Origin of the sequence: Micromonospora sp. WMMD975 (assembly GCF_029581215.1) — a bacterium.
In the GTDB taxonomy this organism is placed as follows: Bacteria; Actinomycetota; Actinomycetes; order Mycobacteriales; family Micromonosporaceae; genus Micromonospora.
Genome location: NZ_CP120739.1, coordinates 6,516,692 through 6,572,404 on the forward strand (window position 1 = coordinate 6,516,692; position 55,713 = coordinate 6,572,404).

The window sequence follows — 55,713 nt, forward strand, 5'->3', positions numbered from 1 at the left end:
CAGGGGCTGGAAGCCGTCAGCCTGCGGCACGTCGCCGCCGCGGCCGGGGTCAGCGCCGGGATGGTGCAGCACTACTTCCGTACCCGGGACGAGATGATGGTCTTCGCGCTCGCCGTGGTCAGCGAGCGCAACGAGGCCCGGGTGCGCCGGGCGGTCGAGGCGCTCGGCCCGACGCCCGCGCCCCGGGCGCTGCTGCGGGCCATGCTTGCCGAGCTGCTGCCCCTGGACGAGGCGCGACAGGCGGACGGCCGGGTGGCGCTGGCCTTCCTCGCGTACACCGCGGTCCGGCCGAACGTGGCCGCCGCGCTGCACGACGACACGGCCGCGCTGCGGGCCTTCGTGGCCGGTCAGCTCGCCGCCGGATCGCCGCTCGCCACCGACGGGCGGGTGGATCCGGAACGGGCCGCGGTCGGGCTGCTCGCCGTGATGGAAGGGCTCGGCATTCACCTGCTCGGCGGGCACTATCCGCCGGAGACCGCGCTGGCCGCCCTCGACGCCCAGCTCGACCTGCTCTTCGGCCCCGAGCCGCAGCCGAGCGCGGTCAGTCGCGCCGGGTCAGGCCGGCGGCGGCCCGCTCGACGATGAGACACCGATCCTCGACGTAGTCGACGCCGGCCTCCTCGGCGATCCGGCGCGCCTCGGCGGAGACGATCCCGAGCTGCAACCAGACCGCCGGCGCGCCGATCGCCACCGCCTGCCGGACCACCTCGACCGCGTCCCGCGCCGGGCGGAACACGTCCACCAGATCGACCGGGTGCGGGATGTCGGCAAGCGTCGAATATGCCTTCTCGCCGAACAGCTCGTCCACGGTCGGGTTCACCGGAATGATCCGCCAGCCGTGCCGCTGCATCTCCAGCGGCACGCGGTGCGCGGCCTTGCCCGAGTCACGGGACGCCCCGACGACGGCGATCACGGCGGACTCGGCGAGAAGCTGCTGGGCGGAACGCATCACCCGAGCCTAACGCGCGCCGCGCTAGAGCAGGGAGAGCTGCTCGGCGGCCGGGGCAGCGGGCGAGGCGTCGGGCAGCCGGCGGTTGTCGCCGACCTCGCCCCGGTGCAGCCCGTGCCGGCGTGCCGCCATCCGCACCCGGGCGGTCACCTCCCGCTGGTAGGCGTCCGGTGCGTACGCGCCGGCCTGGTAGAGCTGTCGGTAGCGGGGCACCAGGTGCGGAAACTCGCGGGCCAGCCAACGCGCATACCACTCCCGCGCGCCGGGGCGCAGGTGCAGCGGCAACGCGGTGACGTCGGCGGCCCCGGAGGCGGCGATCGCCGCCACGGTGGCATCGATCGACTCCTCGTCGTCGCTGAGTCCGGGCAGGACCGGGGCCATCAGCACCCCGACCGGGAAGCCGGCGTCGGTGAGCCGGCGAACCGCGTCGAGCCGGCGGCGCGGGCTCGGTGTGCCCGGCTCGGCCAGCCGCCAGAGCGTCTCGTCCACGAAGCCGACCGAGTAGGACAGCCCGACCCGGGTCACCTCGGCGGCCTGCCGCAGCAGCGGCAGGTCACGGAGCAGCAGGGTGCCCTTGGTGAGGATCGAGAACGGGTTGGCGAAGTCGCGCAGCGCGGCGAGGATCGGCGGCATCAACCGGTAGCGCCCCTCGGCCCGCTGGTAGCAGTCCACGTTGGTGCCCATGGCGACGTGCGCGCCGCGCCAACGCGGGGCGGCCAGCTCCCGGCGGACCAGCTCGCCCGCGTTGACCTTGACGATCACCTTGCGGTCGAAGTCCGCCCCGGCGTCGAGGTCGAGGTAGGTGTGGGTGTTGCGGGCGAAGCAGTTGTGGCTGACCACCCCGTTGGCGATGAAGTCGCCGGTGCCGGTGGTGATGTCCCACAGCGGCAGCTCCAAGCCGAGATCCTCGACGGCGGTCACCTGGAGCCGCGCCGCGCACTTGAGCGCCGTGCCCTCGATCGAGCGCTTCCGGGTCACCGCCGGGTCGGTCAGGTGGAAGAAGCGGAGCCGCTCCGGCAGGCCGCCGGTCAGCCGGACCTGGCGCGCGGCGTTGCGGTTGCCCGGTTCGTCGAGCGCCCACCGGAAGGAGAACCGGTCGAGGGCGGCGGCCGTGCGGCGCCGGCTCCCGTCGTCGGCGACGCCGATCCGGAACACGCCTCGCCGGCAACTGCCGGCGGTGTCGAACATGCCGGCCAGGAATCCGAGCCACCAGTCGTCGGTCGGCTCGTCCGGCGGGCGGGCCAGCACGGCGACGCTCTCGACGGCGGCCGGCTCGGCCGTGCGAGCCGTCGTGGACCGGCGGGCGACCCCGCCGTTGATCCACTCGACGGTGACCCCGGCGTCGGCGAGGAAGCGCCCGGCGCGCTCCAAGACCTCCGGCTCGGTGGTGGCCAGTCGGAAGCGGCGGCGCAGGTCAGCGGCATCAGCGTCGTCGAGAGGGAATTGGCGGCCGGCGTCGCGGACCAGCGCGTGGAGGTAGCCCCGGCGGTAGTCGGTGGACCGCTTCGGCGCGACGGCGAACCGACCGGTGCCGAGCAGGCGGTTGCGTGTGGTCAGGTGGGGGCGTCGCCCGCCACCCCGCATGCCGCCGGTGACGTGCTTCCAGCCGCGTTCGGTCAGGAAGCGGTGGTCGCCGCTGGCCACAAGCGTGGTGCCGTCGGCGAGCGTGATCCGGTGGGCCCGCTTCACCGTCGACCACGTGTCGCGCACGGTGGTGACGACGTAATGGCGGTAGGCGCCGCGCCGTTCGGTGCCGTAGATGCGATCGCCGACGGTCAGCTCGCTGATCGGTCGCGTCCGGCCGTCCGCCATGAGGATCGGCGTGTCACCGGCAACGCAGTAGGTGCACGCGTGGGAACACCCCCGGTAGGGGTTGACGGTCCACTCGAACGGCACGCGCGACTGGCCCGGCACCCGGTTGATGATCGACTTGGCCCGCACCTCGTAGAACGTCATGCCGGCGAACTCGGGGGTGTCGAACGTGCGGGCCACCGCGCCGGGCAGCGCCAGCGGCAGGGGTGGAGCCGCCGGCGCTGCCTCGTCGGGAGTCCCCTCGTCCGGGGGAGCGGAGAGGTTGTCCCAGCGCATGGGTCCCATTCGAACATGCGTACGAACGAAGCGCAAGTGACGCGCCGGACACCGGCCGCCGCCGCTCCCGCCGCGGGTGCAGGATGGAGGCATGGAGACGTCGACCTTCGTCTACGACGGCGACTGCGCTTTCTGCACCCGCTGCGCGCAGTTCATCGAGCGCCGGATCCCCACCGGCGCCCGGGTGGTCCCGTGGCAGTTCGCCGACCTGGCGGCGCTGGGCCTGACCGAGGCCGAGTGCGAGGAGGCGGTCCAGTGGGTGGGCGCCGACGGATCCCGTGCCGCCGGGCCGGACGCCATCGCCCGGCTGCTCGGCGACAGTGGGCCGCTCTGGCGCGTCGCCGGGGGCGGGCTGCGCTTCCCGCCGGTACGCGCCGCGGCCTGGCCCGCGTACCGCTGGGTGGCCCGCAACCGCCACCGCCTGCCCGGCGGCACCGCCGCATGCGCGTTGCCGCAGGAGGCCCGGGAGCGGCTGTACGGCCCGGCGGGCCGCCCCGGCCCGACCGGCTGACCCTGACGCACCTCGGAGCTGGCCCGTCAGGACGGAGCTGGCCGGTCAGGACGGAGCTGGCCGGTCAGGACGACTCGCCCGCCAGCGGCGACATGGCCGGCGCGGCGGACGGTGACACGGTTGTCGCGGGCGGCGTGCCGTCGGACCGGCCGGCGCGGCGGTTCAGCAGCCGGCGGGCGAGCAGCACCGGGCGGACCTTCTCCAGCGGGAGGAAGGCCGTCATCGCCACCAGGTGCGGGGCGAACGAGATCGTGATGGTCGCGATGGTCGCCAGATGGAACGAGTAGAAGAAACCCACGACCGCCGGCCGCCACCGGGCGGGCGCCACGAACACCAACGGGCTGAGCAGCTCGAACGCCAGGATGCCGAACTGGGCCACGATCAGCAGGTGGGGCACCTGCGCGATCAGGTCGGCGAGGTCGGTGCCGCGCCGGATGATCGCCCGGGCCAGCACCGAGCCGGTCGCCCAGTCCAGCCCGCCGAAGCGGAACTTGGCCCAGGCGGCGAGGAAGTAGGTGCAGACGACCGCGATCTGGGTGACCCGCAGCGCCCAGCCACCCGCCTCGGTGCGGGTGGGGTCACCGTGCCGGGCCCGACCGGCGGTGGGCAGCGCGGCCAGCGCCACGAGCAGCCCGAACCGGTCGTGGTCGACCTTGCCGTAGCTCATCGCCACGATCATCCACTCGAGGTAGAGCGCGAAGACCGTCCAGCCGAGCAGCCGGGGCGCCCGGCCGGTCGCGGCGAGCAGCGAGGCCACCAGCAGCACCCAGAAGACCACGCCGACCAGGGCGGGGTCGGGCGTGGGCAGCGGGAGCAGCCGGCCGATGAGCAGCGGCCGGTAGAGGTCGCCGGGCACATCCACCCGGGCGCGTACCCAGGGGGTGAAGACGACCAGGTCGGCGGCGACGAAGAGGTAGATCAGGGTGCGGAAGGCGGCGACCCGGCCGCGCGGCACCGCCTCGGTGAACCAGGCGGTCATCCGGTGGTCTCCCACCGCACCGCCGTCCGGTCGGTCCACTCGCCGGTCGGCCGCCCGCCCTGGATGTCGTGCCACCGGACCACGATCCGCACCTCCACCAGCGCCGGGGCGGCGGGGTGGCGTTCCGCGTACGCCTCGGCGACGGTGCGCAACAGGCTCGGGTCGGCGGCGTACCGGGCCTGCTGGCCCTCGATCTCGGCGCGACGGATGCCGGTGGCGTCCTGGCCGAGGGGCACCACCGCGCCGGTCCGGTCGACGCCCTCGACCCGCGTGTCGGGCGCGGGCGCGTCCGGCGGTTCGGAGGTGGAGTACATCCGGAACGGCCCGAACGGGAAGTCGTCGTCGGTGCCCCGCACGGTGCCGAGGAGCAGCAGTGCCAGCCCGACCAGGGTGGCGGCCAGCCGGACGGTGCGTCCGCGCGGGGTCAAGGTCTCCATCAGCTGGTGACGATACGGGAGTGAAGAGTCCGGAACTGTCCCTCAGTCGGCCATTTCTGACTGTCCGTCCGCCGGTCGGCGGGAACGAGAACGCCGCCGGCCGGCCCCGTGGTGGGACCGGTCGGCGGCGGAAGTCGCGCTCAGTGCTTGTGCTCGGCCAGCTTCTTGCGGACGTCCTCCATGTCCAGCTGCTCGACCTGCTCGATGAGGTTCTCCAGCGCCGACTCGGGCAGGGCGCCCGGCTGGGCGTACACGATCACGCCGTCGCGGATCGCCATCACGGTCGGGATGGAGCTGATGTTGAACTTGGCCCCCAGCTCCTGCTGAGCCTCGGTGTCGACCTTGCCGAAGACGATCTCCGGGTGCTTCTCCGAGGAGCGCTCGTACACGGGGGCGAAGCGCTTGCACGGACCGCACCAGTCCGCCCAGAAGTCGAGCAGGACGATGCCGTCGCGCCCGGTCACCTCGTCGAAGTTGGCCGTGGTCAGCTCAACCGTTGCCATTGCGTCTCTCCGATCACCGCGGATTGCCGTACGTCCGGTGGAACCAAGGTCGATCCACTGGAATTCCCGTGACCTGCGCGACGAAACGCCAGGTGGGCCCGGGGGATCCCCAACGCATCGAAGTTTATCTGTTCACACCGGCCGTGCGGTACGCAAGTGCAGGACGCATTTGCGTGACGGGACGTGATGGGAGCGTTTCCAGGGAGATCACGCTCAGTTCCGGCCATGAAGCGGTAACTTGGGGCCTGACGAGGGGGTATCCGGCCTGCGGAGATCGCTTACCCGGGGGTCGTCGGTAACAGTGAGTATTGTTACGAAAAGATAAATGTGACGCCGGTCTCTGTTGGCATCGCCCCCCGTACGGCAGAATCTTTCACATCAGAGCGTGGGCGGCGGGTGCCGGGGAGGGCCCCGCCGCTCATTGCGTCTCCCCCCAGGTGGCGCCCGGTGTGACAAATCCGCCGCGCGAGCGCCCCGGCCTCCGCCTTAACCAGCGGTAAGGCATGCTGTGCCGAACTCATCGCCGCCCGTCGAAGGGACCAGGATGCAGTTCGGCCGCTACTACGAGGAGTTCGAGGTCGGCGCGGTCTACCGGCACTGGCCGGGCAAGACCGTCACCGAGTACGACGACCACCTCTTCTGCCTGCTCACCATGAACCACCACCCGCTCCACCTGGACGCCCACTACGCGGAGTCCGCCTCCCAGTTCAAGCGCAACGTGGTGGTCGGCAACTACATCTACTCGCTGCTGCTGGGCATGTCGGTCCCCGACGTCAGCGGTAAGGCGATCGCCAACCTGGAGATCGAGTCGCTGCGGCACGTCGCCCCGACCTTCCACGGCGACACGATCTACGGCGAGACCACGGTGCTCGACAAGCGGGAGTCGTCCTCCAAGCCCGACCGCGGCGTGGTCGCGGTCGAGACCCGGGGCTACAACCAGGACGGCACGCTGGTCTGCGTCTTCCGCCGCAAGGTCATGGTCCCCAAACGGGAGTACGCGGTGGCGGCCGTCCCCGACGGCGTCGACCCCGAGCGCCCGAGCTTCCCCGAGCCGCGCTGACCCGGGCCGCGACGCCCCGTTCCCGTTCTGCGGGGACGGGGCTGCCGGACCCCTCCCGGGGCTTATGCTCGGGCTGGAGGTTCCCATGAGCCACTCCGTCGCCGGCGAGCCGTCCGCTGCCGGTCGCCGCGCCGCGCCGCTCACCTCCGCCGCCTACTCCGCGGCGGAGTGGGACCTGCTGACCGACCTGCCGGGCCGGGTCCTCGTCGCAGCCGCCTCGCCCGGCCCGGGGCGTCCGCCGCGGGGGGTCGCCGCCGGGCTGACCGGGCTGGACGCGGTGGCCGCCGGCCGGGCCTTCGACAGCGACCTGATCCGTGCCGTGGTCACCGCCATCTACGCCCGCCACGACGGCGCCGCCGACCGGGTCGAGCGCCTCACCGACATGGTGGACCTGCTCGCCGCCGCCCGGGCCGCGGTGCGGGTGCTGCGCCGTCGGGCCGATCCGGCCGACTCCGCCGCGTACCGGCAGTGGGTGGAATCGGTGGCCGCCCGGGTCTGCCGGGCCGGCGAGACCCCGGTGAGCCCCGCCGACCGACGCTTCCTGGACCGGCTGGGTGGCGCGCTCGACCTGCGCTGAGGAATGTCCGCCGCCGGCCCGTACCCTCTGCAGACCGTGACCGACGACCAGTTCGACGTGGGTGTGGGGCCGTGGCCCGGTGACCCGCCGGACGACCCGCGCCTCGACCCGGAGCTGCTCGCCGCCGGCGACCGGCGCAACGTGGTGGACCGCTACCGCTACTGGCGGCGCGAGGCCGTGGTGGCCGACCTCGACCGGCGCCGGCACGACTTCCACGTGGCGATCGAGAACTGGCAGCACGACTTCAACATCGGCACCGTGGTACGCAACGCGAACGCGTTCCTCGCCGCCGAGGTGCACATCGTCGGCCGGCGGCGGTGGAACCGCCGGGGCGCCATGGTGACCGACCGCTACCAGCACGTGCGGCACCATCCGACGATCGAGGAGTTCGTCGCCTGGGCGACGGGGGAGCGGCTGCCGGTGGTCGGGATCGACAACCTGCCCGGCTCCCGGCCGTTGGAGACGGGCGTGCTGCCCCGCCGCTGCGTGCTCCTCTTCGGCCAGGAGGGGCCGGGGCTCTCCCCGGTGGCCCGGGCGGCCTGCGACGCGCTCTTCTCGATCGCCCAGTACGGCTCGACCCGGTCCATCAACGCGGGCGTGGCCAGCGGCATCGCCATGCACGCGTGGGTCCGGTCGTACGCCGGCCCGCCCCCGGACTGAGGCTCCGCAGTTGTGCCCCGGGACGGAAATCCCACGATCGTCGGCCCGCCCCGCTTGACGCCCCGCCGTCCCGGGGCGACGGTGAGGGTGTGACTGTCGCGGTGAGTTGTCCGAGATGCGCGGGTCCGGTGCGCGAGCCGGACCTGATGCACGGCGAGCACCGGTGCCTGCGGTGCGGCCCGGTTCCGCCCCTGCACGTGCCGGAGCACATCGGCGCCGAGATCGTGGCCAGTGTGGTCGAACGGGTGGCCGCCGACGGCGCGCCGCCCGACCGGCTCGGCGTGCCGCTGTGGTGCCCGTGGCCGCTCCCGCCGGGTTGGACACTGACCGGCGTGGCCTGGGCCGGCGACGACCGGGCCGGGGTCCGCGCCACGGTGGTCGCCTGTGCCGGCCCGGCCCCGCTCGACGGTGGACCGGCCGACCTGATCTTCGTCGCCGAGGAGCCCGGTGTCGGCCTCGGTTCCCGCTTCGCGGGACTGCCCGGACCCGATCCCGGCCCCCAGGTCGAGGAGGCGCTGACCGATCCCGGCCCTGGTCATCCCGAGCGTCTGCCGCACGCGAAGATCCGTGTGGGCGGTCATCCCACTCCACTGTGGCTCGTGCGGTCCGAAACGGATCGAAGCGCGTACGCCGGTGAGGCTCGGGGAATGTGGCTCCATGCGATAGCCTGGCCGGCGAGCGCGGGTCACCTCCTCGCGGAAGAAGTCGTGCTGCACGACCTCACCGAGTGGACACCGCCCGAGCTCGTGTACGGCGCACCGTCCCCGTACCTGCACGGGCAGGCCTGACCGGCCGGCACCGGCGAGTCGGGGAGCGGACGCAGATATTCACGGTAAGACACCATGCTGATACTCTGGGTGCCGCTGCGGTAAACGGACCCGGCTCCGCGAGAGGATGGCCCGCTATGGTCAAGAAGGTCCTCACCTGGGCCGGCATCGCATTCTTGATCTTCTTCGTCGCCTACCGGCCAAACTCGGCAGCCGACGTGTTCAAGTCTCTCGGTGGCGGCATCATGGACATCGCGCAGGGCTTCGGCGACTTCTTCACCAACCTCGTCGCCTAGCCACCCATGGGAAGCCCTTCCGGTCCCCCCTTCGACCCGGACGATCCCGACCGGGCACGCCGGGAGCGCGACACCGAGCCGATCCCACGGATCGACCCGGACGACGGTCCCGGCTTCGGCTCCGGCTCCGGCTACGGGGCGGGTCCCTCCCTGTCGGGCGATGCCGCCTTCGGCGACGGTCCCGGCTATGCCGGCGAGGGCCGCTCCGGTCGCGCCTGGGCGCGCGACCCGGAGGGCTACCCGGAGCAGCCGATCTCCGAGGAGGAGCTGGCCGGTCTCCGGGTCGACGCCTCCGGCATGGCCCCGCGCCGCGTGCTGCCCCTGGAGGACGAGCCCAGCTCGCTCGTCGCGCGCTACCTCTTCCCCACCGAGCGCTACCGGGGCGAGTGGAAGCGGCACTGGATCCACCTCACCACCCCGATCATCGTCGGCATCGCGGCCACGTTCGTGCTCGGCTACCTCGCCGGCTTCCTCGCCGGGCGCGACGTCGGCGCGCTGACCACGGTCGCGGTGCTGCTCTGGTTCGCCGTCATGGGTTGGGTCGCGTGGCGCGTCGCCGACTGGTATTACGACAGGTTCATCCTGACCAACAAACGGGTGATGGTGGTCAACGGGATCATCACCCGCCGGGTCGCGATGATGCCGCTGGTCCGGGTCACCGACATGAAATACGAGCAGACCCCGACCGGTCGCGCCCTCAACTACGGCACGTTCGTGCTGGAGTCGGCCGGCCAGGAGCAGGCGCTGCGCGAGGTCAAGAACCTGCCCAACCCGAACGAGCTCTACCTGCGTGTGGTGGAGGAGATGTACGAGCCGCAGGCCGTCGAGGCGCGGTTGGGCAAGGAGGCCGACGAGGCCAAGGCCGACGACGGCGCCTGAAACTTTTCGGCCGAAAATCGGAGGGACTGCGCACCTTTCGCCGTCGACCTGGCCCACCCGGTCGTGGGAGCCTGCCAGGCAGGACGGGGGCGCGGAGGTGAGCGTGGCGAGCAGGGATCCGCTGGAGGAGGAGTTCCGCGAGTTCGTCGCGGCCCGCTCCGGCGCCCTGCTGCGCACCGCGTACCTGCTGGCCGGCGACTGGGCCACCGCCGAGGACCTGCTCCAGACCGCGCTGACCAAGACCTACCTGGCCTGGAAACGGCTCGGCGGGATCGACGCCATCGAGCCGTACGCCCGCCGGGTCCTGGTCAACACCTCGACCAGCTGGTGGCGCCGCCGGTGGCACGGCGAACGGCCGACCGAGGTGCTGCCGGAGCGGGCCGGCGTCGACGAGATCGAGCAACAGCTCGACCGGGACGCGCTCTGGCGGCACCTCCAGGCGCTGCCCGCCCGCCAGCGGGCGGTGCTGGTGCTCCGCTTCTACGAGGACATGTCGGAGGCGCAGACCGCCGCCCTGCTGGAGATCTCTCCGGGCACGGTCAAGAGTCAGACCTCCCGGGCGCTCAACACCCTGCGCCGCCGCCTCGGCTCCGAGGCCGCCCTGGGCCTGCCGGCCGACGCGTCCGCCGAGGCGGGAGCGGCTTCCCCGGCGAAGTTCGACACCTCGGCGGTCCCCCGGGGCTCGGCCGGTCCGCAAGCCCGACCCGCGGCGACGCGGCGACCCGCCGAGTCGACCGCACCCGGCCTCCCGGCCGGGACCGCACGGCAACCCGACGCCCCGCCGACCCGCCCGGCCCCGTCACGGGCGACCCGCCCGGCCTCATCACCGCCGACCCGCCCGGCCTCGTCACCGGCGACCTCGGCCACGCCGACGGCGCCGGTCCGTTCCGCCGTCCCGATCCCGGTAGAGACCCGATGAGCGGCACCCGACCCGCCGGCGACAACCGAACGGGCAACCCGGAGCGTCCACTCGCCGTGGGCGAGGACGAACTGGAGCGGGCGCTGCGCGAGACGCTGTCCCGCCGCGTCGTCACAACCCGGCCGCTGCGCGCCGATCCGGCGGGGGACGTGCTGCGGCGGGCCCGCCGCGCCGGGCGCCGCCGGGCGCTCACCGGGCTGGCCCTGGCCGGCGTGGCCACGGTGCTCGTCACCACCGGGATGGCGCAGCTCGGCGGTTCGGGCGGGCGGGGCGACACGTCGACAGTGGTGCTCGGCGACCCGCACGGATCCTCCGCCTCCCCGCTCCCCACCGCGGCCACCCCGATGTCCGGCCCGGGGCCGGTCCGTGCCGAGCTCGACCTGCTCGTCGGCGACGTGCTCGACACCAGCGGCGGCGAACGGCGCGAGCTGACCGGCGTGGGCAACGTCGAACGGGCGCAGCGGGTCCACGACCGGGAGGGCTGGCTGCTCACCTCGGCGGCCACCGCTGCCGGCCGTACCCTCTGGTGGGTGCCGGCGGGTGGCGGCGCGCCGCAGGTCATGCTCGCCGCCGCGGATGCCGTCGCGGTCTCCCCCGACGGCCGGCAGGTGGCCTGGCGGGACGGCTCGGACCTGGTCGCCGCCGGGGTGGTCGCCGGCCAGCTCATCGCGCCCAGCCGGGTGGCCGCGCCGCCCGGCGTCGTGCCGATCGGTTTCACCGGCGACGACGTGCTGGTCGCCCGGCCCGGCCGGGGTGGCACGAGCGTGTGGCAGCGCGCGATGGGCGGGGTGCCGGGCGCCGCGAACCCGGACGTACGCGCCGTCTACGGCATGCGACCGGACGGGCGGGTGGTCGGCTTGGTCACCGACGGTTCGGCGGGGAAAACCTGCCTGGCCCTGCTCGACCCGGCGCGCGACCTCGCCCCGACCCGCACCGACTGCGGTCCGAAGCTGGCCGCCGATGGGCTCGGCGCGGTCTCGCCGGACGGTCGGTGGCTGCTGGCCAACGGCGCCGCCCGCACCGCCCTGCTTGTCGACCTGGCAGCCACCTCGACGGCCCACCCGGCCGGCCCGGCGCTGGCCGGCGCGGTCGCCTGGACCCGCGCCGGCACGGCGCTGCACGTGGACGCCGCCGGCGGACTGGTCCGGGTCGAGCCCGGGCGGGTGCTGGCCGGGCAGCGGCCGACCGCGTCGGCGCTCGACGGGGTGCCGCCCGGGCAGCGTCCGGTGGTGGTGGCCGACACCCCTGCCACGCCGGACGGGGCGTAGCGTCGCTCAGGTGAGCGTTCCCGCCCGCATCGACCTGCACACCCACTCCACCGCGAGCGACGGCACGCTCGACCCGGCCGAGCTGGTCCGGGCCGCCGCCGACGCCGGGCTCGACGTGGTGGCGGTCACCGACCACGACACGACGGCGGGCTGGGCCGCCGCCGTCGCCGCCCGCCCACCCGGTCTCACCCTGATCCGCGGCGCCGAGCTGTCCTGCCGCTGGTTCGGCGTCGAGCCGGCGATCCCGCTGCACCTGCTGGCGTACCTCTTCGACCCGGACGAGCCGGAACTGGTCGCGGAGCTGGCCCGGGTCCGGCGGGCCCGCGAGGAACGCGGCGAGCGGATCGTCCGGCTGCTCCAGGCCGACGGCATCCCGGTGAGCTGGTCGGAGATCCTGGCCGGGGCGGCCGGCGGGACGGTCGGTCGCCCGCACATCGCGCAGGCGCTGATCCGGGCCGGCCTGGTCGCCACCACCACCGAGGCGTTCGGGCCGGACTGGCTGGGGGAACGGTACCGGCTGCCCAAGGACGACATCGACGTGTTCCGCGCGGTCGCGCTGGTGCGGGCCGCCGGTGGCGTGCCGGTCTTCGCCCACCCGAGGGCCAGCCGACGCGGCCGGATCGTGCCCGACGAGTTGATCGTGGACTTGGCGGCGGCCGGGCTGGCCGGTCTGGAGGCCGACCACGAGGACCACAGCCCGGCCGAACGGGAGCACGTCCGCCGGCTCGCCGCCGACCTGGGTCTGCTGGTCACCGGCTCGTCGGACTTCCACGGCACGCACAAGGCCGTCTGTCTCGGCGCGCACACCACGGCCCCGGAGGCGTACGAGCGGATCGTCGCGCTGGGCCGCGGGGTGACCCCTGTCGCTTCAGGCTGAAGCGTGCCGGCGGCGCGGCTACCGTGTCCGCGTGGATCTCAAGCTCTTCGGCGAGGTCTTCGTGACCCTGCTGGTGATCGTCGACCCGCCCGGAATGATGCCCATCTTCCTCGCGCTCACCGGGCCGCTGCCCGCCCGCGACCGGAACCGGGCCGCCTGGCAGGCCGTGGCGCTGGCGCTCGGGGTCATCGTGATCTTCGCGGTGGCGGGGCAGACGATCCTGGCCTACCTGCACGTCGACCTGCCCGCGTTGCAGGCCGCCGGCGGCCTGCTGCTGGTGCTCGTCGCGCTGGAACTGCTGACCGGCAAGGCGGACGACCCGAGCCAGCAGGTCACCTCCAACATCGCGCTGGTGCCGCTGGGCACCCCGCTGCTGGCCGGACCGGGCGCCATCGTGGCCACCATGCTGTTCGTGCAGCAGGCCGGCGGCGTCACCGACTACGTGGCCATCGCGCTCGCCATCGTCGCCGTGATGGTCGCCGTCTGGGTGGTGCTGCGCTTCTCCGGCGGAATCGTCAAGGTGCTCCGCCCGGGCGGCATCGAGGTGCTGACCCGGATCGCCGGCCTGCTGCTGGCCGCCATCGCGGTGCAGCTCATCGCGGACGCGATCGCCGCGTTCGTGACCGAATACCTCAACGCCTGAGTCCGTCGCGCCGGATGTCGTAGCCGGGTGGCAGGATCTCAGGCGTGCGACGACCCTCACCGACCGGACGACCCACCGGCGGCCGTGCGCCCCGGCCCCGCGCCGAGCAGGCCGAGCAGCTCGGTTTCGAGGGCATGCCGGAACGGCTCTTCGTCTGCACACCCAGCAAGCTCGGCGCCTACGCCGACTGCCCCCGGCGCTACCGCTACGCCTACGTGGACCGCCCCGCCCCGCCGAAAGGGCCGCCGTGGGCGCACAACTCGCTCGGCGCCAGCGTCCACACCGCGCTGAAGAACTGGTATGCGCTGGCGCCCGACCGTCGCCGCCCCGAGGCGCTCGTCGGCCTGCTCAAGGGCACCTGGGTTCGCGAGGGCTACCGCGACGACGAGCAGGAGCGCGACGCCTTCCGGCGGGCGCTGGCCTGGCTGGAGTCCTACGTGGCGGGGCTCGACCCGGCCGACGAGCCGATCGGCGTGGAGCGGGTCGTCGCCGTGAAGACCGGCGTGCTGGCCTTCAACGGCCGCACCGACCGGATCGACTCCCGCCCCGGCCCGGACGGCCGACCCGAGCTGGTCATCGTCGACTACAAGACCGGCCGCACCGGGCTCGACGCCGACGACGCCCGCGGTTCGCAGGCGCTCGCGCTCTACGCGTACGCGGCGGAGCGGGTGTTCCGGCGGCCGTGCCGCCGGGTCGAGCTGCACCACCTGCCGAGCGGCACGGTCGCCGCGCACGAGCACACCCCGGAGTCGCTGCACCGGCAGCTCACCCGCGCGGAGGACACCGCCGGCGACATCATGGCCGCCGAGCGGGCGGTGGCCGGCGGCGCCGACCCCGACGAGGCGTTCCCCACCGAGCCGGGGCCGCGCTGCGGCTGGTGCGACTACCGGCGCACCTGCCCGACCGGCGCGCAGACCCCCGGAAAGGACCCCTGGTCGGCGGTCGAACGCTTCGCCGACGCCGACTGAGGATTCCTCAGGCAGCCGCGAGCCGGGCCGCCCGCTCCTTGGCCACCTGTTGCAACGGTCCCTCCCGGTAGCGGCGCGGCACCGCCGCCAGGGCCAGCCGCAACGCCCGCACACCCACCTCGGCCGACAACGCCGTGGTGGGCAGCCCGAGCCCGCCGTAGAGCCGCAACGCCCACGGCGGCAGCAACCCCAACGCGGCGCCGGCGACCCCCAGGTACGCCCAGCGTGGCGGGCCCAGACTCAGGCCGAGTTTCACCGGCAGGCTGAGCTTCCACGGGATCGGCGGCGCGGTCAGGAACACCGCGGTCTCGGCCGCCTCGCGGGTCATCCGCAGCTCCGGACGCACGTCCCGGTAGTACGCCCCGACCTCGGCGGCGGTGCCCGGCACGTCGCCCGGGTCCAACCCGACCAGGGTGGCCGCCCGGCGCTGCTCGGTGTAATAGCCGTCCACCTCGTCGTCGGTAAGCGCCAGCCCGGCCCGCCGCGCGGTGGTCACGAACGACTCGACCTCGGTGACGTGCACCCAGCGCAGCAGGTCCGGCTCGTCGACCCGGAACACCTCGCCGGTGAGCGGGTCGGTGGCACGCAACCGGGCGTGCAGCGCACGCAGCCGCCGCCCGGCCGCCTCCGCCTCGGCGGTGGTGCCGTAGATCGTCGTCGCCACGTAGCCCGCCGTCCGGACCAGCCGGCCCCAGGCGTCGGCCCGGTAGTTGCTGTTCTGCGCCACCCCCGCCATCGCGCGCGGGTGCAACGCCTGCAGGTAGAGCGAACGCAGGCCGGCGACGATCAGGATCGGTTCCTCGTGCACCTTCCACGTGACCGATCCCGGTCCGAACAGGCCGAGGTCGTCGGTGTCCACCGGTCAAGAGTGCCACGCCGGGCGTGCCTGCCCGGACCGGCTCGGGGCCGCTGGCGTGAACCGGTGAGGTACTTGGTGCGTAGGTGTCGATGTGCGAACGTGCCTCGGCGTACGCTGACCGCGCGAATCCGTCCACTCGCCGGAGGTGTCGGTGTTCAGGGAAGTCAACGGTCTCCCGGGCCACGTCCTGGTCATTCACGCGGTGGTGGTGCTGGTGCCGCTGTTGGCGCTGGTCACCGTGGCGTACGGGGCGTTTCCCCGCTGGCGCCCCCGGCTGGACTGGGCGGTGGTGGCGCTCGCCGTGGTCACGCCGATCCTGGCCTGGGTGGCGACCGAGTCCGGCGAGGAGCTGGAGGAGGCGCTGGAGTCGCGGGGCTACCCGCCGGAGGGGCTGGCGAAGATCCACGAGCATTCCGAGTACGGGGAGACCCTGCTCTGGTTCACGCTCGGGCTCGCGGTCGTGGCGCTGCTGCTGGTGCTGAGCACCAAGGGTTTCGCCCGCCTCCAGAGCCTGCCCCGCTGGGTGCCCCTGGCGCTCACCGCCGTGGCGGCCGTCCTCGCCGTGTTCGCGATCATCTACGTCTACCTGACCGGCGACAGCGGGGCCAAGATGGTGTGGGACGGCATCGTCTGAGTCACCGGCCTTTCGGCCGCCGGCCGGGCCGGCTTAGAACAGCAGCCGGGAGCACAGCAGGCACGTCAGCAGCACCAGTACCACGCCGACGACCGCGCCGATGCCGTAGGTGAGCTGCTGGGCACGTTGCTCCGAGCGGTCCATGGCGACCATGTCCTGCGCCGGGAGCTGCCGGGGCGGTGGCACCCGCACGTGCACCGGCGGTCGCCAGCCGGGTGGCGGCGGCGTGCTCGGCGGCGGCCCGGTGTACGCGCTGGCGTGTCCCGGCGGGGCGTGGTGTGCGGTCGGACCGGCGTGTCCCGGCGGCCCGGTGTACGCGCTGGCGTGTCCGGGCGGGGCGTGGTGTGCGGGCGGGCCGGGGTGTCCGGGAGGGCCTCCGGGTCCTGGGGTCCAGGGTGGGCCGGGGTTGCCCGGTGGACCGGGCCATTGGCCGGCGGTGGCGGTCCAGCCGCCGGCCGGGGTCGCCGCGTCCGGCCTGGCCCAGGGGCTCTCCATGGCTCCCTCGCGCGACCACGGACTGGCGGCCTCGCTCGTCGCGCCGGCCCCGTCGGGCGTGCCCGGATCGGGCACCTGCTGACCGGCCGCGCCGTCCGGATCGTGGTGCTCGCGGTGGTTGCCGTCGGCCGGGGGCGCGTCCGCGCCGATCGTCGTCTCCGGCGTGGGCGCGTCCTCCTGGGGCTGGCTCGTCGCGGCGGGCCGGCTGTCATCGGGCCGGTCCACGGCCGGTGCCCCGTCCGGCTGCTCGGGGCGTCGCCAGGTCTCGTCGTCGGGGTTGCCACCGCTCGGCGTCGTCACGCCGACCGACGCTACCAACGGCTCGCCCGGTCGGCTGCCCGACGCGGCGAGCGGCAATTCACCCACGGCATCACGTGCGCAGGCCCTGGCCGCCTGGCACGGCCATCTCAGGGCACGGCCCTCTCATGGTGGGGCCCGCTACCGCTGTCGGACCGGGTGAGACGCCAGCCGGCGTCTCGAGTCGTGGACCGCGGCGGGTCGAGGCGGTCGGTCGGCGGCGGTATCGTTGCTCCCCGTGACCGACCCCGGCATCCGGGTCCCGCGCGACGACGACCGCGTGGTCGACCTCAGCGAAGACTTCGTCGTGCTGCCCGAGCAGACCACCGACGACACCGACCGCGGCTGGGGTGAGCGCCCCGGCGGCAACGACGACTGGCTGCTCGGCGAGCGCCCGCCGCACTGGGACTGAGGACGAGCGACCGCCGCGCCCTGGGGAGCGAGGACGAGCGACCGCCGCACCGGGAGCAAGATCGAGCGCCCGCCGCACTGGGAGCGAGAACGAGCGACCGCCGGCCGCTGGCCGTCATCGACTCGGGGGAGAGAGCCGGCGTCAGCCGCGTACCACCACGGCGAAGCGACTGCCCTCAGGCAGGCCGACCGCGCGTCGGGCCTGCTCCGGTGGGAGCGCCAGATAGAGCGCCGAGGAGCCGTCGACCACCCCGTTGGCCCCCACCACATCGAGCACCAACGCGCGCGGTGCGAGCAGGGTGGGATCGCGCGATCCGCCGGCCGGCACGACCAGCAGGTCGACCCGGGCACCCGGGCGTAGCACCGCGAGGGCAGCCGGCTCGGCCAACCGGATCGGCACGCCGACCGCCCCGGCGGGCAGCGTCAGGGCTCCGTCCGGCCGTGGCTCGGCGGGCGTCGGGAGGGCGGCCGGAAGCGGCCTGGGCGGGCAGCCGGCCGGCGTCTGCAGCACTGCGGCGGCCAGCCCCAGCAGCACCGCGACAAGCGTCACCCGCAGCAGCGTGCGGCCCCGGGGGACGCGCCAGCGCACCGGCCGCAACGTCACCTCTGCATCCGCCACCGCTGCCTCCCCTCCGCCGGCTCCACCGTCGGCGACTCGCCATCCCGTCAGCAGGCTAGGCGCGCCCCGCCCCGCCGCGTCGCCCGTCGCCTCCCCCCTGTGGATAACCCCGTCGTCCTGTGGACAACGGCGCAGTCCAGGCACCCCCTCCCGCCCCAACTCACCCGGCTCACCCCGACTCACCCAGGTCCACCCCGGTCCACCCCGAGCAGGGTGGACCGGTCGACAACGCCGTCGTCGAGGTAACCGTGCCGGAGCTGCCGTCACGCACTACGACGTTCCACTCATGGGCCGGCTGAGGCACGACTGGAGCGTTGTGGGTGTCTCCGGCCCTTTGACGCACCCGTGGCGTTCCACTCGTGGGCTGGGTGGGGCACGACTGGAACGTCATGGGTGTCTCCGGCGATCATGAAGTTAATTGCGACGAAAACGGACGAGTCGTGCCGCCAACTTCATGATCAAAGGAGGGGATGGGGCGGGGTGAGAGTGCGACAGTGGCCGGCCCCGAAGGGGTCGGCCACTGTCGGAAAGCGTGCGGTCAGGAGGAGCTGGACGCCGCCGGCGACTTGCTCGCCGAACCCGAACCCGAACCCGAACCCGAGGACCCCGAACCCGACGACCCGGTCCCCGAGGACCCCGAACCCGAGGACCCCGAACCCGAGGACCCGGAGCCCGACGAGGAGTCGGACGAGGATGAGGATGAGGAGGAAGTCGAGGACTCCGACTTCCCCGCCTTGCCGCCGGCGCCGGCGCCGTTCTCGGATCCGGACGAACGGGAGTCCGTGCGATAGAAGCCGGAGCCCTTGAACACGATGCCTACCGAGTTGAAGAGCTTGCGCAGCCGCCCCTCACACGCCGGGCACTCGGTCAGTGGCGCGTCCGAGAAGGACTGCACCGCCTCGAGCTGGTGGCCGCACGCGGTGCAGGCGTACTGGTACGTGGGCACGTTCTCCTCCGGATCTGGCACGGCCGGTCTGGCACTCGTGGTCTTCGAGTGCCAATGGTGCGTCATGGCACCCGGATTCGTCCAGCGGAAGCGCCCGGTCCCACACCCGGTACCGCCGCCAGCCCGCCCCGGGGCGTGATCACGCAGTGCACCGGCCGGTCGTGCGGGCCGGCCGGAACCGTCGGGACCAGCTCGCCGTCGTGCAGGAGCGCCACCGTCGGCACGGTGGCGGGCACCCGGGCCAGCGCCCGGTCGTAGGAGCCGCCGCCCCGGCCCAGCCGGACGCCCCGGTGGTCCACCGCCAGCGCCGGCACCACCACCAGGTCCGCCCCGGCCACGGCGGCCCGGCCGCACGTCGGGCCGGTCGGCTCGCGCAGCCCTCGGCCGGCGGCGCGCAGCGACTCCGGGCCGGTGTAGGCGGCCCAGTCCAGGTCGAGGTCGTCCCGGAGCACCGGCAGCAGCAACTCGGCGTCGGCCGGCAGCGCGGCCCGGAGCACCTCGGGCAGGTCGGGCCCGCCGGGTTCCGAGGCGACCGGTACGTACGCCGTCATCCGGGTCGGGCGCATCCGGCGTACCAGGGAAATCAGCTCGGCCTGCACGGACGCCGCGGCTTCGGCCCGGCGCGTCGCGGACAGCGATCGGCGGGCGGCGAGCAGCGCGACGCGCAGCTCCCGTTTCGCCTCGTGCACCTCATCCGAAAAATCCGGCACGCAACACTCCTGACGCAACGCTTGCCTAGCGGTCGCTCTGTGTCAGCATCGCACCAAGGGGCGCGGTACTTCCGGGGGCAAGCTTGACGCTACGCGGGCGGTTGACGATGGCCTTCCTCGTGGTGGTCCTCGGCCCCGTCCTGCTCGGCGCGTTCTTCGTCGGCACCACACTGAGCGCGGTCGACCGTGGTCGCGCCACCGAGCGGCTGGGGCTGGCCGCGGCCGGCGTGCGTACCTCGGTCGACGCGCTCTGCCAGCAACTGCGCGCGGCGGCCGACGCGGTCGCTCTCGTCGCGGACCCGGCCGCCCGGTCGCGTGCCGCCGACCAGGTGGTCGGCCGCGGCCTGGCCGCCGCCGTCGTGATCGCCGACGCCACCGGCCGGAGAAGCTACGCCACCGCCGGCGGCCCGGCCGGCCCCTGGCAGGACTGCGCCGGCGTCCCGGCCGGCCCGGTGGGCGCGCTCGCCGTCCAGGTCCGGCTCCGCGACCCGGCCGGCGCCGACCTCGGCGCGGTCGCCGCCGCGCAGCCCGTCGACCGGGCCTTCGTGGCGCGGCTCGCGGCCGTGACCGGCGTCGAGGTCACCCTCCTCGACGACCCCGGGCGAGCCACGACCGAAAATCAGGGGGTACGCGCGGCGGTGCTGGCCGCCGCCCGCGAGGTCACCGGGGATCGGGTGGCCGGGACCGGCGACGGGCGGTACGTGCGCCGGGTCGGGCCGTCCTCGGGGCAGCCGCTGCCGCTCGTGCTCTCGGTGCGCGGCGACCGCCCGCCCGGCCTGTACGGCGCGCTGGTGGCCGCCGTCGCGCTGGCCGCGCTGCTGGCCGTGCTGGCGGCCGGGCGGCTGGCCCGGGTGACCACCCGACCGTTGATCGAGCTGGCCGGCGCGGTGGACCGGGTGGCGCACGGCGACCTGACCGCGCGGGTGCCGGTGCGCAGCCGGGACGAGATCGGCCGGCTGGCCGGCGCGTTCAACCGGATGACCCGGGAGACCAGCAGTTACGTGGCGGCGTTGACAAGCAGCCGGGACCAGCTCCGCAACCATCTGGTGGTGCTCGGCGACACGCTCGCGAGCACGCACGACCTGCAACGGATCCTGCGGGTGATCCTGGACAGCGCGCTCGCCGGCACCGGCGCCCGGGCCGGCGCGGTGTTGCTGCTCGACGGCCACGGGGTGCTCGTCGGCCAGTGCGTGGAGGGGCTGACCGGGCGCTGGCCGACCGACGACCCGGCCGACCCGGCGACGCTGCGGGTGCCGGTCGGCGCCGGCGTGGTCGGGGCGGTGGCCGCCACCGGGGAGCCGCTGCGTGGCCGGTGGGCGCCGCCGGACGCGCCGACCGGGGAGCCGTCCTGCGAGACGTACGTGGCGGTGCCGTTCGCCGCGCCCGGCGTGGCCGACCCGCGTGGGGCGGACCGTCCCGGCCATCCGCCGGCCGACAGCGACCCCACCGCCGGCCCGCCCAGCGCGGCGCTCGGCGTACTGGCCCTCTACGACCGGCTCGGCGGGCACGAGTTCGACGACGACGACCTGGTCACGCTGCGGACCTTCGCCGGCCACGCGGCGGTGGCGGTGGAGAACGTCCGGGTGCACGAGGAGGCACAACGGCTCTCCCTGACCGACCCGCTCACCGGGCTGTGGAACTACCGCTACCTGCGCGAGTCGATCCGGCGGGAGGTGGAGCGGGCGAACCGGTTCGGCCGGATGCTCAGCGTGCTCGCCCTCGACCTGGACCGGTTCAAGGAGGTCAACGACACGTGGGGGCACGCCGCCGGGGACGCCGTGCTCGTCGAGTTCGCCCGCCGGGTACGCGGCGTGATCCGCGAGGTGGACCTGGCGTTCCGGCACGGCGGCGAGGAGTTCGTGGTGCTGCTGCCGGAGACCGACGCGCGGGGCGCCACGATCGTCGCCGAGCGGATCGGCGCGGTGGTACGGGACCAGCCGGTGTCCGTCGACGGGCACGACGCCGAGCCGCTGCGGGTGCCGGTGACGGTGTCCATCGGCATCGCCGTCTATCCGGACCACGCCGGCGGCGGCCAGCAGGTGCTCGACGCGGCCGATGACGCGCTCTACGCGGCCAAGGCCGCCGGGCGGGACAGCCACCGGCTGGCGCCCGCCCCCGATCCGGTGCGCACGCAGGAGATTCCGGTGGCCGCCACCACGGTCAGCCCGCCCGACGGGCTGCCCCGGGCCGGCGCGGCGGAGCAGGCGGGCGCCGCGCCGGGCGGCGCGTCTTCCGGTCCTCAGCCGCCGCGGCAGAGCCGTGGCCGATAGTCTCGCGGCATGTCGGAGCACTCAGCGAACCCCTCAGCGACCCCTGGTCGCTCCCGCGCGGTCAAGGCCGTCATCCCGGCCGCCGGCCTGGCCACCCGGTTCCTGCCGGCCACCAAGGCGGTCCCCAAGGAGCTGCTGCCGGTCGTCGACCGGCCGGTCCTCCAGTACATCGTCGAGGAGGCCACCCAGGCCGGCATCACCGACGTACTGCTGATCACCGGGCGGGGCAAGACCTCGATGGTCGACCACTTCGACCGGCGGCCCGACCTGGAGGAACGGCTCGCCAAGAAGCCCGATCTGCTGGCCGCGGTCAAGCGCACCGAGGAACTGGCCGCGATCTACACCTGCCGCCAGCCGGAGCAGCTCGGCCTCGGCCACGCCGTCGGGTTCGCCGAGTCGCACGTCGGCGACGCGCCCTTCGCGGTGCTGCTCGGCGACGAGTTCGTCAAGCCGTCCGAGCCGCTGCTGCCGGCCATGCTGGAGCTGCAGGCCCGCACCGGCGGCGTGGTGCTCGCGTTCTTCGAGGTCGACCCGGCCGAGACCAGCCGCTACGGCATCGCTTCGGTCGAGCCGGCCGAGTCGGAGTACGCCGACGTCGCCGAGGTCGTCAAGGTCACCGGCATGGTGGAGAAGCCCAGCCCGGAGGACGCGCCGAGCAACCTGGCCGTCCTCGGCCGGTACGTGCTCCCGGGGCGGATCTTCGACGCGATCCGGCGCACCCAGCCGGGCAGCGGCGGCGAGATCCAGCTCACCGACGCGATGGAGCTGCTGCGCACCGAGGGGGTGCCGGTGCACGCGATCGTCTACCGGGGCACCCGCTACGACACCGGCATGCCGCTCGGCTATCTCCAGACCGTGGTCCAGATCGCGTCCGAGCGGGAGGACCTGGGCGCCGAGTTCCGCAAGTGGCTTGCCGAGTTCGTCAACAACGGCGACGAGACCGTCACCGACGCGGTCCTGAACGGCCTGCGCGACGCGTCCGGCGGTGCCAATACATGACCGCGACGGCCGACGCCGAGGCGGCCGCGAACGAGTTGACGCCGCTCGCCGACTACCTGGGCAGCGTGCTGCGCAGGTTACGGGCGCTGCCTCCGCTCGACCTCGACCTGACCCAGGCGTACGGCAACGTGCTCGCCGAGGACGTGGTCGCCCCGCACTCGTTCCCCGCCTTCGACCAGGCGGCGGTGGACGGGTACGCCGCGCGCTGGGAGGACATCTCCGGAGGGAGCCGGGGGCCGGGATACGTCCCGGCCCCCTCCGGTATGCCCGGCGGGCGCAGCATCCGGCTCAACGTCGTCGGTGACCTGGGCGCGGCGAGCTGGCGGCCGGTCCGGCTCACCCCCGGCGCCTGCTTCTCGGTGGCGGCGGGCGCGCCACTGCCGCTCGGCGCGGACGTGGTGGTCCCGGTGGAGTGGACCGACCAGGGCATGGCCGCGGTGGAGATCTTCCGCGCCCCCCGACGCGGGTACGGCCTGCGCCGAGCCGGCGAGGAACTGGTCGCCGGCACGCTGCTCGCGCGCGCCGGTGCGTACGTCTCGCCGGCTTTGGTCGCGGTGTTCGCCGCCACCGGCATCGGACACGTGGTGGTGCGACCCAGCCCCCGGGTGGTGATCGTGGCCACCGGCGACGAACTCGTCGACGTGGGCCGGGGCAGCCAGCCCGGTCAGGTGGTGGACACCAACTCGCACGCGTTGACCGCGGCGGCGGCCGAGGCGGGCGCGCTCGCGTACCGGGTCGGGATCTGCGACGACGACCCGGAGGCGCTGCGCGGCCTGCTGGAGGACCAGACGCTGCGGGCCGACCTGATCATCACCACCGGCGGCACCGGCACCGGCCCGGGCGACATGGTCCGCCGGATCCTGTCCCGCCGCGACGGCGGCCGGGCCGGGCCGGTCACCTTCACCGAGGTGGCCCTCTATCCCGGAACCGCGCTCGGGTTCGGTACGGTCGGCGCCGAGGAGGTGCCGGTGGTGTGTCTTCCCGGTGAGCCCGGCGCGGCGCTGATCGGCTTCGAGGTGCTGGCCCGCCCGGCCATCCAACTGCTCGCCGGCGCCGAGCCCGTGTTCCGGCCCAGCGTCCGCGCGCACCTGCTGGAGACCGTGTCGTCGCCGGTGGGGCTGCGCGAGTTCCGCCCCGCGCACGTAGCCGAGCGGCGCGGCGGCGGCTACACCGTGCAGCCGCTGGCCGGCGGCCCGTACACGCTCTCCGGCCTGGCCGAGGCGAACGGCCTGCTGGTGCTCGGTGAGCGGGTCACCACGGCCGCGGCGGGCTCCACCGTGGATGTGCTGTTGTTGGACCGGCGCCGGTGAGCGCGAGGAGTGCAGCGAAGCGGAGCCCCGCAGTCGCGAACGGTTCGGTTCGGTGAGGTTTCGGCGGGCGCCGGGGTGGCCGGCGGTGCTTGTGGATGGTCCGGTGGTGCTGCGTCCCTACCGGCGTTCCGACGCGGTGGAGTGGTCGACGATCCGGCGCGCGAACCGGGACTGGCTCGCCCCGTGGGAGTCCCATGTGCCCGGCGGTTGGGACGAGACGAACTCGCCGGCCGCGTTCCGCCTGGTCCACGCCGACCAGCGGAAGTCTGCGCGGACCGGCGACGGGATGCCGTTCGCGGTCTGCCTGCGTTCCGACGGGCAGGAGCGGCTTGTCGGCCACGTCAACGTGGGCAGCATCGTGCGGCGGGCGTTCTGCTCCGGCTACGTGGGGTACTGGGTGGACTCGCGGGTGGCCGGTCAGGGTGTGATCCCGACCGCTGTCGCGCTCGCCGTGGACCACGCGTTCGGCCCCGGTGGGCTGCACCGGATCGAGGTGAACATCCGGCCGGAGAACGTCCCGTCCCGGCGCGTGGTGGAGAAGCTGGGCTTCCGCGAGGAGGCCTACCACGTGCGGTACATGCACATCGACGGCGCCTGGCGGGACCACATCGGATACGCGATGACCAGCGAGGAAGTGGCCGCCGAGGGCGGGCTGCTGGCCCGATGGCACCGCGTACGTGACAACCGGCGCTGAGCCGTTCGGCCCGTGACCGCCCGGCGCGGCGCACGGTGAACCCGGTCCGTGGCCCGTAACCTCAAGTAACTGCAAGCTGTGGCAAGCGCTGCCCGCCCGCATGATGTGCGCCGTTAACGAGCGGTGACGGAAGAAGTTGCGGCTGGGCGGCGTTCGCCCCGAACTTGGTGACGGGAGGGGTGAGGGTGCCGACGTCGGTGCTCCTCGCCGTCCTCGCCGCCGCCGGTCTGCTCGCCCTCGCTCCGGCGCTGGTCCGCCGGTACGACGCCACCGAGCGGCTGGTGGCGGAGCGGGCGCAGTCGACGGCGCGGGTGCTCCAACGCCAGCGTCGTCGCCGCACCGTGCCCGGACGGCGACCGCTGCACCCCCCGCGCTCCCTGATTGTCACCTTGAGTGAAAATTCGGACACGGGTGGTCTTGACCGGCCGGTCTCCGCCCCGCCTGCCCGGCGGCGCTCCGGCCGGCTCCGGCCCGTTTCCGCGATCCCCGCACAGTCCCGCCGACGGCACCCGCCCCGGCGGCGGCACACCCCCGCGGTCTACCGCCGACGCCGGGTGCTCGCCGCGCTGCTGCTGCTCAACTTCGTCGAACTGGTCGGCGTGGTGCTCGTCGGCCCCGGGTTCTGGATCAGCGTCTCGGTCACCGGCACGCTGCTCGTCGCGTACGTCGTACACCTGCGGCAGCGGGCCCTGGCCGAGCGCCGGCGGCGGCGTGCGGACGCCCGCGAGTCCGCCTGGCTGGCCGCCCGCCAGGCCGAGGTGCGCCGCGAACAGGCCCGACGCGCGGCGGCCCGGCGGGAGGCGCAGCGCCGGCTGGCCGCCCAGCGGGAGGCGGTCCGGCGTACCGCGATGGGCCTGGACCGCCCGTCCGACCTGCCACCGGCCGCGAGCGGCGGCTCGGTGTCCTACCGCCGGGCCGGCGGCCTGCGCGGCCGTCCCTACCAGTCCGGCCGAGGCGCCTGACCCGCGCTGCCCTCAGCTGATCTGCCCGTTTTTCCTTGATCGACTCCAGTTCGGCGAGGTGGCGGTATCCGAGCGTGCGGGATGCCGCCACCTCGCCGAACTGGCGGCCGCCGGGTGACGGTGGGGCGGTTCGCGTGGCGACGGCGCGACCTGTTAACCTTGGCGCCGGCCCGCCCGGTGAAAGCCGGGTGGGACCGACGCTGGTTCGCCGGCGGAGGGGCTGTGGCGCAGACTGGTAGCGCACCTCGTTCGCATCGAGGGGGTCAGGGGTTCAAATCCCCTCAGCTCCACCCAGTGCAAAGGCCGTTTCCCGTGGTGGGAGACGGCCTTTTCCGATTGTGGGCAGCCGACACCGCCGCGAGCCGCACCCGGACCGATGACTTTCCGGCCCGGCGACGGTCGACCGGAGCATGACCACAACCCAGACGCTCCAACTGCCCGAGGTCGACCTCGTCTACGACGTCCACGCCCCGAGCGCGGCGGCCGGCGCACACCGGCCCCTGTTCATGATCGGCCAGCCGATGTGCGCCGACGGCTTCACCACGCTCGCCTCGTACTTCCCGGACCGGACCGTCATCACGTACGACCCGCGCGGGCTCGGACGCAGCGTGCGTCGGGACGGCCGCACGGACGCCGTGCCGGAGGTGCAGGCCGCCGACGTACGCGCCGTCGTCGACGCCCTCGGCGCGGGTCCGGTCGACATGTTCGCCAGCAGCGGCGGGGCGGTGACCGCGCTCGCGCTGGTGGCGGCCTACCCGGGCACGGTAGCCACGCTCGTGGCGCACGAGCCGCCGCTGGTGCCGCTGCTCCCCGACGCCGAGGCCGCCGCGCGGGCGAACGCCGCCTGCCAGGAGGCGTACCAGAAGCACGGCTGGGGCGCCGGCATGGCGGCGTTCATCGCCATGACGTCCTGGCGGGGCGAGTTCACCGACGACTACTTCGCCCAGCCCGCGCCGGACCCGGCCACATTCGGCATGCCGGTCGACGACGACGGCTCACGGGACGACCCGCTGCTGTCCGATCGGTCCGCCGCGGTCACCAGCTACCGGCCGGACGTCGACGCGCTCCGCGTGACGCGTACCCGGGTCGTCATCGCGGTGGGCGAGGAGTCGGCGGGCACCCTGACCGGACGTACCTCGGTGGCGACGGCCGAGCTGCTCGGTGGACTGCCGGCGGTCTTCCCGAGCCACCACGGCGGTTTCCTCGGGGAGGAGGGCGGCTACGCCGGGCAGCCGGAGGCGTTCGCCCGCCGGCTGCGGGAGATCCTCGACGGCGTCGCCTGACGGCTCAGGCGCGCCGCACGTCGGTGACCATCACCGGGTACGGGCCGGCCGGTGCCTTCGGGCCGGCCTGGTCCGCCGGGACCACGTTCTCCATCCGCAGCCGCAGCGTCGCCGGCTCGGTGCCGTCGAGGATGATCCGCCACCCCCACCCGCCGCCGTACTCGGCGGTGAGCGCGACCGTGTCGCCCGGGCCCGCGTCACCGGTGAGCGTCATCGGCCCCGGCTGCTGGTGCCACGAGTCGCCCCACCAGGCGACGAGCGAACCCGGCTGCGCGCCGACCGCGATCACCAGCAGCCCGTCCTGCGGGCCGTCGTCCGGATGCGCCCAGGAGTACGCCACGGTGGTCAGGTGCCCGCCGGCGGCGGTCGCGACGGTCAGCGTGGCCGGCGACTCGACGAACGGGTCGGCGGGCAGCATCCGGAAGCCGTTGGTGCCGGCCCAGGAACCGGTGACGTCAGCGAGGATCACCGGCCCAGCATAGGTGTACGGGTGCCACCCGACCGTCCGCACGCGACGTCAGTCGTCACAGCCGATACCGTCGCCGTCCCGGTCCAGGTCGTAGATGTCGCTGCCGACGACACGGACCGGGCCGGTGACGTACGCGGGACCGTTGCCGCTGCCGCCGGCGCAGTCCACGTCGCTCGCGATCGGCACGCAGGCTCCGCTGTAGTTCGGGTCGCAACTGCGTGTCTGCTTGGTGCCCACGGCGACCACCTGCGTGATCGGCTTCCTGGTCACCACCGAACGGACCAGCTTCTTGCCGGTCTGGACCCCATCGGTGACCGTCACCCGGTAGGTGAGGGTGCGGACGCCGGCGACGCCCCGAGTGCGTACCTTCTTCGTCCCCCGTGACAGGGTGCCGTCTTTCACCGTCCGGGTGGAGTAGGCGATCTTCGCGGTCGAGGTGACGGTGGTGATCCGAACCAGGGGCGATGCGGACGGGCTCGGGCTCGCCTCAGTCGGTGACGGGGCGGAGGTCGCCAGATCCACGACCGCCGGTGCCTTGGCCCCGACACCCGTCGTTGCGGGCGCGGCTTCCGTCTTGTCCGGTTGCTTCGGAGCGTCGGCGCTCGCCCCGGTCGCCACTCCGCCGCAGCCAGCGAGCAGCAGCAGACCTGTCGATACGACCGCGACCTTCGCGCCGCCGGAGAGCCGACGCCGGCGGGACTGCTTCGGAGCGGGGTGGGCCCGGCCTGCGCCGACGGGGACGGTTGCCGGGTTCTGCGGTGATGGATGCGTCACGCAGCTCAGTCTGCTTGCGTCCACAACGATTTCCAGCGGTCGACCGGTGCGCTCCGTGTCGACGCTCCGACCGTCGGTCATGCCGAAGGTCGCGGAAAACGGACCGAGCGGCGAGCCCTCGACGGCTCCCGGGCCGACCGGGAACACCGGTCGCCGTCACCGGTCCGACCGGCCGTCCGGCGCTGGACAGACCGATCGGTCGGCGAGGCAAGGCGGGTTACGAGTTCGGTCGATGATCGACACCAGTTCGGTGAAGTGGTGGCATCCCGCCGGCTGGACCCCGCTATTTCCCCGAGCTGGCGTCCGGCCACCTCGGATAGTCGCCGGGTTCAGCCGGGCGGCAGCGTGGCGGCCAGGTCGGCGGCGTGCTGGAGGGTGTCGGTCAGCCGGGCGCGCGACTCCTCGTCGAGCGGCACCGCCCCGGCCCGCCGCAGCAGTTCCCGAGCGGCTTCCGGCTCGTCCAGCAGCAGCGCCAGCTCCGCCCGGTAGACGAGCGCCTCCACGAGGGCGGCGGGCTCGTCGGTGGCGTCCGGACGGGTCAGCGCGCCATCGAGGATCTTCGCGGCCTGCCGGGGGTTACCGCGGGAGTCGGCCTGCACCACCGCGTTCCCCAGCGCCCGGGACAGACCGGCGGCCGAGCTGCCGTCAACGTCCGGCGTGGCGGCCCGGGCCACGAACCGGATCCAGTTGCCGCCGGGGTCGACGATGCTGAAACCGGTGTGTCCGTCGGCGTTGCGGCGGACCCGGGGCCGGGTCATCCGGGGCACGCCGGCGACGAGCACCTTGCCGTACGCGGCGCGCAGGCCCGCCGTGAAGACGCGGTGCAGGCCGACCAGGTCGTCCACGACGACCAGACAACTGCCGTACGAGGTGGCCGGGTCGAACTCCGGCATGCCGAAGAAGTGCAGGTTCAGGTCTTCCCGGAGCAGGGCCAGGTAGGGGTTGGGGCGGATCTGCCGGTAGGTCACCTGGAAGCCGAGAGCCTGGTAGAACGGCGCCACGTCGTCCAGGGACCGACAGGGCAGCAGCGGGATGGTGGTCTCGTTCGTCATCGTTCGAGCCTGGCGGCCGGTGGCCGGCACGCGCACATGGAAATGGCCGAACGGCCGGGTGGGACCGCCGGAACGGCCGCAGGGGCCGGTCCCGGGCGGGACCGGCCCCTGCGGTGCGGGGTCGCGCGGGCGTCAGGGCTTCCAGGACCCGGCGGTACGCAGGTGGTGCTCGTACTCGACGACGCCGTTCTTGTCCTTCACGTCGAAGATGAGCTGGCCGCTGCGCTTGGAGCCGACCGGCAGGTTGTTGCCCGAGGTCATCAGCTTGCCGCAGCCGGAGAAGGCGCCGCCGATGCCGTTCTCCTCGGTGCCGTCCGCAGCCCGCCAGGTGAAGAAGAACGGGTTGATCGCCCCGGTGCCCTTGGTGACCTCGGCGGTCACGTCGGCGATCAGGAACGTTCCGTTCTTCGGCCCGGGCATGTACTCCCGGCAGGCGGCGTCCTTGGTCCGGAAGTTGCCGACCGTGATTTCGAGGGTGCCGTAGTCGTCGTTGATGATCAGCTTGTCGCCGGCCGGCATGTTGAACGTCTGGTCGTCGGTCTTGCCCGGCTCCGGCGTGGCGGTCGGGTCGCCGGTCGGGTCGCCGGTCGGCGGGTCGTCGACCGGGTTGCTGTAGGTGATGCCCGGGGTGGGCAGATCGTCGATCGCCTCCCGGGTCTTCTTCGCCCCGCTGTAGATGGCGAAGATGCCTCCGCCGCAGCAGAGCAGCAGCAGGACCACCGCCACGATGCCGATCGTGATCCAGACGTTCTTGTTGGACTTCTTGGCGGGCGGCCCGAACGGCTGCCCCGGCGGGGGCGGGTACGGCCCGGTCGGGTACGCCTCACCCGGTGGGTACTGCCCGGGCGGCGGATACGGCGCGCCCGAGACGGGCGGGTAGGGCGGCTGCGCCCCGCCCGGCGGCGGGTAACCCCCCGGCGGCGGGTACGCGCCCTCCGGAGGCGGATATCCGCCGGCTGCCTGCGGGTATCCGCCACCCGGGGGTGGATACGGCGTGCCGGACGTCGGCGGCGACGGCGGGAACGCCTGCGCCGACGGCGTAGCCGGGAACGCCTCGGTCGGTGGCGACGGCGGGAACGCCTGCGTCGACGGCGCGGGCGGGAACGCCTCGGTCGGTGGCGACGGCGGGAACGCCTGCGTCGATGGTGCCGGCGGGAACGCCTGCGTCGGCGGCGCGGCCGGGAACGCCTCGGTCGGCGGCGCGGGCGGGAACGCCTCGGGCTGCGACGGGTAGGGCGTGCCGGAGACCGGCGCCTGTGGAGCACCGGAGACCGGCGCCTGCGGCGCGTCGGAGGTGGGCGCCTGCGGCGCGTCGGAGGTGGGCGCCTGCGGCGCGTCGGAGGTGGGCGCCTGCGGCGCGTCGGAGGTGGGCGCCTGCGGCGCGTCGGAGGTGGGCGCCGGGGGAGCACCCGAGGTGGGCGCCTGCGGCGTGTCGGGGGCGGGGGGCGCCCAGGGGCTGCCGGACACCGGCGGCATCGGCGCGGTGGGGAACGCCTCGGTCGGCGGTTCCTGCGGCTGGTTCGGGTCCTGTGACCCGGACGGAGGCTGAGGGTGGCTCACCGTACTCCTTGGGCACCTTCGGAATTTTCAGTCGGAACGACGGTACAAGCAGGCGGCGACAAAGCCGTCCGGCCCTCACCGGCGTGTCAGAACGGCGGCGGTACGGACCAGATCGTCGTCCACCGCGAACCGTCCGGACATCGATGACGGAGGATCGGGCACGGGCGCGTCGGCGAGCCGGGTCGGCGCGATCTCGGCGTGGAACGTTCCCGCGTCGGGGTCGAGCGTGACCCGGGCGTCGGGGAAGCCCAGCCAGGTGCCGACGAGCGGGTACCAGACCTTGTAGACGGTCTCCTTGACGCTGAACAGCACCGTCGGCCAGGGCGGTCCGGACGGCAGTCGGGCCAGGTCCGCCTCCTCGTCGGGGCGGCACACCTTTCGGCGTACCCCCGGGGTGAGGGGTCGACGCCGCTCGGCGTCGATGCCGACCGCGCGCAGGTCGCTGGCGTGCGCGGCGGCGGCGGCGCAGTAGCCCGCGGTGTGGGTGATCGTCCCGACGACGCCGGCCGGCCAGATCGGGGCCCGGTCGGCGCCGGCGGGCACCGGCGTGGGCGGCAGGCCGAGCGCGGCGAGTGCCCGGCGCGCGCACACCCGGCCGGCGGTGAAGTCGCGGCGGCGGCTGGGCACCGCCCGGTCGCCGAGCGCGGCCCGCTCGACCGGCAGCAGCGCGCCGGACCAGTCGGCCGGGCCGGCGACCGCGACGGCGACGGCGGGCGGCAACAGGTCATGCACGAGCGTCGGTGGGTGACGGGAACACGCGGTGACCGTACCGTAACGGCGGAGCGCGATGGGGCGCTGAAGAAACGTTGCGGGGGGTGGCAGCGTCGACATCGATGGAAGGAGTGGCCGATGACCCCCGGTGTGGAGGCGTCGGAACCAAGGTCCGCCGAGCACGTGCCGGTGACGCCCGCCTGGACCTGTGGCTCGTGCGGCGACGACTGGCCCTGTGCCACGAAACGCCAGGACCTGCTGATCGAGTACCAGGTGGACCGGGCATCGCTGAGCGTCTATCTCGGGTCCTGCCTGGCAGCTGCCACGCAGGACCTGCGGAGCGCGCCGGTCACCGCGTTGCAGGACCGGTTCATCGGCTGGGTGCCGCGCCGCCCGCGTACCGTCTGAGCGCTTCCGGTGGCCGCCGTGTCGGGTGCCCGGCGGCCACCGGTCGCGGTCTCACCGGCGGCGGGGCCGCCGGGTGAGGGCGAAGCCGACCACGCCGGCCACGGCGGCGAGCACCCCGCCGACGCTGGTCCACACCCAGCGCGAGCCGGCCTCGGGTAGCCAGCCGGTCAGGTCGGTCTCCTCCTCGGCGACCGGCTCGGGCGTCGGCTCGGCCGCCAGCACGGTCCCGGCCCGGGTGTTCGGCACCAGCGGCGCCGCCAGCTCACCGTCGTCGCCGGAGGCGCCGCCGGAGTCGGCGGCACCGACAAGCAGGTCCACCTCGATCGGCAGGCCCAGGTCGGGTTCGGGCAGCTCGGTGACGGAGAGCCGGACGTAGTAGGTGCCCGGCAGCGGGTCGCCCGACCACGGTTCGGCCCACGGCCGCACCCGGCGCAGCGTGCATCCGAGCGTCACGGCGGTGGCCGCGGCGTCCACGGTGGGGGTCTGCGCGCCGGCCGTGCACGCCTGCCGGCGGCGTAACCCGTCGAAGACCTCGACCGTCCAGGTGGACGCGCCGGTGCGCGGCTTCGGGAAGGTGACCGTGACGTCGAGCTGGTGCACCTGCCCGGCGTCGGCCCGGAACGACCAGTACAGGTGGTCGCCGGTCGAGGCGCCCACCCGTACCGGCTGGCCGGCGTCGATGGTCGTGGCGGTGAGGAACGAGGTGCCCGCCTTGGTCACGGTGGTCGCGCCCGGTGACGGGCTCGGCGCGGCCAGGGCCGCGGCCGGGGCGAGCGCGAGGGCGAGGGCGGCCGTCGCGGCGCCGATCAGGGTACGCATCCTCAGTTCTCCCTCCAGGTGGCGACCCACCAGCGGGTGAGCAGCCCGGCGACCAGCCCGGTGACCAGGCCGGCCAGGGTGAGCAGGAGCAGCAGCGCCCAGCCGCGGCCGAGGTCCGGCCCGTCCGGAGCGGGGGAGGCGGCGACCACGTCCACGGTCAGTTCCACCGGCATGCCCGGTTCGGTGCTGGCGCCGGAGCGGGGCGCGAACGAGTTGCTGACCACCAGGCAGACGGTCCGGGCGGCCCGCGTCCCGCTCGGGGTCGGCTCCGGGCTCGCCGCGTCGTCCTCCTCCTCGGCGGCCGACCAGCGCAGCCCGGCCGAGACCACGTCGGTACGGCCGCTGCCGGCGTCGACGCCGCGGACCAGCTCCCGCCCGTCCGGCGCGGTCGCGCGCAGCAGCACGCCGTAGTCCGGGTTGACCGGCCGGTCCAGCGCGATGCTCACCGAGGCGCGCAGCTCCTGCCCCGGGCGTACCGGCACCCGGTACCAGCGGTGTTCGGAGAACGCCTCCCGGTCGGTGTAGACGCCGGCGGCGAGCAGCGGCGCGCCCGCGCAGTCCGCCGCGCCGCCGACCACCGCCGGCGCGGCGGTGTACGTGTCCCGGGCGCGGTCGACCAGTTGCTTGATCCGGCCGGTCAGCTCCTCGGCGCTCTGCGCCGCGGTGTAGGTGCCGCCGGTGGCCTCGGCGATGCAGAGCAACTGCCGGCGTACCTTCTCGTCCGGGGCCAGGCCGAGCGTGTCGACCACCAGCCGGGTGCCCTGGGCGGCCAGCTCGCGGGCGACCTGGCACGGGTCGGGTGGGGCGCAGGTGTCCTCGCCGTCGGTGATCAGCACGATCCGGCGGGTGGTGCGGCCGGTGCCCAGGTCCTGCGCGGCGGAGCGCAGCGCCAGCCCGACCGGGGTGAAGCCGGTCGGGCGGAGCCCGGCGACGGCGGCCTTGGCCTGGGTGCGGTCCACCGGGCCGACCGGCACGATCTGCTGGGTGTCCCGACAGCCCTGCTTCTTGTCCTTGCCCCGGTAGGTGGCGCCGAGCACCCGGATGCCGAGCTGTGTCTCGTCCGGCAGGCCGTCGACCACCTCGTTGAACGCCTGCTGCGCCACGGAGATCCGGCTGCGTCCGTCGATGTCGCGGGCCCGCATCGAACCGCTGACGTCCAGGACCAGCTCGACCTTGGGGGGTTCGGCGGCGGGTTCGGTGGTCTCGTCGTCGGCCCCGGCGGGGCTCGGACCGATCAGCGCGGTCGCCGCCAGCAGTCCGAACAGGACGGCCGTCGATCGTCTCTTGTTGATCACCGGGCGAAGTGTAGTGAGATCCACTTTGGAAGATCATCCGGGTGGGGTCCGACCGTTAACTGCTCGACGTAAACCATTCGGGGGTGGTATCGGTCGGAAATCTGACTCCGCTGCACCCGTTGTGCGCCCGGCGCAGTGTGGTTAAGCTCTGTCTTGCGCGCCCCAATCGCCCGCTTCCCCCGTGGCAGGCGATCGGGGCGCGCGTTTTCGTGTCCCGGCCCGTTCAGTCGGCCGGCGAGGCGATCACGAGCCACGACGACGGCCCGGTGGGAAATCCCACCGGGCCGTCGTGCGTCTGCCCGCGCTCAGATCCAGCGGCCGTCCAACCACATCCGGGCCGACCAGTCCGCATACTGCATGACCGTGCCCACGAAGATCGGATAGAAGTACGCGAAACAGAGCGCCACCAGCAGCACGTACGCGCCCGCGATGATGCCGCCGACCAGCCTGCGGTCGTTCACCTGCTCGGCGCTGGGCGGCGCCGCCGTCGAGGTGACAGGCGCGGGCGTGACGATCGCGCCGAGCACGTAGACCACCGCGAGCACCATGAACGGCACCGCGGGCGCGGCGTAGAAGGAGAACATCGTCCGGCCGTCGAAGGCGAGCCAGAACCAGGGCAGCAGGCCGGCGGCCACGGTCAGCAGGATCGCCCCGGCCCGCCAGTCCCGCCGGGCCAGGCCCAGCCAGGCGGTCGCGGCGAGCGCCGGCAGGAACGACCACCAGAGCAGCGGAGTGCCCAGCAGCAGCACCTCGGAGGCGCAGCTCGACGCGCCGCAGTCGCCGGTGCCGGACCAGTGGAACGCCACCGGGCGGCCCAGCAGCAGCCACTGCCACGGCCAGGACTGGTATTTGTGCGGGTCGTCGAGCTGGGCGTGGAACCCGTACGCGGCCTTGTGATATTCCCACAGGTTGATCAGCGGGCCGATGAACGGCGTGTCGCTCATCCCCGGCACGTTCGGATACCGGCTGGCCAGGCGGTAGTAGCCCTCGTCGCTGAGCAGCCAGCCCGACCAGGTGGCCACGTAGGTGACAAGCATCAGCACGCCGGCCACGAGCAACCAGGGCAGCTCGTCGAGCACGGCGTCGCGCCAGGGCCGGCGGACCCCGGCCGAGCGGCGGACCCCGACCTCCCAGAACAGCACCAGCAGCGCGAACGCCGGGAGGAAGTAGAGCCCGTTCCACTTCACCGCGCAGGCGCACCCGAGCAGCACCCCGGCGGCCAGCCGCCACCACGGCCAGTTCCGCCAGCCCGACGGCGGCCGGCCGGCCCGCCCGGGCACCGTCGGATCGAGCCCGTCCGCCAACGCCCGGGCCCAGCGTCGCCGTCGGGCGTCCCGGTCGAGCACCAGCGCGCCGAACGCGGCCAGCACGAACAGCAGCACGAAGATGTCGAGGATCGCCGTGCGGGACAGCACCAGGTGGAAGCCGTCCAACGCGAGCAGCAGGCCGGCCGCGCAGCCGAGCGTGGTGGACCGGAACATCCGCCGGCCGATGCGCACCAGCAGCAGCACCGACAGCGTGCCGCAGACCGCGGCGGCGAAGCGCCAGCCGAACTCCGGCGCGGTGGTCGTCAGGTGCCCCGGCACCGAGACGTTGCTCTCGGCGTCCTGGTAGCCGAACGCCCACTCGCCGATCCCGATCAGCCACTTGCCCAGCGGCGGGTGGACCACGTACGACGGGCCGTTGTCCTTGTAGTTCCACTCGACGCCGCGGTCGATCAGCCCGTACGCGTCCTTGGCGTAGTAGGTCTCGTCGAAGATCTTGCCGGGCGGCTGGCTGAGCCCGACGAAGCGCAGGATCGCGGCGATGGCCACCACCACGGCGGTGGCCAGCCACGCCTGCCCCTGCCCGAGACGGTCGTCGACGGTGGCGAGCCGGCGTCGGACCGCGGCCGGGATCCCGCCGCCGCCACCCCCGCCGTCGTCGTCGCCCGGCGAGCCGACGGCCCGGTCGGTGGTGGGGGAGGGCTCCTGTGCTGTCGACGCACTCGTCACCCGGCGATCGTAGGCTGCCGGAGTGCCCGGTGGCGTCAGTCGTCCCCGAAATTGGTACGACCGTCGATGAAGGAGCGCACGTCGTGGGGGAAATGTCCGACGTAGGGCGATTGGTGCTGCTCGGCGCGCCGCTGGGAAATCCGGCCGACGCGTCCGCCCGCTTCCGCGAGGTGCTCGCCACCGCCGACGTGGTCGCCGCCGAGGACACCCGCCGGCTCACCCGGCTGGCCCGCGACCTCGACGTCACCGTGCCCGGCCGGATCGTCTCCTACTTCGAGGGCAACGAGGAACGGCGTACCCCGGAACTCGCCGAGGTGCTCGCCGCCGGCTACACCGTCGCCCTGGTCACCGACGGCGGCATGCCGAGCGTCTCCGACCCCGGCTACCGCCTGGTCCGGGCCGCGCTGGAAGCCGGCGTCCCGGTGACCGCCGCCCCCGGGCCCAGCGCGGTCACCACCGCGCTGGCGCTGTCCGGCCTGCCCTGCGACCGGTTCTGCTTCGAGGGCTTCCTGCCCCGCGCCCCCGCCGCCCGCCGCTCCCGCCTGCGCGCCCTCGCCGCCGAGGAACGCACCCTCGTGCTCTTCGAGGCGACCCACCGGATCACCGCCGCGCTCGCCGACCTGGCCGAGGCGTTCGGCCCGGACCGGCCCGCCGCGCTCTGCCGCGAGCTGACCAAGACCTACGAGGAAGTGGTCCGCCGGCCGCTCGGCGAACTGGCCGAGTGGGCCGCCGCCGGCGACGTGCGCGGCGAGATCACGCTTGTCGTCGCCGGCGCCCCGGCGACCCCCGCGATCCGTCCCGACGACGACGCGCTGCGCGCCGCGGTGGCCGAGCGGGAGGCGGCCGGGTCCTCCCGCCGGGACGCGATCAGCGAGGTCGCCACCGCGTACGGGCTGCGCCGTCGCGAGGTCTACGAGCTGGTGCACCGCTGAGGGTGTAAGGAGGGGGCCCCGCCTTACCAGGCGGTGATGAGGAAACCGACGGTGATGAGCAGCGGGCCGCCCAGCGCCAGGCCCACCGCCCAGCGTCGCTGGCGCGGGTCCGCCAGCCGGATCGCGCCGGTCCACCTGGCGATCCCGGCCGCGCAACCCCCCACCAGGGCCAGCCCGAGCAGCCAGCGCAGGTGCCCGCCGACGCTTCGGTCCGCGTACGCGGTGGCGCCGTCCGGTCCGGTCATCCGGGCCGGCAGCACGCTGCCGGTGGCGGTGCGCCCGGCCGGCACGCCGCTGACCCGTACGCCCTGGGCCTCGAAGCGGTCGTGGTCGGCCAGGAAGATGCCCCGGCAGCGCTGCGTGAGCCCGCCGCCCACGCACTCGGTGATCATCACCGTGCCGCTCGTCGAGTGGCCCACCGCCAGCCAGAGCGGGCCGGCGCTCACCCAGGCGAAGAACGCCGCGAGCAGGCTCAACGACACAAGCACGGCGAGGCCGGCGGGCGGGTCCGGCGGATGGACCGGGCGGGCCGGTTCCCGCCGGGCGCGGGCGCGGCCGGCGCGGCGGCGCGGCTCGTCACGCAGCGGCGTGCCGTCCCAGTGCACCTCCTCGATCGGCGCCCAGCCGGCCGCGTCGTCGCCCGCCGGGGCCAGGCGCCGCTGCCAGCGTGGCTGCCGTACCGGTACCCGGCGGGGCACGGCGTCCACCGGCGCCCCGGTGGTCGGTTCCACCTCCACCGTCGGGTCGGCGGGGTCGACCCGGGGCTGCGGGGCGACCGGGACGCCTGGTGCGGCGCGTGCGGCGCGCCCGGCCTGAGCGGCGGCCGACGGTTCAGGTGCCGCTGGTCTGCTGGTCACGACGTTCATTTCACACCGGCACCGTCGGCTCGCCGGGCAGCTCAGGGCGCGTGTCGGCGACAAATCGGACGTACGCCGGCGCCTCCGGCCCTATTGGTTCGCGGGTCGCCTCCGGCACTCACTAGGCTTGACGCTCATGAGTCACGTTCTCGCCGCGGTCGCCTGGCCCTACGCCAACGGCCCGCGCCACATCGGCCACGTCTCCGGATTCGGCGTTCCCTCCGACGTCTTCGCCCGGTACATGCGGATGGCCGGTCACGACGTGCTCATGGTGTCCGGCACCGACGAGCACGGCACCCCGATCCAGGTGCAGGCCGACGCCGAGGGGGTCACCCCGCGTGAGCTGGCCGACCGGTACAACCGGGTGATCGCCGAGGACCTGCGGGCGCTGGGTCTGTCGTACGACCTGTTCACCCGCACCACCACCCGCAACCACTACGCGGTGGTGCAGGAGCTGTTCACCGGGCTGTACCGCAACGGCTACATCGTCCCCAAGGTCACCACCGGGGCGATCTCCCCGTCCACCGGCCGCACCCTGCCCGACCGCTACATCGAGGGCACGTGCCCGATCTGCGGCTACGACAGCGCGCGCGGCGACCAGTGCGACAACTGCGGCAACCAGCTCGACCCGGTCGACCTGATCGACCCCAAGTCGAAGATCAACGGCGAGACGCCGGAGTTCGTGGAGACCGAGCACTTCTTCCTCGACCTGCCGGCCCTGGCCGACGCGCTGCGCCAGTGGCTGGACACCCGGGAGGGCTGGCGTCCCAACGTGCTGCGGTTCTCCCGCAACCTGCTCGACGACCTCCAGCCCCGGGCCATCACCCGCGACCTGGAATGGGGGGTGCCGATCCCGCTGGAGGGCTGGCAGGACCGGTCCGACAAGCGGATCTACGTCTGGTTCGACGCGGTGATCGGCTACCTGTCCGCGTCGATCGAGTGGGCCCGTCGCTCCGGCGACCCGGAGGCGTGGCGGAAGTGGTGGTCCGCCGACGCCGAAGGGAAGGACGCCCGCGGCTACTACTTCATGGGCAAGGACAACATCGTCTTCCACTCGGTGATCTGGCCGGCGCTGCTCGGCGGCTACTCCGGCGCGGGCTCCCGGGACGGCGAGCCCGGCGACCTGGGCCGGCTCAACCTGCCCACCGAGGTCGTCTCCAGCGAATACCTGACCATGGAAGGGCGGAAGTTCTCCTCCTCCCGCAAGGTGGTCATCTACGTCCGGGACTTCCTCGAACGCTACGACGCCGACGCGCTGCGCTACTTCATCGCGGTCGCCGGCCCGGAGAGCAACGACACCGACTTCACCTGGGCGGAGTTCCTCCGCCGCAACAACGACGAACTGGTAGCCGGCTGGGGCAACCTGGTCAACCGGTCCGTGTCCATGGCGGCGAAGAACTTCGGCGCGATCCCGCCGGTCGACCCGGCCGGGCTCACCGAGGCCGACGAGGCGCTGCTCGCGGTGGCCCGCGCCGGCTTCACCACCGTCGGTGACCTGATCTCCCGGCACCGGCAGAAGCAGGCCATCGGCGAGGCCATGAAGGTGGTCGCCGAAGCCAACAAATACCTCTCCGAGCAGGCGCCCTGGAAGCTCAAGGGCGACGACGACAAGCCGCGGATGGGCACCATCCTGCACGTCGCGCTCCAGGTGGTGAGCGACGCCAACACGCTGCTCACCCCGTTCCTGCCGCACTCCGCCCAGCAGATCCACGAACTGCTCGGCGGCACCGGCACCCACGCGCCGATGCCGGTGCTCGAGGAGGTCGACGACCTCGACGGCGGGCCGGCGTACCCGGTGCTCACCGGTGACTACACGGTCGGCGCGCGCTGGGAGTCCGTACCCCTGGAAGTGGGTCGGCCGCTCGCGGCGCCCAAGCCGGTGTTCCGCAAGCTCGACCCCTCCATCGTCGACGAGGAGCTGGCCCGACTCGCCGGCTGAGCGCCCGACGACGGCGGCCCCGGGCGCGTCCCGGGGCCGCCGTCGTTTCCCGGGTCAGGCCGGGGCCATGCTCGGCTTGCCGATGAACTCCATGATCGCCTTGTTGACCTCGGTCGGGTGCGTCCACGGGGTGCCGTGCGGCGCGCCCTTGAGCGTGACCAACTTGGCGTCGGGCAGCATGTTCACCAGCCGCTGACCCGTGAGCGGGTACGGCAGCACGTTGTCCTTGTCGCCCTGGATGATCAGCACCGGCACGTCGATGTTCGGCAGGTCGCCGCGGAAGTCGGTCTGCCAGGCGTCCACCGAGTCGTGGGTGCCCTTGGCCGACGCCTGCGCGCCGATCTGCCAGTGCGCGTGGTACGCCTCGTCGCTGACCAGCTTCCCCTTGTTCTCGCTGGCGTTGAAGAAGACGTCGCAGAACTGGGTCAGGTAGGCGAACCGATCCTGGATGATCGCCTGCTGGAACCCCTCGAACATGCTCTTGTCGACGCCCTCCGGATCGTCCGGGGCCTTCAGCAGGTACGGCGCCAACGGGGCCATCATGACCGCCCGCTCCACCCGACCCGACCCGTACGCGCCCAGGTAGCGGGTGACCTCGCCGGTGCCCATCGAATGCCCGACCAGGATGGCGTTGCGCAGGTCCAGCTCGGTCATCAGCACGTCCAGGTCGGCGGCGAACGTGTCGTAGTCGTAGCCGAACGCCGGCTGGGCGGAACTGCCGAACCCCCGCCGGTCGTACGTGATCACCCGATATCCGGCGGCGAGCAGCGGACCGCTCATCTTCTCCCAGGTGGCCCCGTTGAACGGGAACCCGTGGATCAGCACGATCGGCTGACCGGAACCGTGGTCCTCGTAGTACAGGTCGATGGGCGCGGAATTCTCCGTACCGACGGTGACGAAAGGCATGTCGGAAACATCCTTCTGCGTGGGTACTCGGACGCCCACGCCTTCCCTCCCAGCCGGCGGCTAATCGTGGCGGCGCGGATACGGCAGATCCACCACCCGGTCGTCGGTCAACTCGGCGGCCGGCGCCCAGACCTCGTACACACCCCGTTCGTGACACTGCGCCCCGGTCACCGCCACCGCGTCCGGATCCGGGCGGCGCAGCCGCAACCGCAGCCAGCCCCCCTCCTCCCGCAGCACCAGGCAGGGCACGCCGCGCCAGGCCGCGATCCGCAGCCGACGGGCCGCCGCCTCCACCGGATAGCGGGCCGCCCGGGTCATCGCCAGCACCCGGAACCCGCCGGGCTGGTCGGCCACCGCCTCGTACTCCGCCCCGGCGTACGCGCCGACGAGCCGGGTGGAGCGCGGCGCGTCGCCGGTCGGCACGTACTCCTGGTCGGCGGCGAGGCCGGGCACCGCGGCCAGCAGGTGCCGCCACTGCGGGCCGGCCAGGCGCAGCCAGCCGCGCTGCTCCGCCTGATAGGTGTAGAGCACCACCTCCATCCCCTCGGCCGGGTAGGCGAGCAGGGTGGCGTTCGCCGGCATCGGCAGGTCCGCGAAGTCCCGGGTGACGAACTCCGGGACGAGCTGGGCGTCGCTCGGCACGAACCCGGTGCCCAGCACCGGCGGACCGAGCCGGTCCCGCGGCGGCAGGGCGGTCAGCCCGCGGTGCGCCGCGCCGACCGGGACGTCGTAGTCGGCCGGGTCGGCGGCCCGCCAGCGCAACGCATACGCCACGTCGCCGCCCTCCGGATCACCGCGCAGCACCGCCATCCCCGCCGGCGTCCGCAGGTGCGCCACGTCGTGCTCCCGGTAACAGAAGCCGTGCGGCAGCCAGCCCCGCACGTAACCGGCGAGCTGCCGGGCGGAGAGCACCTTCACCATCCGGGTGCCCGGCCTGATCACCGCCGACGCCCGCACCGCCGCCAACGTCGGGTCACCCGCCGCCGTCGGCCGCTGGCTGAGCTGGTGCACGTACGCCCAGCCCCGCTCCCGGTGCAGCGGCACCAGCAACGGCGCGTCCGTCTCCTCGGTCGGCTCCACCGCGCCCCGCACCGCGTCCACCTCGGTCGCGTGCACGAACTTTCGCCACGGATGACCGGCCCCGGGCCGGGGACACCACTCGAAGCCGGGCGCCTCGTCGGCGCTGAACAGCTCGTACGCCGCGCCCCGGGCGATCTCCTCGGCCGGGTACACCTGGCCGTGGTACGTCACGCGCAGCCCGGTCCGCTCGGAGGCGGCCCCGCCGGCCCGGTCAGTGACGGTCACCGGGAGACGCTAAGCCGGCCAGATGTGGTGCGTGTGAACGGACGGTGGCGGGTGTGTGATGCTGGCCGCGATGACCGAGCAGACCGAGACCCGCAAGCAGCGCGCCGCCCGCCGGGCCGGCGAGTTCCCGCCCGCGCCCGAGCCGCTGCCCGTGCCCGTGCCGGACAGCCACACCCACCTCGACATCACCGTCGGCGAGTACGGCTCGCCGCCGGGCGGCGACGGCGGCGACCCGGTGGCCGCCGCGATCGCCGTCGCCACCGGGGTCGGCGTGGACCGCCTGGTCCAGGTCGGCGTGGACGTCGAGTCGTCCCGGTGGGGCGCCGACGTCGCCGACCGGTACCCGGCGGTGCTGGCCACCGTGGCGTTGCACCCCAACGAGGCGCCCCGCCTGGACGACCTGGACGAGGCGCTGCGTGCGATCGAGGCGCTGGCCGGGCGGGACCGGGTGCGCGGCGTCGGCGAGACCGGCATGGACTTCTTCCGCACCGGCGCCGACGGGCGGGCCGCGCAGGAGGCGAGCTTCCGGGCGCACATCGCCATCGCCAAGCGGTACGGCAAGGCGCTCGTCATCCACGACCGCGACGCGCACGCCGACGTGCTGCGGATCCTCGACGACGAGGGCGCGCCGGACACCGTGGTGATGCACTGCTTCTCCGGCGACGCCGACTTCGCCCGCGAGTGCGTCCGCCGCGGGCACCTGCTGAGCTTCGCCGGCACGGTCACCTTCGGCAGCGCCGTCGCGCTGCGGGAGGCCGCCGCCGTCACCCCGCCCGCGCAGCTGCTCGTCGAGACCGACGCGCCGTACCTGACGCCGATGCCGCACCGGGGACGGCCGAACGCGTCGTACCTGATCCCGCTGACCGTCCGCTTCCTCGCCGACACCACTGGGGTTGATCTTGACGAGTTGTGCGCCGCCATCTCCACCAACGGTGAGCGCGCCTTCGGCCCGTGGTGTTAAGCGGGGCCCCCGCCACAACGCCAGGCGTTAACAAGGGCCCCCGCCTTACCGCGAAGCGGGGGCGCTTACGCTACGGGGCGTGACCGGACTCCTCGGCCCGGCGGAGATCCGGGAACTCGCCGCGCGGCTCGGCGTCACGCCGACCAAGAAACTCGGCCAGAACTTCGTGCACGACCCGAACACCGTGCGGCGGATCGTCACCACCGCCGGCCTCGCCCCGGACGACGTGGCCCTGGAGGTCGGCCCCGGCCTCGGCTCGCTCACCCTGGCCCTGCTGCCGGTCGCCGCGCACGTGCACGCCGTGGAACTCGACCCGGCGCTCGCCGCCGCGCTCCCGGAGACCGCCGCCCGGTTCGCCGGCCCGGACGCCGGCCGGCTCACCGTGCACCCCGCCGACGCGCTGCGGGTCACCGCCGCCGACCTGGCCGACCCGGCGCCCACCGCGCTTGTGGCGAACCTGCCCTACAACGTGGCCGTGCCGGTGGTGCTGCACCTGCTCGCCGAACTGCCCACCCTGCGGCACGGCCTGGTGATGGTGCAGAAGGAGGTCGCCGACCGGCTCGTCGCCGGACCCGGCTCCAAGGTGTACGGCATCCCCTCGGTCAAGCTCGCCTGGTACGCCCGCTCCCGGGCCGCCGGCAAGGTCCCGCCGAACGTGTTCTGGCCGGTACCCAACGTCGACTCCGGCCTGGTCGCGTTCACCCGCCGCGAGCCGCCCCGGCCGGACGTACCCCGCACGGCGGTGTTCGCGGTCGTCGACGCCGCGTTCGCCCAGCGCCGCAAGACGCTGCGCGCCGCCCTGGCCGGCTGGGCCGGCGGCGCGGACCGGGCCGCCGCCGCGCTCACCGCCGCCGGCGTGGACCCGGGCGCACGCGGCGAGTCACTCACCGTCGAGCAGTTCGCCGCCATCGCCGCGTCGGCCCCGGACGGCTCCGCCGCCGCCCAGTAGGCTGGCGCCGTTGCCCGACCCGCCGAGGAGCTGACCGTGCAGAAGCCGTTCGACATCCGCCCGCGCCCACGGGAGCTCACCCGGTGACCGAGGCCTGGCGACCGGAGGACGAGGACGGTCAGCGGCGCGGGGCCAGCGGCCCGGTCAAGGTGCGGGTGCCCGCCAAGGTCAACCTGCACCTCGGGGTGGGGCCGCTGCGCCGGGACGGCTACCACGAGCTGAACACCGTCTACCACGCCATCTCCATCTACGACGAGCTGACCGCCCGCCGCGGCGACACCCTCACGCTCACCATGGAGGGTGAGGGCGCCGGCGAGCTGGCTCTCGACGACACGAACCTGGCGCTGCGCGCCGCGCACGCCCTCGCCGGCTATGCCGGTGTCGCCCCGCACGCCCGGCTGCACCTGCGCAAGCACATCCCGCTCGCCGGCGGGCTGGCCGGCGGCAGCGCCGACGCCGCCGCCGCGCTCGTGGCCTGCGACGCGCTCTGGGGCACCGGCCTGTCCCGCGACGAACTGGCCGGCATCGCCGCCGACCTCGGCTCCGACGTGCCGTTCCTGATCCACGGCGGCACCGCGCTCGGCACCGGCCGGGGCGAGGCGGTCAGCCCGGTGCTGGCCCGCCCCACCTCCTGGCACTGGGTGGTGGCCATCGCCGACGGCGGCCTCTCCACCCCGGCCGCCTACCGCGAACTCGACCGGCTGCGCGACACCGGCGCCGCCGGCACGCCGCTGGGCAGCACCGACGCGCTGCTCGGCGCGCTGCGCCAACGCGACCCGCGGGTGCTCGCCGCCTCCCTCGGCAACGACCTCCAGGACGCCGCGCTGACCATGCGCCCGGCGCTCGCCGACACACTGAAGGCCGGCGAGGCCGCCGGCGCGCTCGCCGGCATCGTCTCCGGCTCCGGGCCCACCTGCGTGTTCCTCGCCGCCGACGAGGCAGACGCCGGGCGGATCGCCGACGAGCTGACCGCCGCCGCGGTGTGCCGGGAGGTACGGGTCGCGCACGGGCCCGTGCACGGCGCCCGCATCGTCTGACGCCCCGTACCCTTGACTCAGGCGTCCCGGACCCCGGGGCGCCTGAGTCGTGTGAAAGGTGAACCAGTGGCCAACATCGTCAACCTGGACCGGGTGTCCAAGGGGTACGGCGCCGCCGGGCCGCTGCTCACCGACGTCTCGCTCGGCCTGGACGACGCCGACCGGGTCGGCGTGGTCGGACTCAACGGCGCCGGCAAGTCGACGCTGCTGCGGCTGCTCACCCACACCGAGGAGCCCGACGACGGCCGGGTGACCCACCGCCGGGACCTGCGCGTGTCCTGGCTGCCGCAACGCCTGGACCTCGCACCCGACCTCACCGTGCGGGACGTCGTGCTCGGCACCGCGTGGCTCGCCGAGAGCATGGGCGCCGAACACGAGTGGGCCGGCGACGCCGGCGTCCGCGCCATCCTCGACGGCCTCGGCATGCCCCACCTCGGCCTCGACACGCCGATCGGCCCGATGTCCGGCGGGGAACGCCGCCGGGTGGCACTCGCCGCGCTGCTGGTCCGCGACGCCGACCTGCTCGTCCTCGACGAGCCCACCAACCACCTCGACGTCGGCGGCGTCGACTGGCTGGCCCGGCACCTGGTCACCCGCAAGGGCGCGCTCGTCGTGGTCACCCACGACCGCTGGTTCCTCGACGCCGTCTGCACCGCCACCTGGGAGGTGGCCGACCAGACCGTCCGGGCGTACGAGGGCGGCTTCGCCGCGTGGACGCTCGCCCGCGTCGAGCGGCAACGGATCGCCGCGGCCACCGAGGCCCGCCGGCAGAACCTGCTCCGCAAGGAGATCGCCTGGCTGCGCCGGGGCCCGCCGGCGCGTACCTCCAAGCCCAAGTTCCGCATCGACGCCGCCAACGCGCTCATCGCCGACGTGCCGGAGCCGCGCGACACCATGTCGCTGCAACGGCTCGCCACCGCCCGCCTCGGCAAGCAGGTGTACGACCTGGAGCACGTCACCCTGCACGCCGGCCCGAAGGAGATCCTGCACGACACCACCTGGCAGGTCGGGCCCGGCGACCGGATCGCCGTCCTCGGCCGCAACGGCGCCGGCAAGACCACCCTGCTGCGGATGCTCGCCGGGGTGACACGCGCCGACGGCGGGCGGTTCGCCGCCGGGCAGACCGTGCGGGCGGCGTTCCTCTCCCAGGAACTCGCCGAACTCCCCGGCCACCTGCGCGTGTTGGAGGCGGTCGAGGAGGTGGCCCGCCGGGTGCAGCTCGGCGACCGGGAGATCAGCGCCGCCCAGCTCGCGGAGATCTTCGGCTTCGACGACCGGCGGCTCTGGACCCCGGTGAGCGACCTCTCCGGCGGGGAGCGCCGCCGCCTCCAGATGCTGCGGCTGCTCGCCGGCGAGCCCAACGTGCTGCTGCTCGACGAGCCCACGAACGACCTGGACACCGACACCCTCGCCGCGCTTGAGGACCTGCTCGACTCCTGGCCCGGCACCATCGTGGTGGCCAGCCACGACCGCTATCTCATCGAGCGGGTCACCGAGGTCGCGTACGGCATGTTCGGCGACGGGCGGCTCGTGCACCTGCCCGGTGGCGTCGACGAGTACCTCGCGCGCGCCGCCGCGGCCGGTGGCCCGGCGCCCGCCGACCTCACCCCCGGCACGACCGCCCCGGCCCGCGACGGCATGTCCGCCGCCGAGGTACGCACCGCGAAGAAGGAGCTCAACCGGCTGGAACGGCAGATCGCCAAGCTCGAACAGAAGGAGGCGGGCCTGCACGAGCAGCTCGCCGCCAACGCCACCGACTACACCCGGGTCGCCGAGCTGGACGCCCAGCTCAAGGAGGTGCGGGCCGAGCGGGACCGCACCGAGGAGACCTGGCTGGCGCTTGCCGAGGAACTGCCCGGCGGCTGAGAGTGGGGGGTGTGCGGGGTCACTGACCGCCGTCGGGGACAATCAGCGGAAACTCTCACCCGTTCGGTCTTTGGAGACGCAGAGATGGCCCACACCCCCGTCAACCACCCCGCGCGGCCGATCTTCCGGGCGATCGGCGGGCTCGTTGGTCTGTACTTCGTCGTCTTCGGCGCCCTCGGCGTCATCGCCAGCGCCGGCAACGACTTCTTCGCCCAGGACGACACGAAGGTGCTCGGCCAGGGCACCAACATGGGCTTCTCGCTGCTGTCGGTGCTGCTCGGCGTGGTGATCCTGGTCGGCGTGGTGATCGGCCGCAACCTCGACGTGGCGGTCAACCAGTGGATGGCGTACACCCTGATGGTCATCGGCCTGGCCGCGCTGGCGTTCCTCCAGACCGACGCCAACGTCCTCAACTTCTCGATCATGACGGTGATCGTGGTCCTGACCCTGTCGCTCGTGCTCCTGGTGGTCGGCATGTACGGCAAGGTCGGCAGCGACGACGAGCACGAGGCCTGGCAGAAGGCCCGCCTGGTGCTCTGATCCCGAACCACCCGACGGCCCCGGCGCGCCGCGCCGGGGCCGTCGGCGTCTTTCCGGGACGGAGGCGGGTGGCTCGGGTGACAATTGCCCCGAATCGGTCTCCACGGTTGGAGGGCAGCATGGCGCACTTCCCGGTGAACCACCCCGCGCGACCGTTCTACCGGGTGCTGTCCGGGCTCATCGGCCTCTACATCCTGGTCTTCGGCGTCTGGGGCGTGTTCGAGACCTGGGGCGACGGGCTGTTCGGGCGGGACGGCAGCACCGCCCTCGGGCTGCGTACCAACCTGGCCTTCTCGCTGGTCTCGGTGGTCTTCGGCGCGGTCCTGATCGTGGGCGCGTCCCGCCGCGACAACCTCGGGCACTACATGAACCTCACCGCCGGGGTGGTCTTCCTGGTCACCGGCATCCTGATGATGGCCGTGCTGCAGACGTCGGCGAACTTCCTGAACTTCTCCATGTCCACAGTCGTCGTGTCCATGCTGTTCGGGCTGATCCTGCTCGCCACCGGCCTCTACGACAAGGTCGGGCCGCCGGAGCACGCCGAGGAGGAGCGTCGCCGCCGCTACCACTCGGTCGCCGAGGGCCCTAACTCCTGATCGGGCCCGGCTTCGACTCCAGGTGCGACAGGCCGTTCCAGGCCAGGTTCACCAGATGCGCCGCCACCGTCTCCTTGCGCGGCTTGCGCACCTCCAGCCACCAGCGCCCGGCCAGCGCCACCATGCCCACGAGCGCCTGCGAATAGAGCTCCGCCAGCTTCGGGTCGTACCCCCGGCTGTGGAACTCCGCGCCGAGGATGTGCTCCACCTGGTGTGCGACGTCGTTCATCACGCTGCTGAAGTTGCCCGTCGCGGACATCAGCGGCGACTCGCGGACCAGCACCCGGAACCCGCTGGTCTCCTCCTCGATGTAGGTCAGCAACGTCAGCGCGGCCTGCTCCAGCAACTCGCGCGGGTGGCCCGCGGTCAACGCCGTGGTGATCCGCTCCAACAGTGAGCGGACCTCCCGGTCCACCACCACCGCGTAGAGCCCCTCCTTGCCGCCGAAGTGCTCGTAGACCACCGGCTTGGAGACCTTGGCCCGTGCCGCCACCTCTTCGATCGAGGTGGCGTCGAACCCGCGCTCCGCGAAGATCTGCCGGGCGATCGAGATCAACTGCTCGCGCCGCTGGGTCGCGGACATGCGTACCCGGGAGGGCTTGGTCGCCGGGACAGCCCGCCGCCGACTGCGGTCGCTGCCGGGAACGTCGGTCACCCGCCCATCCTGCCAGGCCCGGGCCGCACCGGCCGACCGGTCGTTGCGTTGTCGTACACCTGTTCTAATTTCGTGTGGTGACCGATCCACTTGCCATCGAGGCGCGCCGTCTACGCGTCGAAGAACAGCTCTCCGTGGCGGAGATCCAGGCCCGGCTGGGCATCGGTCGGGACAGGGTCTACGCGATGCTGCGCGGAATTCCCCCTCCCGAATGGACCCGTCGACCCCGCGCTCGGGACGACGACCGCGCCGAGGCGGTGCGTCTGCGGAAGGGCGGCCGGTCGGTGAACCAGATCGCGGAGCAGCTCGGGGTGGCGAAGTCGACGGCCTACCAGTGGGTGCGCCACCTGCCGCTGGATCCGGACGCGGCGACGGCCGAGCGGCGTCGCGCGCACTCGAAGGTGATGACGGAGGCCCGCTGGAGCGCGTACCGGGAGTCGCGGGACGCGGCGCAGGCCGCCGAGCAGGCCAGAGCTGCCGGTGTGGTGGGTGGCCTCAGCGAACGGGACCTGCTGGTGCTGGGCGCGGCGATCTACTGGTGCGAGGGGGCCAAGTCCAAGCCGTGGCGGCGACCGGTGACGATGCAGTTCGTCAACACCGACCCCGGTCTGCTGGCGTTGTTCCTACGCTTCCTCGAAGTCTGCGGCGTCGATCGGGCGGTGCCGACCTACCGGGTAAGCATCCATGAGTCGGCTGATGCCGAGGCTGCCGTCGATTGGTGGGCGCAGCGGCTGCGGCTGCCACTGGAACGGTTCCGCCGCACCGCGCTGAAGCGGCACAACCCGACAACGATGCGGCGCAACACCGGAGACACCTATCACGGCTGCCTCGTGATCACTGTGCCGCGCAGCCGTGCGCTCTACTGGCGGATCGAAGGTATGATCTCCGAGCTGTTCCGGATCGCGGACGGGGAAGCCGAGGAGGCTGGTCCGTAGGTCTTGACATGGCAATGGGGTGTGGGGTAACGGCAACCCGCAGGCCTTTGGAGCCTTGAGCTCCTGGTTCGAATCCAGGCACCCCAGCTCACTCGCCGAATTCACCCCGGGTGGACGGCGTTTGTGCGGCCGGATGCGAATTGGGGCGAGTCGCGTGGTTAGCATGACCGCGAGACTGTCGCCATACCGACGGGAGCCACGTCGTGCCCCAGCCCCACCTCCGCACCGTTGTCGTGCTCGCCGCCGGTGAGGGCAAGCGGATGAAGTCGTCCGTGCCCAAGGTGCTGCACCCCCTCCTCGGCCGTACCCTGCTCGGTCACGTGCTGGCCGCGGCCGGGCCGTTGGGCGCGGACCACACGATGGTGGTGGTCGGCCACGGCGCCGACCAGGTGCGGGCACACCTCGCCGAGGTCGCCCCGACGGCCGTCCCGGTGCTCCAGGAGCGTCAGCTCGGCACCGGGCACGCGGTCCGGATCGCGTTGGACGCGGCGCCGGACGCGACGGGCACCGTCGTGGTGATCAACGGAGACGTGCCGTTGCTGCGTCCGGAGACGGTCGAGGCCCTGGTCGAGGCGCACGAGGGGGGCGCGGCGGCGGCGACCGTGCTGGCCGCCGAGGTCCCGGACCCGGCCGGTCTGGGGCGGATCGTGCGGGACGCGCACGGGCGGTTGGAGCAGATCGTCGAGGAGCGCGACGCCACGCCCGCGCAGCGCGCGCTGCGGGAGATCAACGCGGGCATCTACGCGTTCGACGTGGCCCGGCTGCGGGAGGCGCTGGGCAAGCTCTCCACCGACAACGATCAGGGCGAGGAATACCTGACCGACGTGTTCGCCCTGCTCCGGGACGCGGGCGAGCCGGTGGTGGTGCACTGCGCGCCCGACCACGTGGAGACGCTCGGCTGCAACGACCGGGTGGAGCTGGCCGGGCTGCGCCAGTTGTTGCGCGACCGGGTCAACGAGGGCTGGATGCGCACCGGGGTGAGCATTCTCGACCCGCACACCACCTGGATCGACGTGACGGTCACCGTGGAGCGGGACGCCGTGATCGACCAGAACACCCAGTTGCAGGGCGCCACCGTGGTCGGCGCGGGCGCGCTCGTGGGCCCGGACACCACGCTTGTCGACACCGTGGTGGGCGAGGACGCGAGGGTGGTACGCAGCCACGCGGTGGGCGCCGAGGTCGGCCCGCAGGCGAGCGTCGGGCCGTACGCGTACCTGCGGCCGGAGTCGCGGCTGGCCCGCAAGGCGAAGGTCGGCACGTTCGTGGAGACCAAGAAGGCGTCGATCGGGGAGGGTTCGAAGGTGCCCCACCTGTCGTACGTGGGGGACGCGACGATCGGTGATCACAGCAACATCGGCGCGGCCACGGTCTTCGTCAACTACGACGGGGTGCGCAAGCACCACACCACGATCGGCAGTCACGCGCGCACCGGGGCGGACAACATGTTCGTGGCGCCGGTGCGGGTGGGTGACGGCGCGTACACCGCGGCCGGCTCGGTGATCGTCGCGGACGTGCCGGCGGGCGCGATGGCGGTGGCGCGGGGCCAGCAGCGCAACGTGGAGGGCTGGGTAGTGCGCAAGCGGCCCGATTCGGCGGCTGCGGAGGCGGCGCGTCGGTCCGGTGAGGGTGCGTCGGAGCCGGGCGGCGCGGCAAGCGAAGGTGACTGAATCCACGGGGACGGCCGGGCCGTGGGTGGACCGGTGAACCCGGGGGATACTGCAACCGAACAGTCCCCGGCTCCACCGCCGCCGGGCACCACCGACACACGGGAGCAGACGGGCCCATGGGCAGCATCGTCGCCGAGAACCGCAAGAGCCTGATGCTCTTTTCCGGGAGGGGTTTTCCGGAGCTGGCCAAGGAGATCGGTGAGGTGCTCGGCGTCGCGCCGACGCCCACCGACGCGTACGAGTTCGCCAACGGTGAGATCTTCGTACGGTTCAAGGACTCGGTGCGTGGGTCGGACGCCTTCGTGGTGCAGTCCGTGACGCACGGGGTGAACACCTGGGTCATGGAGACCCTGATCATGGTCGACGCGCTGAAGCGTGGTTCGGCCAAGCGGATCACCGTGGTGTTGCCGTTCTACCCGTACTCCCGGCAGGACAAGAAGCATCGCGGCCGGGAGCCGATCTCGGCGCGGTTGGTGGCCGACCTGTTGAAGACCGCGGGCGCGAACCGGATCCTCACCGTCGACCTGCACACCGCGCAGATCCAGGGCTTCTTCGACGGGCCGGTGGACCACCTGTTCGCGATGGACATCCTGGCCGAGTACGTCGAGCACCGCTATGCGGGTCGGCCGATGACGGTGGTGGCGCCGGACTCGGGTCGGGTGCGGGTGGCCGAGCGTTGGACGGACCGGCTGGGTGGCTGCCCGTTGGCGTTCATCCACAAGACGCGTGACCCGATGAAGCCGAACCAGGTGGTGGCGAACCGCGTGGTCGGTGAGGTCGAGGGCCGGGTGTGCCTGATCGTGGACGACATGATCGACACCGGTGGCACGATCTCCAAGGCGGCCGACATCCTGAAGGAGTCGGGGGCGGCGGAGATCGTGGTCGCGTCGACCCACGCGTTGTTGTCGGATCCGGCGACCGAGCGGTTGAAGAACAGCCCGATCAGCGAGGTCGTGGTGACGAACACGCTGCCGTTGCCGCCGGAGAAGCAGCTCGACAAGTTGACCGTGCTGTCGATCGCCCCGCTGCTGGCCCGGGCGATCCGGGAGGTCTTCGACGACGGTTCGGTGACCACCCTCTTCGGTGGTCTGAGCTGATCGTCGGGTTCGGCCGCCGGTGTCGTCCGGCGGCCGGGCCGTGGCCCGGCGCGCCGGACGGGACGGTGATACGGGGACTGCCGGAGAGCCCGGAATCCGCTCGGGTAGACTGGTCCGGTTGCCACGGCGAGGGTGCCCGGCGGGCTGCTGAATAGCACCGCGCGGAGGCGCCGTCATCGACGCGGTGCTCCGGGCGGTCGTTCATGACCTTGAGCCCCAGCGAGCCCCTCGCCCAGCACCGCCAGACGACAAGCCGCCGCAGCGAAGCATCAGGAGTTTCCCCGTGTCCGAGGTAAAGATCAGCGCCGAGCCCCGCACCGAGTTCGGCAAGGGTGGTGCCCGTCGTACCCGCCGGGCCGGCAAGGTGCCAGCCGTGCTGTACGGCCACGGCGAGAAGCCCACGCACATCGCGTTGCCGGCGCGGGAGTTCGCCGCGGCGATCCGCAAGGGCGGCGCGAACCAGCTCTTCGCGATCGAGGTCAGCGACGGCACCCAGGTGCTGGCGTTGCCGAAGGCGATCCAGCGTGACCCGATCCGGGACTCCTTCGAGCACGTGGACCTGCTCCTGGTCCGCCGGGGCGAGAAGGTCACCGTCGAGGTTCCGGTCCAGCTGACCGGTGAGGCCGCGCGGGACACCCTGATCGTGCACGACCACGACACCCTGTCGGTGACCGCCGACGCGACCAAGGTGCCGGACCACCTGGAGGCGTCGATCGACGGTGCCGAGGCGGGCACCGTGGTCACCGCCGGCGATGTCGAGCTGCCGACCGGTGTCGAGCTGGCCGTGGACGCGGAGCTGCCGGTCGCCTCGGTGACCGCCGCCCCGACCGCCGAGCAGCTTGAGGCCACCCTCCCGGAGGTCGAGGAGGCCACCGAGGAGGCCGAGGCCGGCGCCGGCGAGGAGACCGCCGAGGCTCCGGAGGGCGCTCCGGCCGCCGAGGGCGAAGAGGCTCCGGCCGAGGCGAAGACCGGGGCCTGACCGGTCCGCAGGCTGTGCGACAGGCGTCCCCGGGGGTCCGGGGGCGCCTGTCGGCGTATCGGGGCGGGTAGCGAGCGGGAAGGGGCGTCGGGGTGACGGACGAGGCGGGGCCGTGGCTGGTGGTCGGCCTGGGAAACCCCGGTCGGGAGTACGCGAACAACAGGCACAACGTCGGGTTCATGGTGGCCGACCTGTTGGCCGCCCGGGTGGGCGCGAAGTTCGGCCGGCACCGGCGGGCGGTGGCCGAGGCCGCCGAGGGGCGGCTGGGGTTCGGCGGCCCGAAGTTGGTGCTGGTGAAGCCGCTTACCTACATGAACCTCTCCGGTGGCCCGGTCGCCGGCCTGGCCCAGTTCCACAAGATCCCGCCGGGCCGGGTGATCGCGGTGCACGACGAGCTGGACATCCCGTACGGGCAGGTGCGGGTGAAGTGTGGTGGGGGCGAGGGCGGCCACAACGGCCTGCGGTCGATGTCGAAGTCCCTCGGCACGAAGGACTACGTGCGGGTCCGTTTCGGGGTCGGGCGGCCGCCGGGTCGGCAGGATCCGGCGGACTTCGTACTCTCGGATTTTTCCTCGGCCGAGCGCAAGGAGCTGGAGTTCCTGGTGGATCGCGCGGCGGACGTGGTGGAGTCGGTGGTCACCAAGGGTGTGGAGCCGACGCAGAACCTGTACCACGGGGCCTGACCGGCGTCTCCGGAGCCGGCCGGTAGTCTGCGCCTGCGCGAGGTGAGCGAAGGCCGGCGAGAGGAGCGGTGACACCATGGGCAGTCCTCCGGTGATCGACGGCGCGTTCGCCCGCTGGCTGGCGTCGCGGGCCGGGCAGGCGTTGGTGGACCTGCGCGCGGAGGTGGGCTTCGGGGACGCGGAGGCGTTGCGATCGGCCGGGGACAAGGTCTCGCACGACCTGATCCGGACCGAGTTGGCGAAGTGGCGCCCGGCGGACGCGGTGCTGTCGGAGGAGGACGCGGGCTCGCGGGTGGCCGGGGCGGGCGGCGAGGCGGCGGCCCGACTGGCCGCGGACCGGGTGTGGATCGTCGATCCGTTGGACGGCACCCGGGAGTACGCCGAGGAGGGGCGCGCGGACTGGGCGGTGCACGTGGCGCTCTGGTCGCGGCGGGCGCCCACGCCGCACGGCCTGGTGGCGGGCGCGGTGGGCCTGCCGGCGCAGCACCGGGTGGTGGGCACGGACTACCCGCCTGCGTACCCGCCGATGCCCGTGGAGTCGAGGTCGGCGGGCGGCGTGCGGACCATCCGGTTGGCGGCCAGTCGTAGCCGTCCGCCGGTTTTCCTAACCGATCTGGCAGAGGACGTCGGCGCTCATCTGGTTCCGATGGGCTCGGCGGGCGCGAAGATCGCCGCCGTGGTCACCGGTGAGGTCGACGCGTACATCCACGCGGGCGGCCAGTACGAGTGGGACTCCGCCGCTCCGGTCGCTGTGGCGACGGCCACCGGACTGCATGCTTCCCGGATCGACGGTTCTGCGCTGAAATACAACGAGGCCGACCCGCGCCTACCGGATCTGCTGGTCTGCCGCAAGGATCTCGCGAGTCGGTTGCTTGCAGCGTTGCAGCGGCATTCCGGGTAACCTGAGCGTTCTTCTTCACGACTCCGACCGGAAAGGTCTGGATTCCCGATGTACGGTTCCGAGCGAATCGAGTTCGTGTCATGACGGCCCCCGCCGCGTACCAGGTGTCGCAGCTCGACGAGTTGGAGGCGGAGAGTGTCTTCGTGATGCGTGAGGTGGTCGCGGAGATGGAGCGGCCGGTGTTGCTGTTCTCCGGTGGTAAGGACTCGATCGTGATGTTGCGGTTGGCCCAGAAGGCGTTCGCCCCGGCCAACATCCCGTTCCCGGTGATGCATGTGGACACGGGGCACAACTTCCCCGAGGTGCTCGACTACCGGGATCAGCGGGTGGCCGAGTTGGGGTTGCAGTTGATCGTGGCGAGTGTGCCGGAGGCGTTGACCAAGGGCCTGGTCCGCGAGGCGGCGGACGGGACGCGGAACCGGATCCAGACGCCGGTGTTGTTGGACGCGGTGGAGAAGCATCGGTTCGATGCGTTGTTCGGTGGGGCGCGGCGGGATGAGGAGAAGGCGCGGGCGAAGGAGCGGGTGTTCAGTTTCCGGGATGAGTTCGGGCAGTGGGATCCGAAGAACCAGCGTCCGGAGTTGTGGTCGTTGTACAACGGGCGGCATCATCCGGGTGAGTCGATTCGGGTGTTCCCGTTGTCCAACTGGACGGAGTTGGACGTCTGGCACTACATCGCCCGGGAGGGGATTCCGCTGCCGTCGATCTACTTCGCGCATGAGCGGGAGGTGATCGAGCGGGATGGGATGTTCTACGCGGTGAACGAGTTTTTCCGGGCCCGCGCCGGTGAGCAGCCGTTCACCGCCCAGGTGCGGTACCGGACGGTGGGTGACGCGTCCTGCACCGCGGCGGTCCGCTCGGACGCGGACACGGTGGAGAAGGTGATTGAGGAGGTGGCCGCGACGCGGATCACCGAGCGGGGCGCGACCCGGGGTGATGATCGGGTCAGTGAGGCC

The 55,713-nt window shown here is 73.3% G+C and carries 59 protein-coding genes, 2 tRNA genes and 1 pseudogene (2 of these 62 only partly in view); 40 read left to right on the forward strand and 22 right to left on the reverse strand.

Translation table 11 applies throughout. From position 1 onward, the window contains the following. On the forward strand, positions 1-585 hold the 3' portion of the coding sequence (locus O7613_RS29395) for a TetR family transcriptional regulator C-terminal domain-containing protein (protein WP_281585097.1). The gene continues 72 nt to the left of window position 1, outside the view; 585 of the gene's 657 nt are visible here — the last part of the coding sequence; its start codon lies beyond the left edge, outside the window; the stop codon is at positions 583-585. Here the strand turns inward: O7613_RS29395 and O7613_RS29400 are convergent. Both O7613_RS29400 and O7613_RS29405 read right to left on the reverse strand, forming a co-directional pair. Next, positions 542-949, reverse strand: coding sequence for a CoA-binding protein (locus O7613_RS29400; RefSeq protein WP_282291126.1), 408 nt, complete (start codon positions 947-949; stop codon positions 542-544). The genes O7613_RS29395 and O7613_RS29400 overlap by 44 nt on opposite strands. A 24-nt stretch (positions 950-973) precedes the next feature. Then, on the reverse strand, positions 974-3,130 hold the full coding sequence (locus O7613_RS29405) for an intein-containing Rv2578c family radical SAM protein (RefSeq protein ID WP_348775392.1): 2,157 nt from the start codon (positions 3,128-3,130) through the stop codon (positions 974-976). Here O7613_RS29405 and O7613_RS29410 point away from each other — a divergent pair. Beyond that, on the forward strand, positions 3,129-3,548 hold the full coding sequence (locus tag O7613_RS29410) for a DUF393 domain-containing protein (protein WP_281585094.1): 420 nt from the start codon (positions 3,129-3,131) through the stop codon (positions 3,546-3,548). The genes O7613_RS29405 and O7613_RS29410 overlap by 2 nt on opposite strands. A gap of 64 nt (positions 3,549-3,612) precedes the next feature. Here O7613_RS29410 and O7613_RS29415 read toward each other — a convergent pair whose 3' ends face one another. The 3 genes from O7613_RS29415 to trxA all read right to left on the reverse strand — a co-directional run bounded on the left by O7613_RS29415 (position 3,613) and on the right by trxA (position 5,467). Next, positions 3,613-4,527 (reverse strand): MFS transporter permease, encoded by a 915-nt coding sequence (locus tag O7613_RS29415; RefSeq protein ID WP_282291130.1) that lies wholly within the window; start codon positions 4,525-4,527, stop codon positions 3,613-3,615. Beyond that, positions 4,524-4,964 carry a hypothetical protein gene (locus O7613_RS29420; protein ID WP_281585092.1) on the reverse strand — a complete coding sequence of 147 codons (441 nt, stop codon included), beginning with the start codon at positions 4,962-4,964 and terminating at the stop codon, positions 4,524-4,526. Before O7613_RS29420 ends, O7613_RS29415 begins: the two co-directional genes overlap by 4 nt. A gap of 140 nt (positions 4,965-5,104) precedes the next feature. Next, positions 5,105-5,467, reverse strand: a complete 363-nt coding sequence (gene trxA / locus O7613_RS29425) for a thioredoxin (RefSeq protein ID WP_281585091.1) — start codon at positions 5,465-5,467, stop codon at positions 5,105-5,107. A gap of 544 nt (positions 5,468-6,011) precedes the next feature. Between trxA and O7613_RS29430 the strand changes: the two genes are divergently transcribed. From O7613_RS29430 to O7613_RS29480, 11 genes are all read left to right on the forward strand, one after another. After that, positions 6,012-6,527 carry a MaoC family dehydratase gene (locus tag O7613_RS29430; protein WP_281585090.1) on the forward strand — a complete coding sequence of 172 codons (516 nt, stop codon included), beginning with the start codon at positions 6,012-6,014 and terminating at the stop codon, positions 6,525-6,527. 85 nt (positions 6,528-6,612) lie between these two features. Beyond that, positions 6,613-7,104, forward strand: a complete 492-nt coding sequence (locus tag O7613_RS29435; RefSeq protein ID WP_281585089.1) for a hypothetical protein — start codon at positions 6,613-6,615, stop codon at positions 7,102-7,104. Positions 7,105-7,140: 36 nt separating this feature from the next. Further along, positions 7,141-7,764: an RNA methyltransferase gene (locus O7613_RS29440; RefSeq protein WP_281585088.1), complete on the forward strand. Its 624-nt coding sequence runs from the start codon at positions 7,141-7,143 to the stop codon at positions 7,762-7,764. 101 nt (positions 7,765-7,865) lie between these two features. Next, positions 7,866-8,552 (forward strand): DUF6758 family protein, encoded by a 687-nt coding sequence (locus O7613_RS29445; protein WP_348775393.1) that lies wholly within the window; start codon positions 7,866-7,868, stop codon positions 8,550-8,552. A gap of 116 nt (positions 8,553-8,668) precedes the next feature. Further along, positions 8,669-8,827, forward strand: coding sequence for a hypothetical protein (locus tag O7613_RS29450; RefSeq protein ID WP_013283898.1), 159 nt, complete (start codon positions 8,669-8,671; stop codon positions 8,825-8,827). A gap of 6 nt (positions 8,828-8,833) precedes the next feature. Next, positions 8,834-9,706: a PH domain-containing protein gene (locus tag O7613_RS29455; protein WP_281585087.1), complete on the forward strand. Its 873-nt coding sequence runs from the start codon at positions 8,834-8,836 to the stop codon at positions 9,704-9,706. A 103-nt stretch (positions 9,707-9,809) separates the two neighbouring features. Next, a complete protein-coding gene (locus O7613_RS29460; protein WP_282291132.1) occupies positions 9,810-10,625 on the forward strand; it encodes a SigE family RNA polymerase sigma factor in 816 nt (271 codons plus the stop codon). Continuing rightward, positions 10,622-11,893 (forward strand): hypothetical protein, encoded by a 1,272-nt coding sequence (locus O7613_RS29465; RefSeq protein WP_281585085.1) that lies wholly within the window; start codon positions 10,622-10,624, stop codon positions 11,891-11,893. The genes O7613_RS29460 and O7613_RS29465 overlap by 4 nt, the downstream gene beginning before the upstream one ends. Positions 11,894-11,903: 10 nt before the next feature. Continuing rightward, complete coding sequence (locus O7613_RS29470; protein ID WP_282291133.1) at positions 11,904-12,770, forward strand: PHP domain-containing protein; 867 nt, start codon at positions 11,904-11,906, stop codon at positions 12,768-12,770. A gap of 31 nt (positions 12,771-12,801) precedes the next feature. Further along, positions 12,802-13,413, forward strand: coding sequence for a MarC family protein (locus O7613_RS29475; RefSeq protein ID WP_281585083.1), 612 nt, complete (start codon positions 12,802-12,804; stop codon positions 13,411-13,413). A 134-nt stretch (positions 13,414-13,547) separates the two neighbouring features. Further along, entirely contained in the window at positions 13,548-14,381 is an 834-nt protein-coding gene (locus tag O7613_RS29480; RefSeq protein WP_282294645.1) for a PD-(D/E)XK nuclease family protein, read from the forward strand. Between the two features lie 7 nt (positions 14,382-14,388). Here O7613_RS29480 and O7613_RS29485 read toward each other — a convergent pair whose 3' ends face one another. After that, on the reverse strand, positions 14,389-15,240 hold the full coding sequence (locus tag O7613_RS29485; RefSeq protein WP_282291135.1) for an oxygenase MpaB family protein: 852 nt from the start codon (positions 15,238-15,240) through the stop codon (positions 14,389-14,391). Between the two features lie 151 nt (positions 15,241-15,391). Here O7613_RS29485 and O7613_RS29490 point away from each other — a divergent pair, with 151 nt between their 5' ends. Further along, positions 15,392-15,874, forward strand: coding sequence for a DUF2231 domain-containing protein (locus tag O7613_RS29490; protein WP_282291137.1), 483 nt, complete (start codon positions 15,392-15,394; stop codon positions 15,872-15,874). Between the two features lie 33 nt (positions 15,875-15,907). On the opposite strand, the gene O7613_RS29495 is transcribed toward O7613_RS29490, so the two are convergent. Beyond that, positions 15,908-16,669: a hypothetical protein gene (locus O7613_RS29495; RefSeq protein WP_281585080.1), complete on the reverse strand. Its 762-nt coding sequence runs from the start codon at positions 16,667-16,669 to the stop codon at positions 15,908-15,910. A 235-nt stretch (positions 16,670-16,904) separates the two neighbouring features. Between O7613_RS29495 and O7613_RS29500 the strand changes: the two genes are divergently transcribed. After that, positions 16,905-17,078 carry a hypothetical protein gene (locus tag O7613_RS29500; protein WP_281585079.1) on the forward strand — a complete coding sequence of 58 codons (174 nt, stop codon included), beginning with the start codon at positions 16,905-16,907 and terminating at the stop codon, positions 17,076-17,078. A gap of 141 nt (positions 17,079-17,219) precedes the next feature. Here the strand turns inward: O7613_RS29500 and O7613_RS29505 are convergent, their stop codons facing one another. Further along, the gene (locus O7613_RS29505; RefSeq protein WP_281585078.1) at positions 17,220-17,696 is read right to left on the reverse strand and encodes a flagellar biosynthesis protein FlgA; all 477 of its coding nucleotides are present in this window, start codon (positions 17,694-17,696) and stop codon (positions 17,220-17,222) included. 494 nt (positions 17,697-18,190) lie between these two features. Between O7613_RS29505 and O7613_RS29510 the strand changes: the two genes are divergently transcribed. Then, complete coding sequence (locus O7613_RS29510) at positions 18,191-18,487, forward strand: hypothetical protein (protein WP_282291141.1); 297 nt, start codon at positions 18,191-18,193, stop codon at positions 18,485-18,487. Positions 18,488-18,501: 14 nt separating this feature from the next. Here the strand turns inward: O7613_RS29510 and O7613_RS29515 are convergent. Together O7613_RS29515 and O7613_RS29520 are read right to left on the reverse strand one after the other, a co-directional pair. Then, positions 18,502-18,708: pseudogene (locus O7613_RS29515) on the reverse strand (FmdB family zinc ribbon protein); the annotation flags it as partial. After that, on the reverse strand, positions 18,705-19,352 hold the full coding sequence (locus tag O7613_RS29520) for a 5-formyltetrahydrofolate cyclo-ligase (RefSeq protein WP_282291142.1): 648 nt from the start codon (positions 19,350-19,352) through the stop codon (positions 18,705-18,707). The gene O7613_RS29520 and the pseudogene O7613_RS29515, both read right to left, overlap by 4 nt. Before the next feature lie 83 nt (positions 19,353-19,435). Here O7613_RS29520 and O7613_RS29525 point away from each other — a divergent pair, with 83 nt between their 5' ends. The 7 genes from O7613_RS29525 (at position 19,436) to O7613_RS29555 (ending at position 26,870) form a co-directional block, all read left to right on the forward strand. Continuing rightward, entirely contained in the window at positions 19,436-21,622 is a 2,187-nt protein-coding gene (locus O7613_RS29525; protein WP_282291144.1) for a diguanylate cyclase, read from the forward strand. Positions 21,623-21,631: 9 nt separating this feature from the next. Continuing rightward, positions 21,632-22,621 carry a UTP--glucose-1-phosphate uridylyltransferase gene (locus O7613_RS29530; RefSeq protein ID WP_282291145.1) on the forward strand — a complete coding sequence of 330 codons (990 nt, stop codon included), beginning with the start codon at positions 21,632-21,634 and terminating at the stop codon, positions 22,619-22,621. Further along, complete coding sequence (glp, locus tag O7613_RS29535; protein WP_281585073.1) at positions 22,618-23,931, forward strand: gephyrin-like molybdotransferase Glp; 1,314 nt, start codon at positions 22,618-22,620, stop codon at positions 23,929-23,931. Before O7613_RS29530 ends, glp begins: the two co-directional genes overlap by 4 nt. 85 nt (positions 23,932-24,016) lie before the next feature. Further along, a complete protein-coding gene (locus O7613_RS29540; RefSeq protein ID WP_281585072.1) occupies positions 24,017-24,625 on the forward strand; it encodes a GNAT family protein in 609 nt (202 codons plus the stop codon). 179 nt (positions 24,626-24,804) lie between these two features. After that, positions 24,805-25,587, forward strand: a complete 783-nt coding sequence (locus tag O7613_RS29545; RefSeq protein WP_282291148.1) for a hypothetical protein — start codon at positions 24,805-24,807, stop codon at positions 25,585-25,587. Between the two features lie 216 nt (positions 25,588-25,803). After that, positions 25,804-25,877, forward strand: a tRNA-Ala gene (locus O7613_RS29550). Between the two features lie 120 nt (positions 25,878-25,997). After that, positions 25,998-26,870, forward strand: a complete 873-nt coding sequence (locus O7613_RS29555) for an alpha/beta hydrolase (protein ID WP_282291150.1) — start codon at positions 25,998-26,000, stop codon at positions 26,868-26,870. A 4-nt stretch (positions 26,871-26,874) separates the two neighbouring features. Here the strand turns inward: O7613_RS29555 and O7613_RS29560 are convergent, their stop codons facing one another. The 5 genes from O7613_RS29560 to O7613_RS29580 all read right to left on the reverse strand — a co-directional run bounded on the left by O7613_RS29560 (position 26,875) and on the right by O7613_RS29580 (position 31,457). Continuing rightward, positions 26,875-27,339 (reverse strand): hypothetical protein, encoded by a 465-nt coding sequence (locus tag O7613_RS29560; protein ID WP_281585069.1) that lies wholly within the window; start codon positions 27,337-27,339, stop codon positions 26,875-26,877. 48 nt (positions 27,340-27,387) lie between these two features. Further along, on the reverse strand, positions 27,388-28,113 hold the full coding sequence (locus O7613_RS29565; RefSeq protein WP_282291152.1) for a G5 domain-containing protein: 726 nt from the start codon (positions 28,111-28,113) through the stop codon (positions 27,388-27,390). A 329-nt stretch (positions 28,114-28,442) separates the two neighbouring features. Continuing rightward, a complete protein-coding gene (locus O7613_RS29570; protein ID WP_281585067.1) occupies positions 28,443-29,165 on the reverse strand; it encodes a VOC family protein in 723 nt (240 codons plus the stop codon). Between the two features lie 132 nt (positions 29,166-29,297). Then, entirely contained in the window at positions 29,298-30,725 is a 1,428-nt protein-coding gene (locus O7613_RS29575) for a hypothetical protein (protein WP_282291154.1), read from the reverse strand. A 75-nt stretch (positions 30,726-30,800) separates the two neighbouring features. Next, on the reverse strand, positions 30,801-31,457 hold the full coding sequence (locus O7613_RS29580) for a 4'-phosphopantetheinyl transferase superfamily protein (RefSeq protein ID WP_282291157.1): 657 nt from the start codon (positions 31,455-31,457) through the stop codon (positions 30,801-30,803). Positions 31,458-31,574: 117 nt separating this feature from the next. Between O7613_RS29580 and O7613_RS29585 the strand changes: the two genes are divergently transcribed. Further along, the gene (locus tag O7613_RS29585) at positions 31,575-31,844 is read left to right on the forward strand and encodes a hypothetical protein (protein WP_281585064.1); all 270 of its coding nucleotides are present in this window, start codon (positions 31,575-31,577) and stop codon (positions 31,842-31,844) included. A gap of 51 nt (positions 31,845-31,895) precedes the next feature. Here O7613_RS29585 and O7613_RS29590 read toward each other — a convergent pair whose 3' ends face one another. The 3 genes from O7613_RS29590 to O7613_RS29600 form a co-directional block, all read right to left on the reverse strand. Then, positions 31,896-32,663, reverse strand: coding sequence for a peptidase (locus O7613_RS29590; protein WP_282291159.1), 768 nt, complete (start codon positions 32,661-32,663; stop codon positions 31,896-31,898). 2 nt (positions 32,664-32,665) lie between these two features. After that, positions 32,666-33,958: a VWA domain-containing protein gene (locus O7613_RS29595; RefSeq protein ID WP_282291161.1), complete on the reverse strand. Its 1,293-nt coding sequence runs from the start codon at positions 33,956-33,958 to the stop codon at positions 32,666-32,668. 305 nt (positions 33,959-34,263) lie between these two features. Then, positions 34,264-35,952 (reverse strand): phospholipid carrier-dependent glycosyltransferase, encoded by a 1,689-nt coding sequence (locus tag O7613_RS29600; protein ID WP_281585061.1) that lies wholly within the window; start codon positions 35,950-35,952, stop codon positions 34,264-34,266. Between the two features lie 83 nt (positions 35,953-36,035). On the opposite strand from O7613_RS29600, the gene rsmI reads away from it, so the two are divergent. Further along, on the forward strand, positions 36,036-36,884 hold the full coding sequence (rsmI, locus tag O7613_RS29605) for a 16S rRNA (cytidine(1402)-2'-O)-methyltransferase (protein ID WP_282291162.1): 849 nt from the start codon (positions 36,036-36,038) through the stop codon (positions 36,882-36,884). A gap of 23 nt (positions 36,885-36,907) precedes the next feature. Here rsmI and O7613_RS29610 read toward each other — a convergent pair whose 3' ends face one another. Then, complete coding sequence (locus tag O7613_RS29610) at positions 36,908-37,750, reverse strand: hypothetical protein (protein WP_281585059.1); 843 nt, start codon at positions 37,748-37,750, stop codon at positions 36,908-36,910. A gap of 127 nt (positions 37,751-37,877) precedes the next feature. On the opposite strand from O7613_RS29610, the gene metG reads away from it, so the two are divergent. After that, positions 37,878-39,680, forward strand: coding sequence for a methionine--tRNA ligase (metG, locus tag O7613_RS29615; RefSeq protein ID WP_282291164.1), 1,803 nt, complete (start codon positions 37,878-37,880; stop codon positions 39,678-39,680). A 54-nt stretch (positions 39,681-39,734) separates the two neighbouring features. Here metG and O7613_RS29620 read toward each other — a convergent pair whose 3' ends face one another. Then, the gene (locus O7613_RS29620) at positions 39,735-40,586 is read right to left on the reverse strand and encodes an alpha/beta hydrolase (RefSeq protein WP_281585057.1); all 852 of its coding nucleotides are present in this window, start codon (positions 40,584-40,586) and stop codon (positions 39,735-39,737) included. A 60-nt stretch (positions 40,587-40,646) separates the two neighbouring features. Further along, a complete protein-coding gene (locus tag O7613_RS29625) occupies positions 40,647-41,891 on the reverse strand; it encodes a hypothetical protein (RefSeq protein WP_282291165.1) in 1,245 nt (414 codons plus the stop codon). A gap of 58 nt (positions 41,892-41,949) precedes the next feature. Between O7613_RS29625 and O7613_RS29630 the strand changes: the two genes are divergently transcribed. The 6 genes from O7613_RS29630 (at position 41,950) to O7613_RS29655 (ending at position 47,840) form a co-directional block, all read left to right on the forward strand. Further along, positions 41,950-42,852 carry a TatD family hydrolase gene (locus O7613_RS29630; protein WP_282291166.1) on the forward strand — a complete coding sequence of 301 codons (903 nt, stop codon included), beginning with the start codon at positions 41,950-41,952 and terminating at the stop codon, positions 42,850-42,852. A gap of 79 nt (positions 42,853-42,931) precedes the next feature. Further along, positions 42,932-43,801 carry a 16S rRNA (adenine(1518)-N(6)/adenine(1519)-N(6))-dimethyltransferase RsmA gene (gene rsmA / locus O7613_RS29635; RefSeq protein ID WP_281585054.1) on the forward strand — a complete coding sequence of 290 codons (870 nt, stop codon included), beginning with the start codon at positions 42,932-42,934 and terminating at the stop codon, positions 43,799-43,801. Between the two features lie 83 nt (positions 43,802-43,884). Then, entirely contained in the window at positions 43,885-44,838 is a 954-nt protein-coding gene (locus O7613_RS29640) for a 4-(cytidine 5'-diphospho)-2-C-methyl-D-erythritol kinase (RefSeq protein WP_282291167.1), read from the forward strand. Between the two features lie 66 nt (positions 44,839-44,904). Further along, on the forward strand, positions 44,905-46,704 hold the full coding sequence (locus O7613_RS29645; protein WP_282291168.1) for an ABC-F family ATP-binding cassette domain-containing protein: 1,800 nt from the start codon (positions 44,905-44,907) through the stop codon (positions 46,702-46,704). A gap of 84 nt (positions 46,705-46,788) precedes the next feature. Continuing rightward, positions 46,789-47,244: a DUF4383 domain-containing protein gene (locus O7613_RS29650; RefSeq protein WP_281585051.1), complete on the forward strand. Its 456-nt coding sequence runs from the start codon at positions 46,789-46,791 to the stop codon at positions 47,242-47,244. Positions 47,245-47,363: 119 nt separating this feature from the next. Beyond that, on the forward strand, positions 47,364-47,840 hold the full coding sequence (locus O7613_RS29655) for a DUF4383 domain-containing protein (RefSeq protein WP_282291169.1): 477 nt from the start codon (positions 47,364-47,366) through the stop codon (positions 47,838-47,840). Here O7613_RS29655 and O7613_RS29660 read toward each other — a convergent pair. Then, positions 47,830-48,495: a TetR/AcrR family transcriptional regulator gene (locus O7613_RS29660; protein ID WP_281585049.1), complete on the reverse strand. Its 666-nt coding sequence runs from the start codon at positions 48,493-48,495 to the stop codon at positions 47,830-47,832. The genes O7613_RS29655 and O7613_RS29660 overlap by 11 nt on opposite strands. A 77-nt stretch (positions 48,496-48,572) precedes the next feature. Here O7613_RS29660 and O7613_RS29665 point away from each other — a divergent pair, with 77 nt between their 5' ends. The 8 genes from O7613_RS29665 to cysD all read left to right on the forward strand — a co-directional run. Further along, complete coding sequence (locus O7613_RS29665) at positions 48,573-49,430, forward strand: helix-turn-helix domain-containing protein (RefSeq protein WP_281585048.1); 858 nt, start codon at positions 48,573-48,575, stop codon at positions 49,428-49,430. Between the two features lie 15 nt (positions 49,431-49,445). Further along, positions 49,446-49,517: transfer RNA gene (locus O7613_RS29670), tRNA-Gln, on the forward strand. 116 nt (positions 49,518-49,633) lie between these two features. Further along, the gene (gene glmU / locus O7613_RS29675) at positions 49,634-51,097 is read left to right on the forward strand and encodes a bifunctional UDP-N-acetylglucosamine diphosphorylase/glucosamine-1-phosphate N-acetyltransferase GlmU (RefSeq protein WP_348775394.1); all 1,464 of its coding nucleotides are present in this window, start codon (positions 49,634-49,636) and stop codon (positions 51,095-51,097) included. 116 nt (positions 51,098-51,213) lie between these two features. Next, a complete protein-coding gene (locus O7613_RS29680; RefSeq protein ID WP_281585047.1) occupies positions 51,214-52,194 on the forward strand; it encodes a ribose-phosphate diphosphokinase in 981 nt (326 codons plus the stop codon). A 283-nt stretch (positions 52,195-52,477) separates the two neighbouring features. Then, positions 52,478-53,173 (forward strand): 50S ribosomal protein L25/general stress protein Ctc, encoded by a 696-nt coding sequence (locus tag O7613_RS29685; protein WP_281585046.1) that lies wholly within the window; start codon positions 52,478-52,480, stop codon positions 53,171-53,173. 92 nt (positions 53,174-53,265) lie between these two features. Further along, entirely contained in the window at positions 53,266-53,856 is a 591-nt protein-coding gene (gene pth, locus O7613_RS29690; RefSeq protein WP_281585045.1) for an aminoacyl-tRNA hydrolase, read from the forward strand. Between the two features lie 76 nt (positions 53,857-53,932). Then, positions 53,933-54,757, forward strand: coding sequence for an inositol monophosphatase family protein (locus O7613_RS29695; RefSeq protein ID WP_281585044.1), 825 nt, complete (start codon positions 53,933-53,935; stop codon positions 54,755-54,757). Between the two features lie 80 nt (positions 54,758-54,837). Beyond that, on the forward strand, positions 54,838-55,713 hold the 5' portion of the coding sequence (gene cysD / locus O7613_RS29700) for a sulfate adenylyltransferase subunit CysD (protein WP_282291170.1). 36 nt of this gene lie beyond the right edge of the window; the window shows 876 of its 912 coding nt (coding positions 1-876); its start codon is at positions 54,838-54,840; its stop codon lies off the right edge, out of view.

Bases quoted from the DNA above. Each gene is read 5' to 3' on its own strand.
- O7613_RS29400 (WP_282291126.1), bottom strand. From the start codon at position 949: ATGCGTTCCGCCCAGCAGCTTCTCGCCGAGTCCGCCGTGATCGCCGTC.
- O7613_RS29410 (WP_281585094.1), top strand. From the start codon at position 3,129: ATGGAGACGTCGACCTTCGTCTACGACGGCGACTGCGCTTTCTGCACC.
- O7613_RS29405 (WP_348775392.1), bottom strand. From the start codon at position 3,130: ATGCCTCCATCCTGCACCCGCGGCGGGAGCGGCGGCGGCCGGTGTCCG.
- O7613_RS29415 (WP_282291130.1), bottom strand. From the start codon at position 4,527: ATGACCGCCTGGTTCACCGAGGCGGTGCCGCGCGGCCGGGTCGCCGCC.
- O7613_RS29420 (WP_281585092.1), bottom strand. From the start codon at position 4,964: ATGGAGACCTTGACCCCGCGCGGACGCACCGTCCGGCTGGCCGCCACC.
- trxA (WP_281585091.1), bottom strand. From the start codon at position 5,467: ATGGCAACGGTTGAGCTGACCACGGCCAACTTCGACGAGGTGACCGGG.
- O7613_RS29430 (WP_281585090.1), top strand. From the start codon at position 6,012: ATGCAGTTCGGCCGCTACTACGAGGAGTTCGAGGTCGGCGCGGTCTAC.
- O7613_RS29435 (WP_281585089.1), top strand. From the start codon at position 6,613: ATGAGCCACTCCGTCGCCGGCGAGCCGTCCGCTGCCGGTCGCCGCGCC.
- O7613_RS29450 (WP_013283898.1), top strand. From the start codon at position 8,669: ATGGTCAAGAAGGTCCTCACCTGGGCCGGCATCGCATTCTTGATCTTC.
- O7613_RS29455 (WP_281585087.1), top strand. From the start codon at position 8,834: ATGGGAAGCCCTTCCGGTCCCCCCTTCGACCCGGACGATCCCGACCGG.
- O7613_RS29465 (WP_281585085.1), top strand. From the start codon at position 10,622: ATGAGCGGCACCCGACCCGCCGGCGACAACCGAACGGGCAACCCGGAG.
- O7613_RS29480 (WP_282294645.1), top strand. From the start codon at position 13,548: ATGCCGGAACGGCTCTTCGTCTGCACACCCAGCAAGCTCGGCGCCTAC.
- O7613_RS29530 (WP_282291145.1), top strand. From the start codon at position 21,632: ATGTCGGAGCACTCAGCGAACCCCTCAGCGACCCCTGGTCGCTCCCGC.
- glp (WP_281585073.1), top strand. From the start codon at position 22,618: ATGACCGCGACGGCCGACGCCGAGGCGGCCGCGAACGAGTTGACGCCG.
- O7613_RS29555 (WP_282291150.1), top strand. From the start codon at position 25,998: ATGACCACAACCCAGACGCTCCAACTGCCCGAGGTCGACCTCGTCTAC.
- O7613_RS29570 (WP_281585067.1), bottom strand. From the start codon at position 29,165: ATGACGAACGAGACCACCATCCCGCTGCTGCCCTGTCGGTCCCTGGAC.
- O7613_RS29585 (WP_281585064.1), top strand. From the start codon at position 31,575: ATGACCCCCGGTGTGGAGGCGTCGGAACCAAGGTCCGCCGAGCACGTG.
- O7613_RS29590 (WP_282291159.1), bottom strand. From the start codon at position 32,663: ATGCGTACCCTGATCGGCGCCGCGACGGCCGCCCTCGCCCTCGCGCTC.
- O7613_RS29610 (WP_281585059.1), bottom strand. From the start codon at position 37,750: ATGAACGTCGTGACCAGCAGACCAGCGGCACCTGAACCGTCGGCCGCC.
- metG (WP_282291164.1), top strand. From the start codon at position 37,878: ATGAGTCACGTTCTCGCCGCGGTCGCCTGGCCCTACGCCAACGGCCCG.
- O7613_RS29620 (WP_281585057.1), bottom strand. From the start codon at position 40,586: ATGCCTTTCGTCACCGTCGGTACGGAGAATTCCGCGCCCATCGACCTG.
- O7613_RS29630 (WP_282291166.1), top strand. From the start codon at position 41,950: ATGCTGGCCGCGATGACCGAGCAGACCGAGACCCGCAAGCAGCGCGCC.
- O7613_RS29650 (WP_281585051.1), top strand. From the start codon at position 46,789: ATGGCCCACACCCCCGTCAACCACCCCGCGCGGCCGATCTTCCGGGCG.
- O7613_RS29655 (WP_282291169.1), top strand. From the start codon at position 47,364: ATGGCGCACTTCCCGGTGAACCACCCCGCGCGACCGTTCTACCGGGTG.
- O7613_RS29680 (WP_281585047.1), top strand. From the start codon at position 51,214: ATGGGCAGCATCGTCGCCGAGAACCGCAAGAGCCTGATGCTCTTTTCC.
- O7613_RS29695 (WP_281585044.1), top strand. From the start codon at position 53,933: ATGGGCAGTCCTCCGGTGATCGACGGCGCGTTCGCCCGCTGGCTGGCG.